General features: G+C 72.3%; 56 protein-coding genes (2 of these 56 cut by a window edge). 23 read left to right on the top strand and 33 right to left on the bottom strand.

What is annotated here, in order from left to right:
- A protein-coding gene (locus tag PH189_RS11795) for a nuclear transport factor 2 family protein (RefSeq protein WP_274188975.1) crosses the window boundary here: on the bottom strand, positions 1-53 show its 5' portion. It extends 310 nt beyond the left edge of the window; 53 of the gene's 363 nt are visible here — the first part of the coding sequence; its start codon is at positions 51-53; its stop codon lies beyond the left edge, outside the window.
- A gap of 70 nt (positions 54-123) precedes the next feature.
- Here PH189_RS11795 and PH189_RS11800 point away from each other — a divergent pair, with 70 nt between their 5' ends.
- Together PH189_RS11800 and PH189_RS11805 are read left to right on the top strand one after the other, a co-directional pair.
- Positions 124-993 (top strand): LysR family transcriptional regulator, encoded by an 870-nt coding sequence (locus PH189_RS11800; RefSeq protein ID WP_274188976.1) that lies wholly within the window; start codon positions 124-126, stop codon positions 991-993.
- A gap of 17 nt (positions 994-1,010) precedes the next feature.
- Entirely contained in the window at positions 1,011-1,772 is a 762-nt protein-coding gene (locus PH189_RS11805) for an EI24 domain-containing protein (protein ID WP_274188977.1), read from the top strand.
- Here the strand turns inward: PH189_RS11805 and PH189_RS11810 are convergent.
- The 7 genes from PH189_RS11810 to PH189_RS11840 all read right to left on the bottom strand — a co-directional run bounded on the left by PH189_RS11810 (position 1,750) and on the right by PH189_RS11840 (position 11,761).
- Positions 1,750-2,964, bottom strand: coding sequence for a DUF2399 domain-containing protein (locus PH189_RS11810; RefSeq protein ID WP_274188978.1), 1,215 nt, complete (start codon positions 2,962-2,964; stop codon positions 1,750-1,752). The two genes, PH189_RS11805 and PH189_RS11810, sit on opposite strands and share 23 nt — an antisense overlap.
- Before the next feature lie 92 nt (positions 2,965-3,056).
- Positions 3,057-3,533 (bottom strand): SRPBCC family protein, encoded by a 477-nt coding sequence (locus PH189_RS11815; protein WP_274188979.1) that lies wholly within the window; start codon positions 3,531-3,533, stop codon positions 3,057-3,059.
- Entirely contained in the window at positions 3,514-3,918 is a 405-nt protein-coding gene (locus tag PH189_RS11820; protein ID WP_274188980.1) for an ArsR/SmtB family transcription factor, read from the bottom strand. Before PH189_RS11820 ends, PH189_RS11815 begins: the two co-directional genes overlap by 20 nt.
- 79 nt (positions 3,919-3,997) lie before the next feature.
- Positions 3,998-5,158 carry a TIGR02678 family protein gene (locus PH189_RS11825; RefSeq protein ID WP_274188981.1) on the bottom strand — a complete coding sequence of 387 codons (1,161 nt, stop codon included), beginning with the start codon at positions 5,156-5,158 and terminating at the stop codon, positions 3,998-4,000.
- A gap of 85 nt (positions 5,159-5,243) precedes the next feature.
- Positions 5,244-6,707: a TIGR02677 family protein gene (locus PH189_RS11830; RefSeq protein ID WP_274188982.1), complete on the bottom strand. Its 1,464-nt coding sequence runs from the start codon at positions 6,705-6,707 to the stop codon at positions 5,244-5,246.
- A complete protein-coding gene (locus PH189_RS11835) occupies positions 6,704-10,840 on the bottom strand; it encodes a TIGR02680 family protein (protein ID WP_274188983.1) in 4,137 nt (1,378 codons plus the stop codon). Before PH189_RS11835 ends, PH189_RS11830 begins: the two co-directional genes overlap by 4 nt.
- Positions 10,841-10,864: 24 nt before the next feature.
- Entirely contained in the window at positions 10,865-11,761 is an 897-nt protein-coding gene (locus tag PH189_RS11840) for a phosphotransferase family protein (RefSeq protein WP_274188984.1), read from the bottom strand.
- A gap of 107 nt (positions 11,762-11,868) precedes the next feature.
- Here PH189_RS11840 and PH189_RS11845 point away from each other — a divergent pair, with 107 nt between their 5' ends.
- Positions 11,869-12,600 (top strand): YaaA family protein, encoded by a 732-nt coding sequence (locus PH189_RS11845; protein WP_274188985.1) that lies wholly within the window; start codon positions 11,869-11,871, stop codon positions 12,598-12,600.
- Positions 12,601-12,639: 39 nt separating this feature from the next.
- On the opposite strand, the gene PH189_RS11850 is transcribed toward PH189_RS11845, so the two are convergent.
- The 3 genes from PH189_RS11850 to PH189_RS11860 form a co-directional block, all read right to left on the bottom strand.
- The gene (locus tag PH189_RS11850; RefSeq protein ID WP_274188986.1) at positions 12,640-13,452 is read right to left on the bottom strand and encodes a serine hydrolase domain-containing protein; all 813 of its coding nucleotides are present in this window, start codon (positions 13,450-13,452) and stop codon (positions 12,640-12,642) included.
- 10 nt (positions 13,453-13,462) lie between these two features.
- Positions 13,463-14,326, bottom strand: coding sequence for a serine hydrolase (locus PH189_RS11855; RefSeq protein WP_274188987.1), 864 nt, complete (start codon positions 14,324-14,326; stop codon positions 13,463-13,465).
- A gap of 125 nt (positions 14,327-14,451) precedes the next feature.
- Positions 14,452-15,318, bottom strand: coding sequence for a mechanosensitive ion channel family protein (locus PH189_RS11860; RefSeq protein ID WP_274188988.1), 867 nt, complete (start codon positions 15,316-15,318; stop codon positions 14,452-14,454).
- Between the two features lie 220 nt (positions 15,319-15,538).
- On the opposite strand from PH189_RS11860, the gene PH189_RS11865 reads away from it, so the two are divergent.
- The 3 genes from PH189_RS11865 to PH189_RS11875 all read left to right on the top strand — a co-directional run bounded on the left by PH189_RS11865 (position 15,539) and on the right by PH189_RS11875 (position 18,191).
- Positions 15,539-16,894 carry a sodium:proton exchanger gene (locus tag PH189_RS11865; RefSeq protein ID WP_274188989.1) on the top strand — a complete coding sequence of 452 codons (1,356 nt, stop codon included), beginning with the start codon at positions 15,539-15,541 and terminating at the stop codon, positions 16,892-16,894.
- Between the two features lie 8 nt (positions 16,895-16,902).
- On the top strand, positions 16,903-17,874 hold the full coding sequence (locus PH189_RS11870) for a hypothetical protein (RefSeq protein WP_274188990.1): 972 nt from the start codon (positions 16,903-16,905) through the stop codon (positions 17,872-17,874).
- A 107-nt stretch (positions 17,875-17,981) separates the two neighbouring features.
- Positions 17,982-18,191 carry a hypothetical protein gene (locus tag PH189_RS11875; RefSeq protein ID WP_274188991.1) on the top strand — a complete coding sequence of 70 codons (210 nt, stop codon included), beginning with the start codon at positions 17,982-17,984 and terminating at the stop codon, positions 18,189-18,191.
- Between the two features lie 196 nt (positions 18,192-18,387).
- Here PH189_RS11875 and PH189_RS11880 read toward each other — a convergent pair whose 3' ends face one another.
- The 4 genes from PH189_RS11880 to PH189_RS11895 all read right to left on the bottom strand — a co-directional run bounded on the left by PH189_RS11880 (position 18,388) and on the right by PH189_RS11895 (position 22,770).
- The gene (locus tag PH189_RS11880) at positions 18,388-19,620 is read right to left on the bottom strand and encodes an ABC transporter ATP-binding protein (RefSeq protein ID WP_274188992.1); all 1,233 of its coding nucleotides are present in this window, start codon (positions 19,618-19,620) and stop codon (positions 18,388-18,390) included.
- Positions 19,621-19,622: 2 nt separating this feature from the next.
- Positions 19,623-20,456, bottom strand: coding sequence for a carbohydrate ABC transporter permease (locus PH189_RS11885; RefSeq protein ID WP_274188993.1), 834 nt, complete (start codon positions 20,454-20,456; stop codon positions 19,623-19,625).
- A 3-nt stretch (positions 20,457-20,459) separates the two neighbouring features.
- Entirely contained in the window at positions 20,460-21,410 is a 951-nt protein-coding gene (locus PH189_RS11890) for a carbohydrate ABC transporter permease (RefSeq protein ID WP_337994149.1), read from the bottom strand.
- A gap of 88 nt (positions 21,411-21,498) precedes the next feature.
- Positions 21,499-22,770, bottom strand: a complete 1,272-nt coding sequence (locus tag PH189_RS11895; RefSeq protein WP_274188994.1) for an extracellular solute-binding protein — start codon at positions 22,768-22,770, stop codon at positions 21,499-21,501.
- 225 nt (positions 22,771-22,995) lie between these two features.
- On the opposite strand from PH189_RS11895, the gene PH189_RS11900 reads away from it, so the two are divergent.
- Both PH189_RS11900 and PH189_RS11905 read left to right on the top strand, forming a co-directional pair.
- Positions 22,996-24,033 carry a LacI family DNA-binding transcriptional regulator gene (locus tag PH189_RS11900; RefSeq protein ID WP_274188995.1) on the top strand — a complete coding sequence of 346 codons (1,038 nt, stop codon included), beginning with the start codon at positions 22,996-22,998 and terminating at the stop codon, positions 24,031-24,033.
- A complete protein-coding gene (locus PH189_RS11905; protein WP_274188996.1) occupies positions 24,030-25,319 on the top strand; it encodes a DUF4032 domain-containing protein in 1,290 nt (429 codons plus the stop codon). The genes PH189_RS11900 and PH189_RS11905 overlap by 4 nt, the downstream gene beginning before the upstream one ends.
- 10 nt (positions 25,320-25,329) lie before the next feature.
- Here the strand turns inward: PH189_RS11905 and PH189_RS11910 are convergent, their stop codons facing one another.
- The 3 genes from PH189_RS11910 to PH189_RS11920 all read right to left on the bottom strand — a co-directional run bounded on the left by PH189_RS11910 (position 25,330) and on the right by PH189_RS11920 (position 28,644).
- On the bottom strand, positions 25,330-26,973 hold the full coding sequence (locus PH189_RS11910) for a glycoside hydrolase family 13 protein (protein ID WP_274188997.1): 1,644 nt from the start codon (positions 26,971-26,973) through the stop codon (positions 25,330-25,332).
- 62 nt (positions 26,974-27,035) lie between these two features.
- The gene (locus PH189_RS11915; RefSeq protein ID WP_274188998.1) at positions 27,036-27,512 is read right to left on the bottom strand and encodes a hypothetical protein; all 477 of its coding nucleotides are present in this window, start codon (positions 27,510-27,512) and stop codon (positions 27,036-27,038) included.
- Between the two features lie 97 nt (positions 27,513-27,609).
- A complete protein-coding gene (locus PH189_RS11920) occupies positions 27,610-28,644 on the bottom strand; it encodes an alpha/beta fold hydrolase (protein WP_274188999.1) in 1,035 nt (344 codons plus the stop codon).
- Positions 28,645-28,773: 129 nt separating this feature from the next.
- On the opposite strand from PH189_RS11920, the gene PH189_RS11925 reads away from it, so the two are divergent.
- Positions 28,774-29,157 (top strand): HNH endonuclease, encoded by a 384-nt coding sequence (locus PH189_RS11925; protein WP_274189000.1) that lies wholly within the window; start codon positions 28,774-28,776, stop codon positions 29,155-29,157.
- Here the strand turns inward: PH189_RS11925 and PH189_RS11930 are convergent.
- The 5 genes from PH189_RS11930 to PH189_RS11950 all read right to left on the bottom strand — a co-directional run bounded on the left by PH189_RS11930 (position 29,154) and on the right by PH189_RS11950 (position 33,498).
- On the bottom strand, positions 29,154-29,789 hold the full coding sequence (locus tag PH189_RS11930) for a TenA family protein (protein WP_274189001.1): 636 nt from the start codon (positions 29,787-29,789) through the stop codon (positions 29,154-29,156). The two genes, PH189_RS11925 and PH189_RS11930, sit on opposite strands and share 4 nt — an antisense overlap.
- Positions 29,790-29,964: 175 nt before the next feature.
- Positions 29,965-30,795, bottom strand: a complete 831-nt coding sequence (locus PH189_RS11935) for an aldo/keto reductase (protein ID WP_274189002.1) — start codon at positions 30,793-30,795, stop codon at positions 29,965-29,967.
- Positions 30,796-30,881: 86 nt separating this feature from the next.
- Positions 30,882-32,438 carry an asparagine synthase (glutamine-hydrolyzing) gene (gene asnB, locus PH189_RS11940; protein WP_274189003.1) on the bottom strand — a complete coding sequence of 519 codons (1,557 nt, stop codon included), beginning with the start codon at positions 32,436-32,438 and terminating at the stop codon, positions 30,882-30,884.
- 107 nt (positions 32,439-32,545) lie between these two features.
- Positions 32,546-33,163, bottom strand: coding sequence for an NUDIX hydrolase (locus PH189_RS11945; RefSeq protein ID WP_274189004.1), 618 nt, complete (start codon positions 33,161-33,163; stop codon positions 32,546-32,548).
- On the bottom strand, positions 33,160-33,498 hold the full coding sequence (locus PH189_RS11950; RefSeq protein WP_274189005.1) for a DUF3024 domain-containing protein: 339 nt from the start codon (positions 33,496-33,498) through the stop codon (positions 33,160-33,162). The genes PH189_RS11945 and PH189_RS11950 overlap by 4 nt, the downstream gene beginning before the upstream one ends.
- Before the next feature lie 161 nt (positions 33,499-33,659).
- On the opposite strand from PH189_RS11950, the gene PH189_RS11955 reads away from it, so the two are divergent.
- The 3 genes from PH189_RS11955 to PH189_RS11965 all read left to right on the top strand — a co-directional run bounded on the left by PH189_RS11955 (position 33,660) and on the right by PH189_RS11965 (position 35,799).
- Positions 33,660-34,160 (top strand): hypothetical protein, encoded by a 501-nt coding sequence (locus PH189_RS11955; RefSeq protein ID WP_274189006.1) that lies wholly within the window; start codon positions 33,660-33,662, stop codon positions 34,158-34,160.
- Positions 34,161-34,356: 196 nt separating this feature from the next.
- Positions 34,357-34,935 carry a peroxidase-related enzyme gene (locus tag PH189_RS11960; RefSeq protein ID WP_274189007.1) on the top strand — a complete coding sequence of 193 codons (579 nt, stop codon included), beginning with the start codon at positions 34,357-34,359 and terminating at the stop codon, positions 34,933-34,935.
- Positions 34,936-34,944: 9 nt separating this feature from the next.
- Positions 34,945-35,799, top strand: a complete 855-nt coding sequence (locus tag PH189_RS11965; protein WP_274189008.1) for an NAD(P)-dependent oxidoreductase — start codon at positions 34,945-34,947, stop codon at positions 35,797-35,799.
- Positions 35,800-35,854: 55 nt separating this feature from the next.
- Here the strand turns inward: PH189_RS11965 and PH189_RS11970 are convergent, their stop codons facing one another.
- From PH189_RS11970 to PH189_RS11990, 5 genes are all read right to left on the bottom strand, one after another.
- Complete coding sequence (locus PH189_RS11970; RefSeq protein ID WP_274189009.1) at positions 35,855-37,045, bottom strand: glycoside hydrolase family 6 protein; 1,191 nt, start codon at positions 37,043-37,045, stop codon at positions 35,855-35,857.
- A 222-nt stretch (positions 37,046-37,267) separates the two neighbouring features.
- Entirely contained in the window at positions 37,268-39,226 is a 1,959-nt protein-coding gene (glxA, locus tag PH189_RS11975) for a radical copper oxidase GlxA (protein ID WP_274189010.1), read from the bottom strand.
- Positions 39,223-42,075, bottom strand: coding sequence for a glycosyltransferase family 2 protein (locus tag PH189_RS11980; RefSeq protein ID WP_274189011.1), 2,853 nt, complete (start codon positions 42,073-42,075; stop codon positions 39,223-39,225). Before PH189_RS11980 ends, glxA begins: the two co-directional genes overlap by 4 nt.
- A gap of 329 nt (positions 42,076-42,404) precedes the next feature.
- Entirely contained in the window at positions 42,405-42,944 is a 540-nt protein-coding gene (locus tag PH189_RS11985) for a metallophosphoesterase family protein (protein WP_274189050.1), read from the bottom strand.
- Between the two features lie 11 nt (positions 42,945-42,955).
- Positions 42,956-43,354 (bottom strand): SRPBCC family protein, encoded by a 399-nt coding sequence (locus tag PH189_RS11990; RefSeq protein WP_274189012.1) that lies wholly within the window; start codon positions 43,352-43,354, stop codon positions 42,956-42,958.
- A 107-nt stretch (positions 43,355-43,461) separates the two neighbouring features.
- On the opposite strand from PH189_RS11990, the gene PH189_RS11995 reads away from it, so the two are divergent.
- The gene (locus PH189_RS11995; RefSeq protein WP_274189013.1) at positions 43,462-44,865 is read left to right on the top strand and encodes a cytochrome P450; all 1,404 of its coding nucleotides are present in this window, start codon (positions 43,462-43,464) and stop codon (positions 44,863-44,865) included.
- A gap of 9 nt (positions 44,866-44,874) precedes the next feature.
- Here PH189_RS11995 and PH189_RS12000 read toward each other — a convergent pair whose 3' ends face one another.
- Positions 44,875-46,071 (bottom strand): acyl-CoA dehydrogenase family protein, encoded by a 1,197-nt coding sequence (locus PH189_RS12000; RefSeq protein ID WP_274189014.1) that lies wholly within the window; start codon positions 46,069-46,071, stop codon positions 44,875-44,877.
- A gap of 97 nt (positions 46,072-46,168) precedes the next feature.
- On the opposite strand from PH189_RS12000, the gene PH189_RS12005 reads away from it, so the two are divergent.
- From PH189_RS12005 to PH189_RS12015, 3 genes are all read left to right on the top strand, one after another.
- Positions 46,169-46,597 carry a limonene-1,2-epoxide hydrolase family protein gene (locus PH189_RS12005; protein ID WP_274189015.1) on the top strand — a complete coding sequence of 143 codons (429 nt, stop codon included), beginning with the start codon at positions 46,169-46,171 and terminating at the stop codon, positions 46,595-46,597.
- A gap of 143 nt (positions 46,598-46,740) precedes the next feature.
- Positions 46,741-46,920: a YegP family protein gene (locus PH189_RS12010; protein ID WP_274189016.1), complete on the top strand. Its 180-nt coding sequence runs from the start codon at positions 46,741-46,743 to the stop codon at positions 46,918-46,920.
- A 274-nt stretch (positions 46,921-47,194) separates the two neighbouring features.
- Positions 47,195-47,449: a hypothetical protein gene (locus PH189_RS12015; RefSeq protein WP_274189017.1), complete on the top strand. Its 255-nt coding sequence runs from the start codon at positions 47,195-47,197 to the stop codon at positions 47,447-47,449.
- Positions 47,450-47,489: 40 nt separating this feature from the next.
- Here the strand turns inward: PH189_RS12015 and PH189_RS12020 are convergent, their stop codons facing one another.
- Positions 47,490-47,612 carry a hypothetical protein gene (locus PH189_RS12020; protein WP_274189018.1) on the bottom strand — a complete coding sequence of 41 codons (123 nt, stop codon included), beginning with the start codon at positions 47,610-47,612 and terminating at the stop codon, positions 47,490-47,492.
- A 121-nt stretch (positions 47,613-47,733) separates the two neighbouring features.
- On the opposite strand from PH189_RS12020, the gene PH189_RS12025 reads away from it, so the two are divergent.
- Genes PH189_RS12025 through PH189_RS12035 form a run of 4 tightly spaced genes read left to right on the top strand, consistent with a single transcriptional unit; the run spans position 47,734 to position 50,870 of the window.
- Positions 47,734-48,930 (top strand): hypothetical protein, encoded by a 1,197-nt coding sequence (locus tag PH189_RS12025; RefSeq protein WP_274189019.1) that lies wholly within the window; start codon positions 47,734-47,736, stop codon positions 48,928-48,930.
- A 43-nt stretch (positions 48,931-48,973) separates the two neighbouring features.
- On the top strand, positions 48,974-50,026 hold the full coding sequence (locus tag PH189_RS12030; protein ID WP_274189020.1) for a DNA cytosine methyltransferase: 1,053 nt from the start codon (positions 48,974-48,976) through the stop codon (positions 50,024-50,026).
- Positions 50,023-50,469 carry a very short patch repair endonuclease gene (locus tag PH189_RS30470; protein ID WP_378015013.1) on the top strand — a complete coding sequence of 149 codons (447 nt, stop codon included), beginning with the start codon at positions 50,023-50,025 and terminating at the stop codon, positions 50,467-50,469. Before PH189_RS12030 ends, PH189_RS30470 begins: the two co-directional genes overlap by 4 nt.
- A 35-nt stretch (positions 50,470-50,504) precedes the next feature.
- A complete protein-coding gene (locus tag PH189_RS12035; protein WP_274189021.1) occupies positions 50,505-50,870 on the top strand; it encodes a hypothetical protein in 366 nt (121 codons plus the stop codon).
- On the opposite strand, the gene PH189_RS12040 is transcribed toward PH189_RS12035, so the two are convergent.
- Positions 50,867-51,460 carry a hypothetical protein gene (locus PH189_RS12040; protein ID WP_274189022.1) on the bottom strand — a complete coding sequence of 198 codons (594 nt, stop codon included), beginning with the start codon at positions 51,458-51,460 and terminating at the stop codon, positions 50,867-50,869. The genes PH189_RS12035 and PH189_RS12040 overlap by 4 nt on opposite strands.
- A 250-nt stretch (positions 51,461-51,710) precedes the next feature.
- Between PH189_RS12040 and PH189_RS12045 the strand changes: the two genes are divergently transcribed.
- Both PH189_RS12045 and PH189_RS12050 read left to right on the top strand, forming a co-directional pair.
- On the top strand, positions 51,711-51,863 hold the full coding sequence (locus tag PH189_RS12045; RefSeq protein ID WP_274189023.1) for a hypothetical protein: 153 nt from the start codon (positions 51,711-51,713) through the stop codon (positions 51,861-51,863).
- A gap of 292 nt (positions 51,864-52,155) precedes the next feature.
- Positions 52,156-52,902 (top strand): hypothetical protein, encoded by a 747-nt coding sequence (locus tag PH189_RS12050; protein ID WP_274189024.1) that lies wholly within the window; start codon positions 52,156-52,158, stop codon positions 52,900-52,902.
- 176 nt (positions 52,903-53,078) lie between these two features.
- Here PH189_RS12050 and PH189_RS30310 read toward each other — a convergent pair whose 3' ends face one another.
- Positions 53,079-53,690 carry a pentapeptide repeat-containing protein gene (locus PH189_RS30310; RefSeq protein ID WP_337994151.1) on the bottom strand — a complete coding sequence of 204 codons (612 nt, stop codon included), beginning with the start codon at positions 53,688-53,690 and terminating at the stop codon, positions 53,079-53,081.
- Positions 53,691-55,314: 1,624 nt separating this feature from the next.
- Between PH189_RS30310 and PH189_RS12065 the strand changes: the two genes are divergently transcribed.
- Positions 55,315-55,551: a hypothetical protein gene (locus tag PH189_RS12065; RefSeq protein ID WP_274189025.1), complete on the top strand. Its 237-nt coding sequence runs from the start codon at positions 55,315-55,317 to the stop codon at positions 55,549-55,551.
- A gap of 14 nt (positions 55,552-55,565) precedes the next feature.
- On the opposite strand, the gene PH189_RS12070 is transcribed toward PH189_RS12065, so the two are convergent.
- Positions 55,566-56,539, bottom strand: partial view of a hypothetical protein gene (locus PH189_RS12070; RefSeq protein ID WP_274189026.1) — the 3' portion only. It continues 61 nt past the right edge of the window; the window shows 974 of its 1,035 coding nt (coding positions 62-1,035); its start codon lies off the right edge, out of view; the stop codon is at positions 55,566-55,568.

A 56,539-nucleotide genomic window follows, 5' to 3' on the forward strand; every position in this document is an offset into this window, starting at 1 on the left:
TCGAAGTAGGCGGTCATGGTGTCGGCGGGGGTGCGGTGCGTCGTCGTGGTCATGCACCCAGCCTCGGTCCGGAGGGCCCAGAAGTCGAAGAGCTGTCGGCGCTCGCTGCTACAACTGATGCTTATGGAACTGCATCAGCTGCGCTACCTCGTCGCCGTCGCCGAGGAGGGCGGGTTCACGCGGGCCGCGGCGCGCGAGCACGTCGCCCAGCCGGGGATCAGCGCCCAGATCGCGCGCCTCGAGCGCGAGCTGGGCCATGTGCTGTTCGACCGCTCGGCACGCGGCGTCCGTCCCACCCCGGGCGGGGAGGCCGTGCTGCCGCACGCACGCGCCGCGCTGGCGGCGGTCGCCGCCGTGCGCGACACCGCCGACGAGCTCGCGGGCCTCGTCCGCGGCCGCGTGTCGGTGGGCATGGTGCGGGGCGGCGGGGTGGTCGACCTGCCCGGCCTGCTCGGCGACTTCCACCGGACCCACCCGGGCGTGGAGATCCGGCTGGTCGAGGCGGCCACCGACGCGCTGCTCGACGGGCTGCGCCGCCACGACCTCGACCTCGCGTGGGTCGGGCGCCACGGCGACCCGCCCGCGGACCTCGACGTCGACGTCGTGCTCGACGTCCCGCTCGTCGCCGTGCTGCCGCCGGGGAACCCGCTCGGCGACCCCGTGACGGTGGCCGAGCTTGCCGAGCACCCGGTGATCGCCCTGCCACCCGGGGCGGGCGTGCGCGCGGCGCTCGACCGCGCCGGGGAGGACGCCGGGGTCGTGCTGACACCGGCGCTGGAGGCGGGGTCGCCACCGGTGCTCCTCGACCTCGCGGTGCAGGGCCTCGGGGTCGCGATCGTCCCCGAGCCCGCCGTCGCCGGGCGGGACGACGTGCGGGTGGCACGTCTGGTGCCCGAGGTCCGGTCGCGGATCGACCTCGCCCGGCGCCGGGACGCGCCGCTGAGCCCGGCGGCCCGCGCCCTGCTCGCCCGGGCTCGGGAGTGGATCGCGTAGCCGACAGAATCGGACGGGTGGACCTGCTGCTCGGGGTACGCCTGTTCGTCCGGGGCGCGGCGACGGTGTTCCGGTCGCCGCGGCTGCTGGCGCTGGGCGCGGTGCCGGCGCTGATCGTGTCGGTGCTCTACGTCGGCGCGCTGATCGCCCTGGTCACGTGGCTCCCGGACCTGGCGGCCGGGGCGACGCCGTTCGCCGACAGGTGGTCCGAAACGACCCGGACGGCAGCGCGCCTCGCGGCCGGCGTCGCGATCGTGGCCGCAGCCGGGGCGACCGCCGTCGTCACCTTCGTGGCGGTGACCCTGGCGGTCGGCGGGCCCTTCTACGAGAAGCTCTCCGAGACCGTCGACGAGGAGCTGGGCGCGGTGCCCGTGCCGCCGGGGTCGTGGGCCGGCGCCGTCCTGCGCGGGGTGCGGGACGGGCTGCTGCTCATCGGGCTCTCGCTGATCGCGGCGGTGCCGCTGTTCCTCGTCGGCCTGATCCCGGTGGTCGGGCCGGTGCTCGCCCCGGTAGGGGCCGCGCTCGTCGGCGGGCGCCTGCTGATGATCGAGCTGACCGCGCCGGCGCTGCAGCGTCGCGGGCTGGACTTCGGGGGCCGCCGGCGGCTCCTGCGGTCCCGCCGGCTCCTGACCTGGGGCGTCGGGATCCCGACGTACCTGCTCGCCGCGATCCCGCTCGTCGCGATCCTCGCCATCCCGGCCGGCGCGGCCGCGGCGACCCTGCTCGCGCGGGAGCTGCGGGGCGAGCCGTCGGCCGTCACGACTCCGCGTGCGCCCTGAGCACCTCGTCCATCACCCGCTCCTCCTCGACGGCCCGACCGTGCCGGCGCATCTCGTCCCGCAACGCCGGGTCCCACGGCGTCGGCGACACGGTGTCCGGGTCCACCCTCGGGAGCTCGACGCCCTCCGCCTGCGCCACCGCCGCGCGATAGTCGGCTGCATCCATGCACCACGGCGTGACGCTCCGGGCGTGCAGGCGCGCGGCGATGCGCAGGCCCGCCGCGTCGAAGTCCCCGTGGTGCCGGACGTGCGCGCCGGCGTCGGTCAGGGCCTGGAGCAGCATCGTCACCCCCCGTGTCGGCTCGCCGTTCGTGCAGACGACGGCCGCCGGCAGACGTTGCTGAGCGGCGGCCTCCAGGAGGCGCGGGTTCTCCACCGACAGGACGACGGTGCCGGAGGGGACGACGACGTCGAGCTCGCGAATGGTCAACGTGGTCAGCGGCGCAGGGGCCCCTGCCGCGGTCATTCCGCGCACGGCGGCGGCCACCCCGTCGCCGCACAGGGGGAGCGCCCAGGTGAGCACGGGCGCCGACACGACGTCGCCGGGTAGGCCCGCGGCGTCCCACATATTGGGGTCGTCGCGGGTGGGGTCGCCGCCGGCACGGTGGGCCAGCGCCGCGCGCACCCACGCGCGGGCGCGCGCTCCGCGGTCGAGGCCGTGGGCGCCTCCCGGCACCGTCCGCGCCGCGATCTCCCCGCGACTCCGGCGGCCGTCCGCGCGGTCCGCCTCATCCAGTACTCGGGCGACGACCTCGACCGCCTCGCGGGCCTGCTGGGCGTCGGGGAGCAGGCGGCGCATCGAGGTCGCCCAGGTCGCGGTCCAGGGCTCCTCCCCGAGCCGGTCCCGCGCGAGCTCGTCCAGCACCGCATCGCGTTCGGCGCGCCGCGAGCGCCCCGCGTCCCGAGCCTCCTTGCGTCCGCTCGGCGTGTGGCCGGCGGCCGCGAGCACGCTCGGGAGATCGGTGCCGAGATGCCGGAGTCGGTCCTCCAGCTCGGCGAGGTCGAGCTCCCGGAGGACGACCTGCCGACGGCGTCCGAGGGCGCTGAGGAGCTCGCGGTGGACGGTGCGGTCGAGATGGTCGGGCAGGCGCACCCGGCGTCGGTCGTCGAGCCCGTTCCGGTCGAGGGCGCGGGCGACATGCCGCCACAACGGGTCGAACGCGGGCTCGAGCAGCACGGCCGGGACGCTCACGGATGCAGTCCAGCACGAGCCCCCGACATGCGAGCTGAGGGCATTCCTGACGTTGAACGTCAGCATGGCCCCATGCTGAGACACCCCGTGCCTCAGGCGTAGTCGTCCCAGTTCGGCATCGGGGCACCGTGCAGGCTCGCCTCGAGGCGGTCGAGGTACCAGCGCCAGCCGCTCTCGACGTCCGCGCGCTCCAGTCCGTCGGCGAAGCGCTGGGCGAAGAGGAGCACCGCGCCGTCGCCGTGGGGCTCGATGGTGAGGTCGAGGTGCCAGGACCGTTCCTCGCTCTCGGGGAACTCGACGGCGAGGTGGCGCGGCGGGTCGCAGGCGAGGATCCGCACGTCGGCGGGCTCGGCGACCTCGCCGCCCGCGTCCGCCTCGCCCGTCATCGTGAACGCCACGGTGCCGCCGACGCGGGGCTCGCCGGTCCAGGTGCCGATCCAGCGGCCCAGGCGCTCGGAGTCGGTGATCGCGGCCCAGACGTCGTCGACGGGGTCGGGGTACTCGCGGCGCCAGACCAGCGTGGTCGTGCCGTCGGGGTCGGTGCGGGTCTCAGCCGGCGGTGCGGTCATGACGGTCTCCTTCGTCGTCGGTGGCGGCGGCGGCCCGGCGGGCACGCCGGCCGCGGTGCATCTCGGTGTCGAGGGCGTCGAGACGGCTCGCGGGGCCGGCGCTCTCGAGCGGTCGGAATCGCTGCAACCAGGCGTCGAGCTCGGCGAGGGGCCGCCGGTCGAGTCGGTAGATGCGGTGCTGACCCGCGACCCGCGACGTCACCAGGCCCGCCTCGCGCAGGACGCGGAGGTGGCGGCTGATCGCGGGGCGGCTGATGGGGAAGGCGTCCGCGATCTCGCCCGCCCCGACCTCCTCGTCGGCCAGCCGCTCAAGGATCGCCCGGCGCACCGGGTCCGCGAGCGCATCGGCGGGGAACACACTGGAATATGTAACCAGATACTTCATTAACCGTCCAGCTACATGTCGCGATGATCGAAGTACCGATACGGACGTTGAGTGTCTGCGACGGCACTTCGCTGACACCTCAGAGCAGCGTCGGCTGCTCGTCCTCGTCTTCACCGTCGATCACGGTGACCGCGGGGGCGTAGCGGGCCGCGGCGGGCAGGACGCGCAGGGAGCCCTCGGGCCCGCGGGAGACCAGCCGCATCGCCTCGAGCAGCCCGACGACGTCGACGGCGAAGCGGTCGCCGTCCGCGATCGCCGCCTTCGACCAGTAGCGCCCGTACTCGCCGACCAGCTCCGTGAGCACCTCGCGCACCGACGGCCACGGGATCGGCTCGGGGTCCTCGGCCGGTCGGAACTGGTAGATCAGCTCGCTCACCAGCAACAACGCCGCGTGCGCGACGGTGCCCGAGCCCGGGAACGCGAGGTCGGAGCAGCCACCGTCGACGTCGAGCGCGGCGAAACCCTCGGCGCGGGCCTCGACGACGAGCCCGGTGCGGGCCTCGATCCGGCGGGCCTCGTCGCCGGCGTGGCGCCGGAGCTCGGCGAACCGTGCCGGGTCGAGGTCGTCGGCGTGGACCACGGGGTCCTCCACGAGCCGCCGGCGCGCCGCCGTCGACGCCGACCCGCGCGCGCGGGCCCGGGCGAGGAGGTCGGCGGGCGTCTCGGCCCCCGCCACGGCGCCGACCGGCAGGAGCGCCATCCGGTCCTGGCGGACCTCGAGCAGCGCGTCGGCGTCGGCGTCGTGCTCGTAGAGGCCCACGCCGCGGTCGAGCTCGCGCACCATCCCGTGCGCGATCAGCCAGCGCAGCGCCGTCACCAGCGCCCGGCGCGACGCGGTGTCGGTGTCCATCACGATGCCGGCCTCGGCGGCGGCGGAGTGCACGCCGTTGACGAGGTCCCGCAGGCTCGTGCGGTCGGGACCGGAGGTCGTCGCCGCGAGCACCAGGACGAGCGCGGTGTACTCGGACGGCGTGAACGCGCGCGGCGTCGTCGAGATCGTGCGCAGCGGCCGGTCGGCGGGCACGTGCCCGACCTTGACCAGCCGCGCGGTGTCCGCGGTGACGACGAGGCGGTAGTTCAGCTCCTGGGTGAACCACGCATCCAGCGCGTCGGCGTGGCGGCGGACCAGCGCGACGATCTCGGGGTCCGCCTCCGCCGTGCGCCACGGCCGCGTCAGCAGCGCCCGCGTCGCCGCGACGAGCTCGCCGTCGCGCTGGGGGTCGGAGCGCGCGGCGGTCATGACCCGGTCCCGCTGGACGAACGAACGGCGCTGTCGCTGCTACTGATGAAACGGAAGCGCCGTTCGTTCGTCGTCGACAGCACGCTCACGCCGGCTCCACGGTCAGGGTGAGGTCGCGGACGCGCAGGGCGCCGGCGTGGGTGGGCACGCTGGTCGAGGTCCCGGGGGCGCGGGCGACGGTGCAGCGGACGCCGTCGAGGGTGACGGTGCCCGAGGCGCCCGGAGACAAGGCCGGGCCGAGGTCGGCGACGGCGCGGGTGAGCACGCGCTGCAGCTCGCGCAGGGCCGGCTCGGACAGGCGCGCGGTGAACCCCTCGGCGCCGGCCTCGACCAGCTCGGCGCGGGCGGCGGCCGCACGCTTCTCCGCCTCCGCACGACGGGCGAGCAGGTGGCGACGCTCCTGGCTGCGGTCCTGGACGCGGCTGGTGCGCCCGCGGCTGGTGGTGTCGCCGCGCTCGCGCAGGCTGACCGGGACCTGCGCGGTCGGCGCGTCCCACCACGACACCGCGGCGTCCACGGGGTCGGTGTCGTCGCCGCCCGCGCCCCCGAGGTGCCGGGCGCCGGCGAGCCCGAACGCCGCGGCCGCGATCTCGTGGACCGAGGCGGGGTCGCTGCGGTCGAAGAACAGCGCGAGCCGCAGGTAGTCGGCGCGCCGTGACGCCCCGGCCGTGCCGCTGCGCGAGAGCCGGGTGAGGTTCTGGGTCAGGGTGCGGACGGCGTCGACGGCGTCGCGCTCGAGGACCTGGATGCGGCTCGGACGTCCCGGCGCGCCGAGGAACCACGACGCGAGGTTCTCCCAGTCGGCCTCCACCGCACCCGGCTCGCGGCGCACGCGCACGCTCGACAGGCCGGCCGCCGCGACCCGGGCCGCGAGCCCGTCCGCCGCCCGGTCGACGATCACCGGGACGCGCGGCAGCACCGTCTCCAGCAGCGCGCCGACCGGGCGGGCCCGGCGGCGCAGCGCCTCGAGCCGCTCGCCGACGTAGCCGACGAGCACCTCGGAGAAGAACGCGAACTCGTCCTCGTCGAGGTCGAACCGCGACTGCCACTGGTTGATCGCCGCGAAGAACTGGGTGATCTCCGCGGAGAACGCCACGTGCGGGTCGAACACCGCGCGCACGGCCTCGGCGAGCCGACCGGGCGGTGCGCTCGCCGCGTCGAGGGCGGCCAGTGCCGACAACCCCGCCCGCACCTGGTCGAGGCGCCCGAGCGACACGTCGCGCACGTCGTCGACCTGCGAGAGCACGCCCTCGACGACGTCGTGCACCTCCTGCCCGACGCGGGTGATCAGGTAGCGGTTGCGGCGCCGGTAGTAGTCCTCGACGGTACCGACCTGGCCCACCGACGCCGACACCTCGAGGTTGCCCCAGCCCCGCAGCGCCTCCAGGCGCGCGGTCACGGTCGACTCGTCGAGATCGGAGTCCAGACGCGCCGTCACCTCGGCCGGGGTCAGCTCGGCGAAGAACGTGCCGGCGAAGACGGTGAGGATGGCCCGGTACTCGGGCGACTCGGTGACGTAGGCGAAGACGGACGTCCGAACACCGGTCACGCCTTCACCTCCAACGCCGACCCGTCCCACCGGTAGTGCACGAGCGCGATGGCCCGCAGCTCCGGGTCGCGCAGCACCTCGGTGATCGCCAGCGCCGGGACGTTCGGGTGCGTGCCCCACAGCCGCTCGGAGGTGACGACGAAGTCGACGTCGAGGTCGACGAGCAGGCCGAAGAGCTTGGCGTGGTTGTCCTCGGACACCTTCGCGAACGCGTCGTCGAGCAGCACCAGCCGCGGCGCGCCCACGCCGTGCGGGTCGTGCGCGGCGGCGCTGGCCGCGGCCGCGGCGGCCATCGGCAGCACGGTGACCAGCTTCTTCTCGCCCTCGGAGAGCGTCGTCCGGCGCGTCAGCAGCTCGTCGCTGCGCCCGGGCCGACGCAGGTAGAGCCGCATCTCGTGCCAGGTGCGGTAGTCGAGGACCTCGCCGATGACGCTGCGGTACGACGCCTCGGGATCGTGGGTGCGCGCCTGCTCGACGAGGGTCTTCACGGCCTCGCGCACCTGGTCGTCCTCGTCGGGGCTGCGCAGGTCGGGGTGCTTGCCCAGGAGCTCCAGCGCCGTCGCGGTCTCCGGGTCGAGGTCGCCGCGCGGGCGCCAGTCGAGCCGCACGCCGATGCCCTGGCTGGACGTGACGCCCGTGAGGATGCGGTTCATCCGGTCGACCAGCTCGCGCGCGGAGAACAGCGCGTCGGCGACCTCGCGGGCGATCCGGCCGTGCAGCAGGTTGCGCAGGGCCTGGTCCTGCTGCGCCGACAGCAGGCTCACGGCCCGTCGGCGCTGCACCGCGACCCGGTGGACCATCTGCGCGAGCACCGCCCGCGACGGCCCGCTGACGTGCACCGCGAGCGGCATGCCGTCCGCGGACCGGGTGCTCTCGATGTCCCAGCCGCTGGCCAGCTCGTCGCGGGCCGTGCGCAGCGCCTTCTCCAGCGCGTCCTCGCTGACGGCCCGGCGCGGCGCGGGCAACCGCGATCGCAGGGCCGCGACGAGCTCCTCGGCGCCCTCGACGGTGTCGGCGACGGACGGAAGGGGTTCCGGGGCAGCGTCCTCGTCGGCGTCCTCGACCGGCTCGGACGACCGCTCCGCCGCCGCCAGCAGGCCCGGCACCGCGGCCGCGTCGACCAGGCGCCCCCGCGCCCCACGGGCCGCGCCCTGGCGCTCGTCGAGGGCGCGGCGCGACTCCTCGAGCGTCATCTCGGCCTTCGACACGGCCACCGCCGCCGCTGTCTGCTGCTCGCGGGCGCCCTCGAGCTGCCCGGCGACCTCGCGCAGGCGGTCGTCGAGCTCGCCGACGCGCGCGGCGACCTTGGCCGGCTCCTCGCCGAGGGACTCCTCGATCGTCGACAGCTCGGTGCGCACGGAGGCCGCGTGGCTGGCGGCGGCGCGGTGCTCGCCGACGGCGGTGGCGTGGTCGGCCGCGTCCCGCTCCCAGGCGCTGATGGCCTCGCGCCACGAGCGCGCGGTCCGGGTGACGCGGTCGCGGGCGGAGTCCACGCCGGCGAGCGCGCGCTCGGCGTCGACGATCGCCTCGAGCAGGCCGTCGAGCCGCTCGGGGTCGGTGGGCACGCCCGCCTCGGCGGCCGCCCGGGACAGCGCCGCCCAGGCGTCGTCGGCGCGGCGGCGGGCGTCGGTCGCCGAGGCCGTCAGCTCGCGGTGGCGGGCTTCGGCACCCTCGGCGTAGCGGACGGCGCCGGTCGCGGCGGCCACGGCGTCGTCCACCCCGCGCGTGCCGGGCAGCTCCGCGACGAGGCGGCGCAGCGTCCCGGCGTGGGCGTCGAGGGCGTCGGAGGTCGCGCGAGCGGCGTCGCGACGGGCCTCGGCGTCGGTGACGAGGGCCGCGAGCTCGGCGAGACGCCGCGCGCGGGCCTGCGCGCGGGCACCCGCCCCGACGTGCTCGGCGGCGGGCTTCGCGTGCCGTCCGCGCAGGGGGCCCAGGCCGAAGGTGCCGTCGGTCGCGACGTGGACCGGGCCGGCACCGACACCCACGCCCGCCAGCACCCCCGCGACCGCCTCGACCGGCACCTCGCCCGTGTCGACCGGCGCCAGCAGCGTGTCGAGCGCCGTGCCGCCGGCGGGGGCCGACGCGCGCACCACGAGGTCGCCGACGCGCAGCGTCCCCGTGCCCTCGGAGCCGTCGACGGCCGCAGCGAGCAGCCCGGACGCCTCCAGCGCCGCCTCGAGGCCGGCGCGCTCGGCGTCGTCGAGGTGGTCGCGGAAGTCGACCAGCGAGGCCAGACGCGTCCCGTCGGCGACGTCGTCGTCGGTGCGCCAGGACGCCCGCGGCAGCGCCAGCTCGCCGGCGCCCTCGACCCGCGCGTGCTCGGCGCGCCACTGCGCGAGCTCGGCCTCGACGTCGGTGACACGGGTGGTGGCGACGGTCCGCGCCTGCGTGAGCGTCGCCGTGAGGTCGTCGGCGGCGTGCCGCGCCCGGGCCCGCCGGGCCTCGGCGGCGCGGCGCAGGTCGGTGTCTCCGGAGTCCTCGGCCTCGTCGTCCCCCACCGCGGGCGCGGCGAGCCAGCCCGCGGCGCCGTCCGGCTCGGCCGGAGGCACGGCGGCGACGTGCTCGTCGAGGCGCCGGGTCCAGCCGGCGACGGCGTCCGCGTGCTCGTCGGCGGCGGCCCGCGCGGCCCGACGGGCGGCCGCGGCCTGCTCCGCGGCGGCCTCGTGCGCGGCGAGCGCGTCCGCGGCGGCGACGTCCGCGGCGTCGGCCGTCTCCGTGGCGCGCCGGGCGCCGCTCGCGCGCTCGGCGACGTGTCGCACCGTCGTGCGGTGGCTGCGTAGGGCGTCGCCGACAGCGGTCAGGGGGCCCGCGAGGTCGGCGGTGAGGTCGTCCTCGGGGTCCTGCGGCACGTCGACGGTGGTCTCGCCCGCCTCGTCGGGCCGCGGCTCGGTGGCCGGCGTCGGCGGGTCCGGGAGCGTCGCGGCGATCGACGGGGCGGACGCGGCACGCGCCGCGGCGGCGACCGCGCGCAGCCCGTCGGCCACCCCGGCCAGGTCGGAGTCGAGCTGCCCGCGGGCGGCGGCCACGGCCGAGGCGGCGGCGGTGACACGGTCGCGGGCGCGGGTGCGGTGGCCGTCGAGGGTCGCGGTGTGGGCGTCGGCGCGGGCGACCTCGTCGCGGCGGCGCACGAGGTCGGCATGCGCGGTGTACTCGGGCAGCGCCGCCAGGCCGGCGCGCTCGGCGGTGGCCGTGGCGTGGTCGTCGGTGAGGTCGGCCACCACCGTCGCGGCGCTCGCCTGTGCGGCCGTCGCCTTCTCGACGCCGCCCCGGTCGCGCTCGAGGCGGCGGGCGGCGGTGCGGGCGGCGTCGACGGTGCCCGCGGTGTCGTCGACCACGGCCGCGAGGACGCGCCGGGCGTAGTCGGTGTAGGTCTCGACGGCGCCGTCGAGCGCCTCGGCGGTGCGCGCGAGGTCGGTGACGTTGCGGCGGTGGTCCTCGAGGTCCTCGAGCGGTTGCGCAGCGTCGTGCACCGCGTCCTCGGGGACGGGCGGCAGCGCCTCGCGCAGCGTGCGCGGCAGGTCGGTGTCGATCCGGTCGCCGACGCGCGGGTTGCGCACCTGGTGCAGCAGGCGGAAGTACGAGCCCGGGTCGACGCCGCCGAAGAACCGGCGCGCGATCTCGGCGCGGTACTCGGCGGTGGACGTGAACACCTGCCCGCGCGTGCCCAGCTCGGAGCGCAGCACGTCGATGGAGAACGGGATGTCGGCCTCGGTGAGCCGGAGGTCGATCCGGACCCTGCGGTCGGTGGAGAACCACCAGGTGGCGACCCGGTCGGTGCTCCGGTTGGCCCGGATGCCGCAACCGACCGTCCGGTACTCGGTGTCCCCTCCCTCTCTGGCGCATCTCTCGAACTCGATCCAGAGGTAGCCGGTGCGCTGCGTGTCGTCGTGGTCGGACAGCATCCAGCTGCGCAGCACGCCGCGCTGCTCGCCCGCCGCGTCGATCTTGCGGACGTCGGCCTCGAGCAGGAACGGCAGCAGCATGTTCATCGCCGTCGACTTGCCCGACCCGTTGACGCCGCGCAGCAGCAGGCGTCCGCCGGCGAACTCCAGCACCTCGTCCTGGTACTGGTAGACGTTCAGGATGCCGGCGCGGGAGGGCCTCCAGCGCTGCTCGGGATCGTCAGCGGGCACCCGGACGAGGGTACGGAGCGGGTCCTACGTGCCCGCGAGCCAGTCGGGGTCGCCGACGAGGGCGAGCACCTCGCGGGGGGTGTCGACGAACCGCGGATCGCCCGCCGCGCCGCGCCGCCAGGTCAGGGCGCGGGCGACCACGGCGGCCTGGCAGGCGGTCTCGGCGAGCCTCCGGAGCTCCTCGTGGGGCGCGAGGTCGGCGAAGATCTCGAGGTAGGCGTCACGGGGCCGGGTGATCGCGGGGTCGTCCGCGCCGACCCGCAGCGTCCGCCGCAGCGAGCCCAGCGCGACGAGCAGGCTGGCGAACGGGTGGGCGAGCACGGCGTCGCCCCAGTCGGCGAAGCGCCCGTCGACCAGCACGTTGCCGACGTGCAGATCCTGGTGGTCGACGGTCGGGGCGACCGTCCCGTCGAGGTCGTGCGCCCATCCGTTGACGAGCGCGCGGCGGTCGTCGCCGGAGCCGCCGATGGTCGCGACCGCCTCGTCGAACCGTTCGACCAGCGCGTGCGGGGTGGCGTCGGGGACGGCCGTGGCCCGGAGGTCGCCGAGGTGTGCGGCCAGGGCGCGCTGCAGGCGGGCGTAGCGCGGGAGGGCCGCCGTCATCGCGACGGAGGGGTCCGCGCCGGTGTCGCGGACGCTGGGGCCGTGGTCGGGCAGGAGGAGCCGACGGTCGTCGACCGCGAGCGGGGTCGCGACGGCGTCCGGCGCGAGGCGGGCGAGCAGGGCGTGCAGCGGGACCTCGTGCGCCATGCCGGGCGCGGGCTCCTTGAGCCAGAGCGGGCCCTCGGCGGTCGGGATGCGCAGCACCGTCGACCAGGCGCGGTGGCGCTGCTCGACCTCGCCGGTCGGGCGCAGGCCGGTGGTCTCCGCGACCCACGCGAGCACCTCGTCGCGCCAGGCGTCGGTCCCGCGATCGGTCATCCCCGTCAGTGTCGTGGGTCGGCGGCCATGCCGTCGCGCCTGACGTCCTGAGAGGCGGCCGGGACGGGGGCGACGTCCGCGGCGACCGGGAGTGGGATCCTGGGCCCGTGCTCGTCGTCCTGCCGCCGTCGGAGACCAAGGCGCCCGGTGGGCGCGGGCGCCCGCTCGACCTCGACGCGCTCTCGTTCCCCTCGCTGAACCCGACGCGGAAGGTGCTGGTCGACGAGGTGGTCGCCCTGGCCTCCGACCTCCCGGCCTCGCGGGCGGCGCTGGACATCTCCGAGCGCCAGGACGACGAGATCGTCCGCAACGCCGCCCTGTGGACCGCGCCGACGGCGCCGGCGCTGCGCCGCTACACCGGAGTGCTCTACGACGCGCTGGACCCGGCGTCGCTGACCCCGGCCGCCCGGCGTCGACTGCTCGTCTGCTCGGCGCTGTTCGGGCTGGTGGGGGGCACCGATCCGATCCCCGCCTACCGGCTCTCGGGCGGGAGCGCGCTGCCGGGTCGTGACGGGTTGCGGACGCTGTGGCGCCCGGAGCTCATGCCCCTGCTCGCCGACGCCGGCGACCTGGTCGTCGACCTGCGCTCAGGTCCCTACGCCGCGCTCGGCCCGGCCCGCGGCGCGGTGACCCTCGACGTGCACAGCGAGGCGGCGGACGGCTCGCGCACGGTGGTCAGCCACGCGAACAAGTCGCACAAGGGCCGCGCGGCCCGGGTCCTCGCCTCGTCCCGGCGCCGCCCGAAGGACGCCGGCGGGGTCCTGGCGCTGCTGCGCGACGCCGGCCTGCGCGTCGAACAGGCCGGCGACCACGCCCTGGTGCTCGTCGTCCCTCGCTGATGTCAGCCTGGGGGCGCTGGCATCCCCACCTCTCGCAACTCAGCGCAGGTCGGCCAGCACCGCGTCCGAGAACGGCGGCCAGGCGGACTTGGCCCAGTCGCCGAAGTCGCGGTCGGTCAGGGCCACGGTGCCGGCGCCCGCGTCCGGGTCCACCCACAGGAACGTGCCGGACTGGCCGAAGTGGCCGAAGGTGCGCGGGGAGTTCGACGTCCCCGTCCAGTGCGGGGACTTGCCGTCGCGCAGCTCGAACCCCAGGCCCCAGTCGTTGGGTTTCTGATGCCCGAAGCCCGGGATCGTGCCGTTGAGTCCCGGGAACTGGACCGACGTCGCCTCCGCCAGCGTCGACGGGTGGAGCAGGGTCGGCGCCTGGAGCTCGGCGGCGAGGCGGAGCATGTCGTCGAGCGTCGAGGTCGCGCCGTGGCCGGGCGAGCCGTCGAGGGTCGTCGACGACATCCCGAGCGGCTCGAGCACCGCCTCGCGCAGGTAGTCGGCGAAGCCGATGCCCGTCGCCTCCTCGATCGTCGAGGCGAGGACCTCGAAGCCCGCCGAGGAGTACAGCCGCCGCGCGCCGACCTCGGCGACCGATCGGTGCTCGCCGAACGCCAACCCCGAGGTGTGGGCGAGCAGGTGGCGCACCGTGGAGCCCTCGGGCCCGGCGGGCTCGTCGAGGGCGATCGCCTCCTCCTCGACCGCCACCAGCGCCCCGTAGGCCACCAGCGGCTTGGTCACGGACGCGAGCGGGAAGCGCCGGGCGCCGTCACCGCGGGTGCCGCGCACCGTGCCGTCGGCGGTGACCACCCCGGCGGCGGCGTGCTCGACGGGCCAGTCGTCGATCAGGGCGAGGCTCTGCACCCGCGCGAGCCTAGGGTCCGCCGGCGAGCGCGTCCCGGACCGCGGCCGCGGCGTCGTCGAGCAGCGACTTGCCGGCGTCGTAGCCGCGCGGCTGGTTGGACATCAGCACGACGACGTAGCGCCCGCCGACGTCGGGCAGACCCGTCGAGTGCAGGTCGATGCTCGACTGCAGGCAGCACAGCCAGCCCTGCTTGGCCGCCGCGGCGCCGCGGCGATCCGGGTCCAGCAGGCCGAACGCCTGGTCGAACCCGTCTGCGGCGGTGTCCTGCGCCCCCTCCAGGCCCGAGAGCACGAGGTCGCGGTCGGCGGGGCTCAGGCGCGTGAGGAGGAAGCCGTACACCGTGGCGACGTCGCGCGCCGACGTCTCCACCTCGCCCCACTGCCCCACGCGCTCGGGCGGCCGGGTCTGCGTGAGGCCCAGCTGCGCGGCGAGCCGCGTGACGCCCTCCTCGCCCCCGAAGCGCGACCACAGGCCGTTCATCGCCTCGTCGTCGCTGAGGCTCAGGGCGCGCCGGATGCGCTCGTCGTCGGCGCCGGTGGTCGTCACCTGGCCCGCCTCACGCCGCGACAGGATGTCCGCGATCGTGAACAGCTTGGCCACCGACGCCGCGCGCAGCTGGGTGTCGCCCTGCTCGTTCGTGGCCGTCTGGCCCGTGCTGCGGTCGAGCACGGCCACGCCGAGCGTGACGTCGTCGCGTTCCTGCCCGGCGGACGCGGTGGCCTCAACGGCCTCCTGGGCTCGCGACGGCGTGGGGGGCGGGGTCGTGGTGGGCGCCACGGTGGGCGGAGGCGTCGTCACCACCGGGGCGGGCTCCGGGGCCGCCGCGGGCCGCGGTCCGGCGAACGAGCAGCCGGCCACGAGGGCCGTCGCCACGAGCACAGACGAGGCGAGACGACGTCTGCGGCGTGATCGGCCGTCGGGCACACGATGATCCTCCGCCCGATCGGGTGAGATCCGCACGTCGACACACGGGCGGAGCCACCGACGTCACATGACCGTCACGCCGCCAGGACCACGTCGTCGGCACGCAGGGCGGCGACGACGTGCTCGGTCATGGACCGCTGGACCGCCCACTGGCGTCCGGGCCTGGTCATCGCGGTGAGCCGCAGCGTCATGCCCGACGACGACAGCGACTCCACCCCGAGCACCTGCGGCCTCTGGAGCACGTCCGGGCCGTGGCCGTGCTCGTCGATCCCGGCGGCGGCCGCCTCCTCGGCGGTCGCCGCGGCGCGGGTGATGTCGGTGTCGAGGGCGAGCGGCACGTCGACGACGGCGACCGCGTGGTCCTGGGAGCCGTTGCCGACGCGCTCGATCGTGCCGTTGCGCACGTACCAGACCATGCCGGTGACGTCGCGCACCGTCGTCGTGCGCAGGCCGACACGCTCGATGGTGCCGATCGCGTCGCCGAGGTCGACGTGGTCGCCGACGCCGTACTGGTCCTCGAGCAGCATGAAGATCCCGGACAGGAAGTCCTTGACCAGGTTCTGGGCACCGAAACCGATGGCCAGCCCGAGCACGCCCGCCGAGGCCAGCACCGGCGCGAGGTTCACGCCGAACTGGCCCAGCACCATCATGAACGCGGTACCGAAGATCAGGATCGTCGCGGCGTTCCGGATCACGGATCCGACGGTGCGGGCGCGCTGGGCACGGCGGGCGGACCCGAAGGCCTCGATGCGGTCGGCGTCGCTGACGCCGCGACGCCGGCGCACCAGGCTGAGCATCCCGGGTACGCCGGCACCGGCGGCCACGTGCCCGATGACGCGGTTGACCACGAAGCGCAGGACCACGGCGACGAGCACGATGATCGCGACGGTGACGCCGACCTGGACGAGACCGTCGACGGTGAGGGCAGGGGCGAACGGCACGGCGACCACCTCGGGGAGCGGGGAGCTGAGCAGCGGGGAACGCTGGTCTGGAGATGCCGGCACCGCACCGTGCCGGACGATCCGGCACGTCGCAAACCACCTGGGCACACGCGCGTGTCGGCCCGATCGGGGCGTGCGGCACCCTTCGTCACGCGTGGGCCCGCACGAAACGGGCGCCTCCAACGGGTGTCGGAGTCGGGAGCGGGGTAGAGAACCGGACATGGCGACCAGCAGCGCGGGCACGGCCCGCCGCGGAGACCGATCACCCCTCCTGGTCGCCGCGGCCGTGGCGGCCGCCGTCCCCGGACTGGTCCTGCACGTCGCGGGCCTCTCGCTGTCCCCGCCGGTCGACGCCCTGCTCTACGGCCTGGCGATCATCGGCGCGGCCTTCCTGCTGTCCTGGGCCGCGGAGGCCGCGCAGGTCGACATCTCCGCGGGCCTCGCGATCGCGCTGCTCGCGCTCGTCGCGGTGCTGCCCGAGTACGCCGTCGACTTCGTCTTCACCATCCAGGGCGGCGAGGCCTACGCCCAGTACGGGCCGACGTGTCTGCCGCCGGGCTCGACGGAACAGTCGCCCTGTGGCCTGGCGCTGGCCAACATGACCGGCGCCAACCGGATCCTCGTCGGCGTCGGGTGGGCGCTCGTCGTGCTGCTCGCCGCGTTCCGGCTGCGCCGCGGCGGCGCCGACGCAGGACAGGGCGGCGGCGCCGGGACGTCGCACGAGCCGGGCCACTCGACGAAGGTGACGCTGGAGCGCACCGACTCCGTGCCGCTGGTGTTCCTGCTCCTCGCGACGCTCTACTCGCTGACCCTGCCGCTGCGCGAGAGCATCACGCTCGTCGACACCGTCGTCCTCGTCGGCATCTTCGTCCTCTACAGCATCCGGGTCTCGAAGGCGCCGGCCGAGGACCCCGACCTCATCGGCCCGTCGGCCTGGGTCGGGCGGATGGACGCCCCGAAGCGGCGGACCGGCTACATCGGGCTCTTCGTCGTCGCCGCCGTGATCATCCTGCTGTGCGCCGAGCCCTTCGCCGAGTCGCTCGTCGAAACCGGCACCGAGCTCGGCATCAGCCAGTTCTTCCTCGTGCAGTGGCTCGCTCCGCTGGCCTCCGAGGCGCCCGAGCTGCTCGTCGCGGGCCTGTACGCCTGGCGCCTCAAGACCACCGACGCGCTGGCCACACTGGTGTCGTCGAAGGTCAACCAGTGGTCGCTGCTCGTCGGCACGCTGCCGGTGGTGTTCGCCCTGTCGGCCGGCTCGTTCAACGGCCTTCCCATCGACGCCATGCAGCGCGAGGAGCTGTTGATCACGGCGGCGCAGTCGCTCTTCGCCGTGGCGCTGCTGGTGACGCTGTCGATCACCGTGGTCGGCGCGCTGAGCCTGCTCGGGCTCTTCGCCGCCCAGTTCGTCCTCGCCGCGACCCTGCCCCCGCCGCTGCAGGAGCTCGAGCTGCTGGTGCTCTCCGCGGTCTACGTGATCGCCGCGCTGGTGCTCTTCTACCGGCACCGTCAGGCCCTCGTGCAGCTGGTCCGCGACGGCCTGCGCACCCCGTACGCCGAGCTGACCGAGGCTCGGTGACAGGCAGGGTGAGCGACCGCAAGCTGGCCGTGATGCTCGTGCACGGCGTCGAGAGCGCGGGCGAGCAGTACGCCGCACGGGCGACCGAGCTCCTGCGCTCCGAGTTCACCCGCATCGCGGGCGTGTCCGCCGACGAGGCGCTCGTCATCGAGCCCGCGTTCTGGGCGCCGGTGTTCGAATCGGGGCAGGAGCAGCTCAGCCACCGCCTCAGCGGTCCCGGGGCGAGGTGGCTGGTGGACGTTCTCGACGCCCTGGCGGCGCGGGCCAGCCAGGGCTCGACCCCCGCGCTGCTGGCGGCGGCGTCCACGGCGGGCCTGCGCTGGCTGCCCGGGCTCGAGGACGCGCACTTCCCCACCCTGCGCTGGTTGATCGTGCACTACCTGGGCGACGCCGTGGCCTACCGTTCGGGCACCGACGGCACGGGGCACTACGAGCAGGTCCAGGCCGTCCTGGCCCGGAGCCTGCACGAGCTCGCCCTCAAGGCCGGCGACGACGCCCCGCTGGCGGTGCTCGGGCACAGCCTCGGCACCGTCGTCTCCAGCGACTTCCTCTACGACCTCCAGGGCGTGGCGCACGGGACCCCGCTCTACCCCGGTGCCCGGGCGGCCCTCGACGACACCCCGATCGAGCGGGGCGAGACGTTCGGCTGGTTCTACACGCTCGGCAGCCCGCTGGCCCTGTGGGCGCAGCGCCACCCGGACTTCGGCGTCCCGCTGACGGTGCCGCACCCGGAGTTCGTCGAGCACCACCCGGACCAGCGCGGCGAGTGGGTCAACGTCTACGACCCCGACGACGTCATCGCCTCACCGCTACGCCCCTTGAGCGACGCCTGGGCCGGTGCGGTCCGCGAGGACCGCCGGGTCGGCGTCGGCCCCTGGTGGCTCGGCTGGACGCCCCTGGCCCACCCGTACTACTGGAACGACCGGCGCGTCGTCACGCCGATCGCCTCCCAGCTCGCGCAGGCCTGGCACCGCCTGTGAGCTTCGCTCTCGTGGCCCCGACGCAGCCTCGGTAGGCCCGGGCGGCGGACTGCCCGAAGATCGCGGGTCCCTCGTCGTCCACGGTCGTCCGGGGAGTCCGCACGGGCGTGCGCGACGTCCGGGTGCTGCGCGTCGTCGTCGGACGGGACGTCGACGGCCGTGAGGACCTCGCCGCGGTCGTCGTCACCGGCGGCGAGGTCACCGCCGGCGGTCCCGCCGCGGTCGATGACGGCGGGACGGCGACCACGGGGCTGGGTGCGGCCGGTTCCACGGCCACCACCGGCGCCACCGGCGCATCGCTCGTCCGCACGATCTGAGCCCCGGCACCGAGGCCGACGGCCGATGTCACGAGGGCGAGCGCACCCGCGGCCCACGAACGGATCTCCGACACGGTGACCCGCGGCCCACGAACGGATCTCCGACACGGTGACCCTCGCGCCGCACCTCCCGTCGGTGACGGGTGTGCGTGGTCGTCCGTGTCCTGGCACGGACGACCACTCACGAGAGCGAAGCTCAAACCTTCGCCCGCTCCACCTGCTCGATCCGGTCCTCGGCGGCCTCCTCGGTCAGCCTCCGGCCGGCCTCGGCGTCGCGGGTGAGGTTCTCGCCCGTCTTGGGGTCGAAGACGTGCACCTTGCGGGTGTCGAGCCAGAACTCCGCCTCGCGGCCCTCGCGGATGCGGCTGGTGGAGTCGATCGACACGACGGCCTGGGTGCGCAGCTGGTCGGAGTCGAGCTCGCGGGAGAGCTCCTTGAGCTGCTCGGTGACGTCCGCGGGCGCCTCGTACGGGATGTAGGCGTACTGCGCGTCGCCGAGCCACTCGGTGACGTCGACCCGGGCGGTGAACGTCGTCCCGCGTGGCTTCTTGGCCTCGTCGACGAGGCTGGCGTCCTCGAAGTACTCGGGGCGGATGCCGACGAGCAGCAGGTCGTGGCCGCTGACCTTCTTCGCCCGCTCCTCGTCCAGCTCGATCGCGCCGAACGGGGTCTGCAGCGCGTTCCCCGACACCGACGCGGGCAGGAAGTTCATGGGCGGCGAGCCGATGAACCCGGCGACGAAGAGGTTGACGGGCTGTTCGTAGAGCTCGCGCGGCGACGCCACCTGCTGGATGACGCCCTTGCGCAGCACGCAGACGCGGTCGCCGAGGGTCATGGCCTCGGTCTGGTCGTGGGTGACGTAGACCGTCGTGATGCCGAGCCGGCGCTGCAGGCGCGCGATCTCGGTGCGCATCTGCCCGCGGAGCTTCGCGTCGAGGTTCGACAGCGGCTCGTCGAACAGGAACGCGTCGGCGGCGCGAACGATCGCGCGCCCCATGGCCACGCGCTGGCGCTGACCACCCGAGAGGTTCGCCGGCTTGCGCTCGAGGTGCTCGCGCAGCTCGAGGACGTCGGCGGCCTCGTCGACCCGCCGGCGGACCTCGTCGTCCGGCACCTTCGCCAGGCGCAGCGGGAACGCGATGTTCTCGTAGACGGTGAGGTGCGGGTAGAGCGCGTAGTTCTGGAACACCATCGACAGGTTGCGGTCGCGCGGGGCCTTGTCGTTGACGCGGTTCCCGGCGATGACCATGTCGCCCGAGGTGATGTCCTCGAGCCCGACGATCATCCGCAGCAGCGTCGACTTCCCGCAGCCCGACGGCCCGACCAGGATCATGAACTCGCCGTCGGCGATGTCGAGGCTCACGTCGTTCACGGCGGGGAAGCCGTCGCCGTACTTCTTGACGATGTGGCTCATCTCGATCGAGGCCATGGTTATCCCTTCACGGCGCCGTTGGTCAGACCGGCGACGATACGTCGCTGGAAGAGGAGGACGAGGACGATCACCGGGATCGTCACGATGAGCGCCGCGGCGGCGATGGGTCCGTTCGGCGACTCGAACTGCGACGCACCGGAGAACAGACCGAGGGCCGCGGGCACCGGTCTCGCCGCTTCGGTGGAGGTCAGCGAGATGCCGTAGACGAAGTCGTTCCAGGCCAGGAAGAACGCGATGATCGCCGTGGTGAACACGCCGGGCGCGGCGAGCGGGACGATCACCTTGCGGAAGGCCTGCCACGGGGTCGCCCCGTCGACCTGGGCCGCCTGCTCCATCTCCCACGGGATCTCGCGGAAGAAGGCCGACAGGGTCCAGATCGAGATCGGCAGCGTCAGCGACAGGTACGGGATGATGAGGCCCGGCCAGGTGTTGTAGAGCCCGATCTGACGCCACAGGTTGAACAGCGGCGTGACGATCGAGATCACCGGGAAGATGGCGACGGCCAGCGCCGTCGACAGGATGATCTTCTTGCCCGGGAAGTCGAGGCGCGCGATCGCGTAGGCCGCGAACATCGACAGCAGGCACGAGATGAACGTGGCGATCAGGCAGATGCCGAACGAGTTCACCAGCGCCGGCAGGAAGAGCCCGGCCGCGTCGCCGACGAGGATCTGCTCGTAGTTCGCGCCGGAGAACGCGGTGGGCAGGAACTGTCCGTTGGCGATGTCGTCGGAGGACTTGAACGACAGCGACACGATCCACGCCACCGGGAAGAGGCAGTAGATGATGATGATCAGGCCGCCGATTCCCCAGCCGACCTTCTCGCGGGTGGACACCGTCTACTCCCCTCGCGCCTGGGACAGGTCGACCTTGAAGCCCTTGATGAACAGCGCGCTGATCAGCACCACCGACAGGAACAACAGCACCGAGACCGCGGACCCCAGCCCGATCTCGACGCGCTCGATCGTCTGGCGGTAGGCCAGGAACGAGACGGTCTCGGTGCTGTTGGCACCCGCCGTCATCACGAACACCGAGTCGAAGACGCGGAACGCGTCCAGGGTGCGGAACAGGACGGCGACCATGATCGCCGCCTTCATGTTCGGCAGGGTGACCCGCCGCAACCGCTGCCACGCCGTCGCGCCGTCGACCTTGGCCGCCTCCTGGAGCACCTCGGGCACCTGCGCCAGGCCCGCGAGGAGCAGCAGCGAGATGAACGGCGTGGTCTTCCAGATCTCGGCCAGGCAGATCACGAACAGCGAGAGGCCCTGCGTACCGAACCAGTCGGTGGTCGCCGAGACGCCCGGGACCCACGAGAACCAGGAGTTCACGAACCCGGAGTCGACGCTGAACGCGAACTGCCAGGCGAAGGCGGAGACCACGGTGATCACCGCGTAGGGGATGAGGATGACCGTGCGCAGGACCGGCCGCAGCCCCCGCAGCGCGTTGAGCATCACCAGCGCGAGCCCGAAGCCGAGGACCAGCTCGACCGCCACCGTGACGACGGTGATGAAGACGGTGACGCCGAACGAGGTCCACCAGACCGAGTCGGTGAGGATGACGACGTAGTTGCCCAGGCCGACGAAGGACGAGTTCTCCGGGTCGGTGAGGCGGTAGTCGAACAGCGAGTCGAAGACCGCCTGGACGATCGGGTACGCCGTGACCAGCAGCATCACCACGAAGGCGGGGCCGGCGAGCCACCACCCGAGCCGGCGTTCGGCCCGGGACTTGTCGTTCCGGTTGCCGGCGGTGGGATCGACGGCGCTGGTGGGCCGGTCCATCGTCGTACTCACAGGCCACCCCCGTCCGAGGGCAGCACGGTCGCGACGCAGGGGCGACCGGACGGCAAGGGAGCACGTCGATAGGGGTCGTTGCGGGGGATCACAGCAGAGCCTCCTTCCTCAGCACCGCGGTGATGAGTGCGGTCGCCGCCTCGTTGGTCGCGCCGGGCGTCACCGCGCCCGGCGGGTGGAAGGTCCGCTGGATGCCGCCGGAGACCTCGGCGTAGTACGGGGTCTGGGGCCGGGGCTTGGCCAGGGCGAGGGAGTCACGGATGACCGGGGCCATCGGGAACTCGGCCACGACCTCCGGGTCGTCGAAGACCGAGGGCCGCGAGGACGGGTTGCCGTTCGAGACGAAGTAGTACGACGAGTTCGCCGGGCTGGAGATGCACGTCGTCGCCTCGTAGGCGAGGTCCGGGTGCTCGCTGAACGCGCCCACCCCGAGGTTGATGCCGCCGAGCGGCGGCGCGCTGGGCCGGTCGGGCGTGACCTGCGGGTAGATCGTCCACCCGTAGTCGTCCGGCACCGACTGGGGCAGCGTGCCCTCCTCGACGGCGGACGTCGCCTTCCCCCAGATGAAGGGGTAGTTGACCATGAACGCGGCCGAGCCCGACTGGAAGGACTCCGCGTTGGTGTCCTCGTCGGCCGTGGGGAACCCGGGCGGCGCGACACCCGCGTCGCCGAACGTACGGAGGATCCGCGCGGCCTCGATGCCGGGCGGGGCGTTGAGGCCGAGCTGGACCAGCGCGGGGTCCTCCTCGCCGACGTTCGTGATGATCGAGCCGCCACCGGACTCGACGAGGGCGTTGACCCACACCGTCAGCGACTCGCCCCGGACGCCCTGCGCGGCGATCTGCGTCCGGGCCCGCGCAGCGGCCTGGATGATCTGGTCCCAGGTCACCGGCCGGCTCATGTCCAGCCCCATCCCCGCGACCGCGGACTTGCGGTACCAGAGCAGCTGGGTGTTGGCCCAGAACGGCACGGCGACGAGACGGCCCTGCCACGTCGAGGCCTCGATCGAGCTCGGGAACCGGTCCTCGCGGGCGGCCGCCTCGACGGCCGGCGGCATCGGCGCGAGGAAGCCGGCCTGCGCGAACTCGGGCACGTAGGGCGGGTCGATGCTCATGATGTCGATCGACGAGTCGTTGGCCGCCAGGCGGCGCACGAGCTGCTGGCGCTGCTCGGACGCCTGCCGGGGCAGGGTCGACGTCGCGATCGTGTAGCGCCCGTTGGAGGCCGCGGTGCAGCGCGCGGCGATCTCGGTCTGGCCCCCGTCGTCGGGGTTGATGTACCAGGTGAGCACCGGCGGCCCGGACGGGCCGGAGCTGCACGCCGACACCAGTGCGGCCATGACCGCGACCACGACGGTCATGGACCACCGCAGCCGTCGTCGTGGGTGGCCCATTCGGTCATCCCCTTCCCAGCACGGGAGATGGAAGCGCTTCCGGGGGAGAGTGGTGACCCGGGTCTCACAAGTCAAGCGCTCAGAGCGACCGGCTGATGACGCTGTGACGTTTGGGGCAACATGCCCGCACGCCGGCTCCAGCGCGCCCGTCGACGTCTGGAACCGCTTCCAGTCGCGTGCCATGCTCCGCCCGTGACCGGGGACACGGGTGGTGCGCAGGCTCCGCTGCGCTCTGCCTCGCGCGTGACCCTCGACGACGTGGCCCGCCACGCGGGCGTCTCGGCGGCGACGGCGTCGCGTGCCCTCGGCGGCGGACCCCACGTCGCGGCGGCCACCCGGGAGCGCGTCCGTGCCGCCGCCGAGGAGCTGGACTACGTCGCCTCCCCCGAGGCCGCGCGGCTCGCGGGCGGGCCGACGGGCCGGGTCGCCGTCCTCGTCCCGCATCCGTCGCGATGGTTCTTCGGCGAGCTGCTCGAGGGCCTCGAGGGCGAGCTGCGGGCCGCCGACCTCGACCTCGTCCTCTTCCGCGTCGGCGGGCCCGAGGAGCGCGCGGCGTTCTTCGCCCGCCTGCCGGCGCGGCGCAAGGTGGACGCCGTCGTGGTGCTCACGCCGGTGGACGAGACCGAGCACGCCCGTCTCGCGTCCCTCGACGTGGCCGTGGTCGCCGCGGGCGGCCGGGTCGCGCCGTACCCGTCGATCGCCGTCGACGAGCACGCGGCCGGGCGCCAGGCGATGGACCACCTCCTGCACCTCGGGCACCGGAGGATCGGGATGATCGACGTGGAGGACGCCGGGCGTCCCGACGGCCGGCGCGCGGCGTGGGAGGCCGCGCTGCGCGATGCGGGCGTCGGGCCGGACGGGGACCTCGTCGTCACCGTGTCCGCGGACGGGGAGGGCGGCGCCGACGGGATGGCCCGCCTGCTGGGCCTGCGCTCGCCGCCGACCGCGGTGTTCGCCCACAACGACGAGATCGCCCTCGGCGCGGTGCGCACGCTGCGCCGCGCGGGCCTGCGCGTCCCCGAGGACCTGTCGGTGATCGGGATCGACGACCACCCGCTGGCCGCGCTCACCGACCTCACGACCGTCGCCCAACCGGTCCGCGAGCAGGGCCGGCGGGCCGGCGAGCTCGTGCGGGCCGCTCTGCGCGGGGAGCTCGACCAGCAGGCCGCGACGTTGCCGACCCGCCTGGTGCTGCGTGGCACCACGTCACCTCCGGCGGCCCCGCGGTGACCGCGCCGGAGCTGCGTCTGCGGGCGCCGAGCCCGGGGCTGCTCGCCCTGCCGTGGGAGCGCCCCCTCGGCGAGTGGGACGCGGCCACGGTGCCGCTGCGCGAGCTCCCGGTGGGGCCGAGCCGCCACCTCGTGCGGTTCGTCGAGGTCGACGGAACGCTCTGGGCGCTCAAGGAGCTACCGCCGCGCATCGCGCGCCGGGAGTTCGACGTGCTGCGCCACCTCGAGGACGAGTCCCTCCCGGCGGTGCGCCCGGCCGGGCTCGTGACCCAGCCCGACCACGACGCCGCGATCCTGCTGACCCGCTACCTCGTGGGGTCGTGGCAGTACCGGCGTCTCATCGCGCGGCTGCCCCCGAACCGGCCCGCGCACCGCGAGCGCCTCTTCGACGCCATGGTCGGCCTGCTCGTCGAGCTGCACCGCCACGGCGTCTACTGGGGCGACTGCTCGCTGTCCAACACGCTGTTCACCCGCGACGGGCAGCTCTACGCCGCCCGGCTCGTCGACGCCGAGACCAGCGAGGTGCATCCGTCGCTGTCCGACGGGCAGCGCGCCCAGGACCTGGAGATCCTCGTCGAGAACGTGGCGTCGGGGATGGTCGACCTCGCGGCGAGCCTCGGTCGCCCGCCCGAGATCGAGGACGAGCTCATCGCCGAGGCGATGGCGCTCCCGGAGCGCTACGACGCGCTCTGGAATGCGCTGCACGCGATGCCGCAGTTCGCCTTCGGCGACCGCTACCGCGTCGAGGGGACGGTGCGCGAGCTCAACGACCTCGGCTACATCGTCGACGAGGTGAACCTGGCCCCGGCCGAGGATGCCGACGGCGGCCTCGTGCGCCTGCGGATGGCCGTCGGCGATCGCACCCACCACGCCCGCTACCTCAAGGAGCTGACCGGGCTCGAGGTCGGCGAGGGCCAGGCCCGCATCCTGCTGGGCGACCTGCGCGCCCACCAGCGGGAGATCAGCCGTGACCAGTCCCGGCGCGTCACCGAGGGGGAGGCGATCGCGAGCTGGCTGCACGACGTCCTCACCCCCGGCATGCGGCGCGCGCACGCCGCGGTACGCCACGTCGGCACCGCGGTGCAGGCCTACTGCGACCTGCTCGAGGTCCGCTGGCTGCTCTCCGAGCAGGCCGGCGCGGACGTCGGGACCGAGCGGGCGCTCGAGGCGCTGGCCGAGCGGGCACCCACGGACTCCGCCGCCCGCGCGCTCGTCGCCGACACCGCGTCCGACATCCCGATCGTCGCCCCCGACCCGGCCGTCCCTCCGGTGCCCCCGGACTGGTGAGCGCTGGTGCTCAGGACACGGCGAGCCACACCGCGGCGTCGCTACCGAGCCGCCCGTCCTCGAGGGGCACGCTCGTCAGCAGCACCTCGTCGTGGGCGGGCAGGTCGATCGGCGCGTCGGACAGGTTGACCACGCAGGCGAAGCCCGGCTCGCGGCGCAGGTGCAGCACCGCGTCGCCGGGCGCCGAGACCCAGGTCAGGTCGCCGTCGCCCAATGCCGGGTGGGCGCGCCGACGGGCGAGGACGGTGCGGTAGAGCTCGAGCACCGAATCGGGGTCGCCCTGCTGGCGCGACGCGGCGTAGCGCGCCCACCCGTCGGGCTGCGGGAGCCACGGCTCGGCCGCCCCGTCCGGGCTGAAGCCCGCCGACGCACCCTCCTGGTCCGACCACGGGAGCGGCACCCGGGCGCCGTCGCGGCCGCGGACCGTGTGCCCGGAGCGCTCCCAGGTCGGATCCTGACGTTTGTCGTCAGGAATGTCCTCGACCTCGGGCAGGCCGAGCTCCTCGCCCTGGTAGACGTACATCCCGCCCGGAAGCACGGCCTCGAGCAGCAGGGCCGCGCGGGCGCGCCGGGTGCCCAGGGCGAGGTCGGGGGCGTCGTCGGAGACCGGCGGCACCGCGGACGTCGGGACGCTCTCCGGCTCGCGGGCGGGCCGTCCGTAGCGGCTCGGGTGGCGGACGACGTCGTGGTTCGACAGCACCCAGGTCGCGGAGGCGCCGACCTCGCGCAGGTGGCCGGTCGTGATGTCGACGGCCTCGCGCAGCGCCGTCGGGTCCCAGGGCGCGACGAGGTAGTCGAAGTTGAACGCGGTGTGCAGCCGGCCCGGCGCCACGTACCGGGCGAGCCGCTCCGGCGCCGGAGTCCAGGCCTCGGCGACGAACATGCGGTCACCGGGGTAGGCGTCGGCCACCCGCCGCCACGACTCGTAGATCTCCAGCACGTCGTCGCGGTCGACGAACGGGTGTCCGCCCGGCGCGTAGCTGCGCCCGAGCAGGTCGTCGGCGTCGCCGAGGTCGGGCAGCGTCGCGTCCTTGACCAGCCCGTGCGCGACGTCGATGCGGAACCCGTCGACGCCGCGGTCGAACCAGAACCGCAGGACCGCCTCGAACTCGGCGGCGACGTCCGGGTGCGACCAGTCCAGGTCGGGCTGGCCGGGGTCGAACAGGTGGAGGTACCAGGAACCGTCGGCCACCTGCGTCCACGCCGGCCCACCGAAGTGCGAGCGCCAGTTGTTGGGCGGCTCGGCGCCGTCGGGGCCCGACCCCGGCCGGAAGACGTAGCGGTCGCGCGCGCCGGGCTCGTCGGCGAGCGCGGCCCGGAACCACACGTGCTGGTCGGACGTGTGGTTCGGGACGATGTCGGGGACCAGCCGCAGCCCGTGCTCGTGGGCGTCGACGATCAGCTTCTCGGCGTCCGCCACGCTCCCGTAGGCCGGGTCGATCGCCCGGTAGTCGGCGACGTCGTAGCCCGCGTCGGCCTGCGGCGAGGCGTACCAGGGGTTGATCCACAGCGCGTCGACGCCGAGGTCGGCGAGATACGGCAGCCTCTCGCGGATGCCCGCGATGTCACCGATCCCGTCGCCGTCCGCGTCGGCGAAGCTGCGGATGTAGACCTGGTAGATGACGGCGTCGCGCCACCAGGGCGTGTCGGGCACGGACGGCTCCTGGTTCGGTCGTGGGGTGACGGCCCCTCCCACGATGCCCGATGAGCCGGGGCTCAGGCGCGGACCGTGGCGCGCTCCTCGATCTCGTCGTCCTCGTACTCGTCCTCGAACTCGTCGTCGTACTCGTCCTCGAGGTCCTCCGGCGCGGTGATCTCCTCCGGCGCCGGGGCCTCGTCGATGCCCTCGGGGGCGCGGCGGGCGCGCAGCGTCTCGGTGGCCCGGCGCAGCATCTCCAGCGCCTGCGCGGCGAGGCGGACGACGAACGCGAGGAACAGGCGCGCCTGCTCCATGACGAACGCGACCGCCGCGCCCGCGCTGCTCTGGCCCTCGGGAGCCGCGTCCTTCTCCGTCGTGCCGCCCGCGCTGCTCTCGCCGAGACGGTCGGCGAGGCCGTCGACCTTCTCGACGGCGCGGTCGACCACGGCGGCCAGCACGCGGCCGGCGAGGACGGGGAGCATGCGCTTGGCGGCCTCGCCCAGGACCTGGTTGCTCATCTGACGGGGACCGGGGGTGGTGCCGTTGGTGGTCATCACACCCGACGCTAGACGTGCACAACCGGATCGACACTCCCCCGACGGCACCCACCCCGGTGGCACCTGCCCGGTCCCGCTCGCATCCGGACCAGGGCTACACCGGACGCTCGAGCATCTCCCGGATCGCGGCGTCGACGAACGCGGTGTCGTCGGGGTTCTGCCCGCCGCCCGCGAAGTGGCCCCACACCCCGGGGATGACGCGGACGTCGCCGTGGGGGATGTGCTGCGAGGCCCAGACCTCGTCCTCGGGCGGGAAGTAGAGGTCCTTCTCCGCCGGCATCGCGAGGAGGGGGCAGCGGATGGAGTTCAGTGCCGCCACCGTGTCGCCGTCGAAGCCGGGTGTCTGCCCCACGTCGCCGTGCTCCCACGTCCACAGCATCGTGAGCAGGTTGTTCGGGTCGCGTCCGTCGAGCCAGAAGCCCTCCCAGAAGCCGACGAGGAAGTCCTCGAGCGACACGAAGCCGAGCCGGCGCCACTCCTCCTGCCAGTAGAACGCCTGCGAGAAGCCCCAGCCGGCGTAGATGCGGGCGAACGCGCGCAGCCCGCGCAGCGGCAGCGCGTCCGGCGCGTACCACCCGTCGGCGAAGGCGGCGTCCGCGCGCATCGCCTCGCCGAGGGAGTACAGGAAGACCTTGTTGTGGTCCGCGGTGACGCTCGACCCGCAGAACGGGACGGCCCGCTGGACCATCTCGGGGTGGCTGACCGCCCACTGGTAGGTCTGGCCGGCGCCCATCGACCAGCCGGTGACCAGCGCGAGGGTCTCGATCCCGAAGTGCTCGGTGACGAGACGGTGCTGCGCCTCGACCTGGTCGTGGAACGTCACGAACGGGAAGCGCGCGCGGTCGTGGGGCATCGGCTGGTTGCTCGGTGAGCTCGACAGCCCGTTGCCCAGCATGTTCGGGACGATGATGAACCACTCGGCGGGATCGAGCGCCATGCCCGGGCCGATCAACCACTCGTTGTCGGTGTGCCACCCGGAGAACCAGGTCGGGTAGACGATCGCGTTCGACCGGTCCGCGTTGAGCGTCCCGTACGTCCGGTAGGCCAGCCGGGCGTCCGGGAGCGTGATGCCGTGCTGGAGGACGACGTCGCCGAGCGGGAAGAGCTCGGCGTCGGTGGGTGGCGGCATGCGTGGGCCCTCTCGGTCGGCGGTGACCCCCGCCGCGCATCCGAGCACGCCGGACGGGCACACCGTGGGCGCGGGGCGTGATCGTCACGAGACCGCAATGTCCGCCGCCCGGTGGCAGCATGGAGGGCGATGCGGCAGCCGGGGCGACGGGAGCGTCTGCTCGCCGCGCGCGAGCGCGACGGCGACACCTGCCTCTGGTGTGCGCGCCGCCTGACCGGCACCGTCGCGGCCACCACCGACCATGTCGTGCCCAAGGTCAAGGGCGGGCCGTCGTGGCTGGAGAACGAGGTCGCCGCCTGCCGCCGCTGCAACGGCGAGCGCGGGCACCGCGGGGCGGTGGAGTGGCTCGAGGAGTGCGAGCGACGCGGCTGGTCGCCCGATCCCGCCCGCCTGGAGCGGGTGCTCGTGTCGCTGGCCGACGCCATCGCCGAGCGGGGCGGTCAGCGCCGTGCCCGGCCGCACCTCGACGCGCAGCTGCGCCGGCTCCGCAAGCGCTGGCCCTCGGCGGCCTAGCGGTCCCCGTAGGCGGCGTCGAAGAACGCGAGCTCCAGGTCGACGGCGCGCCGGAAGACCTCGCCCATGCGTTCGCGGGCGAGGTCGTCGACGCCGGCCGCGACGCGGTCGGTCTCGGCGCGCAGGAGGTCGACCCACGCCGTGAAACCGGGCCCGCGGTGCAGGTCGATCCACTCGCGGTGCAGCCAGTCGGGCGGCGCGGTGTCCGGACGGGTGGCCCAGTCGAGGTAGAGCCACTCGGCGACGAGCAGGACGGTCAGCGCGACGCCGTAGGCACCCGACCGGCGGGCGTCGTCCATGAGGTCGAGGAAACCCTGCGTGGGCGGGAGCGGCTCGACCGGCGGCGTGACCCCGAGGCGCGCGAGGGCGCGCGCGAAGTAGTCGTCCTCGTCCGACGCGACGAGCCCGAGCTGGCGGGCGATCGCCAGGCGCGCCTGCGTGTCGTCCGCGGTGGCCACGGCGGCGCCGAGCAGGGCGACGAACCGATCGAGGAACAGGGCGTCCTGGGCGAGGTAGCGCGCGAGGACGGCGTCCTCGACGGTGCCCGTCCAGAGCTCGGCGACGAACCGGTGGCCGGTCGCGGCGTCCCAGGTGGTCGACGTCGCGGCGCGCAGATCCCTGGAGAAGCTCATGATCACCTCGCGCGACGTGGGGCTTTCCTGACGTTGAAGGTCGCGTGGCCCCCAGGCTGGCACCCGGCCCCCACGCGTGGCGCGGCCCGGGCACCGGCGAGCGGGGCATTCGCCGGTGACCGGGCCGCGGGGCGTCCGGGCGCGCGCGGGAGGCCGCGCGCAGCCCGGATGGTGCTCAGCGGGCGAACTCGTCGGGGTCGGGACCCAGGCGCTCCGCCTTCTCCATGTTGTTGATCGTGTTCATCTCGTCGTCGGAGAGCTCGAAATCGAAGATCGCGAAGTTCTCGCGGATGCGCTCCGGGGTCACCGACTTCGGGAAGATGATGTTGCCGAGCTGGATGTGCCAGCGGAGCACCACCTGCGCGGTGGACTTGCCGTGTGCCTGCGCGATGTCGGCGAACTCGGGCGCGTCGAGCAGGCCCTTGCCCTGGCCGATCGGGCTCCATGCCTCGGTGCGGATGCCGTGGCGCTCGTGGTACGAGCGCAGGCCCGCCTGCTGCATGTGCGGGTGCAGCTCGATCTGGTTGATCGCGGGCACCGTCTCGGTCTCCTCGAGGAGCCGGTCGAGGTGGTGCGGCTGGAAGTTCGAGACGCCGATCGTGCGCGTCTTCCCGTCGGCCTTCGCCTGCTCCAGGCCCTTCCACGTGTCGACGTAGAGGTCCTTGCCCGGCAGCGGCCAGTGGATGAGGTAGAGGTCGACGTAGTCGAGCCCCATCGCGCGCAGGCTCTCGTCGAGCGCGGTCTGCGAGTCCTCGTAGCCGTGGTTCGAGTTGTTGCACTTCGTCGTGATCCACAGCTGGTCGCGGGGGATGTCCGACTTGGCGACGGCCTCGCCGACCTCGGCCTCGTTGCCGTACATCTGCGCGGTGTCGATGTGGCGGTAGCCGGTGTCCAGCGCCTCCCGCACCGTCTCCGCGGTGTCCGACGGGTCGATCTGGAACACGCCGAAGCCCAGCTGCGGGATGGTCGTGCCGTTGTTCAGTTCGATACCGGGGACGTCACTCATGCCGCTCGATTACCCGGGACCGTCCGATCCTCAACCAGCGGGTGTGAGCGGTTGTCGGTGTCCGGACACCGACAACCGCTCACCGGCTACGCCGTGGCGAAGGCGCCCAGGGTCGCGTTCGGGCGGACGCCGGAGAACGACCGGTGCCAGGTCCGGTAGTACGCGATCTCCTCGTCGCTGCGCAGCTCCCAGCCGTGCTCGACCGTCGGGGTCTCCGCGTCCTGCGCGTCCTCCTTGGCCTTCTCCTTCTCGACGAGCTTGGCGAGCACGTCGCCGGCGCCGGAGCCGTCGCCGAACTGCTCCTTGCCGCGCCAGATGATGTCGTACGGCACCATCCCGTCGAAGGCCTCGCGCAGCAGGTGCTTCTCGGTGCGGTCGTGGATCTTGAGCTTCCACTCCGCCGGCAGGGCGAGCATCTCGCGCATGACCGTGGCGTCGAGGAACGGCACGCGCGCCTCGAGGCCGTAGTTCATCGTGGCGCGGTCGCAGCGCTGCAGGTTGAGCTCGTGGAGGCTCTCGATGGAGCGCACCAGCTCGGCCTGCAGCGTGTCCGGCGTCGAGAACTCGTCGCTGTGCACGTACTCGTAGCCGGCGAAGAGCTCGTCGGCGCCCTCCCCGGTGAGCACCACCTTGACGTGCTTCACGGCCTCGCGGGCCAGGAGCAGGTTGGGCACCGCGGAGCGCACGAGCGCCGGGTCGAAGTGCTCGATGACCGTCACGGCCTCGTCGAGCGCCTCCTCGAGGTCGTCCGCGGTGGGGACGATCTCGTGGTGGTCGGTGCCCAGGTACTCGGCGACCGCGCGGGCGGCCAGCAGGTCGGCCGAGCCCTCGGTGCCGACGGCGAAGGTCGGCAGGCGCTCGCCCTTCTCCTCCGCGACCTTCGCGGCGATGGCCGCGACGATGGCGGAGTCGAGCCCGCCGGAGAGGAACACGCCCACCGGGACGTCGCTCATCATGTGGCGGCGGATCGAGTCGGAGAGCACGTCGCGGATGTGGCCGAGGTCCTCCTCGGTCCACTGCTTGTCCGGGGCGAGGCGGGCCGGACGGACCTCGACCGGCACCGCGTCGGCGAACCGGACCATCGCGCCCTCGGCGATGTCGTGGCCGGCGATGCCCGGGGTCCAGACGTGTCCGGGCGGGAAGGCCTCGACGTAGGGCTGGTCCTCGGGGTCGAAGGCGCGCAGCTCGCTGGCGAAGATCGTCGTCTCGCCGAGGCGGGCCCAGTAGAGGGGCTTGATGCCGATGGGGTCGCGCGCCACGGCGCCGCGCCCGTCGGTGTGGGCCATGGCCAGCGCGAACATGCCGCGCACCTCGTACAGCGCGGCGGAGCCGTCGCGGAGCACCAGGCGGAACGCCGACTCCGTGTCGGAGTCCGTCGCGAAGCGGACCTCCGAGAGCACGTCTCGGATGTCCTCGTGGTTGTAGATCTCGCCGTTGCCGACCACGTAGGCCGAGTCCGTGTCGTCGGCGATCGGCTGCTTGCCGCCCGTCACATCCATGATCGAGAGACGCTGGTGGCCGAGCCACGCGTTCTCGAGGTGGACCCGGCCGGTGTCGTCAGGTCCTCGGTGGTGGATTCGAGCGAGCATCCGCTCGCATTTCTCGGCATCGATCGAACCGTAGGCAGCGACGATTCCGCACACGTGTGCTCACGCATCCTCGTATCGGGGTCGTTGTCCAGACAACCACGATCCACGCCGCCGTGCGCCGTATCGGGGCACGCGTCACGTGGCCTTAACGGTCAAGCCCGTCAGCGCCAGGCGAACACCGGCTGCTCGAGCCCGTCGACCCGCGTGGTGCGCCCGTGCAGCGCGACCTCGCGGAACTGCAGCAGCACGGCGCCGGTGGGGGCGTGGATGTAGTGGCCGACGAGCGGCATCTGCACCACGGGCCGCGGGGACTCCTCGATCGTCAGGTAGCGCGGCTCGACGTCGAGCTCGTCGAAGGTGATGTGGAAGAGCTCGGAGACCTCGTCGGGCGACGGCACGAGGTCGCCGACCGCGCCGGGCGCGGCCATCACCACCGGGGTGATCACGAAGCCGGAGCGGGTCGGGTAGTCGTCGAGCAGCCCGAGGACGGCGTCGGGACCGAGGGCGAGCCCGAGCTCCTCGTCCAGCTCGCGCCGGGCCGCGGTGACGGTGTCCTCCCCGGGGTCGACCGAGCCGCCGGGCAGCGCGAACTGGCCGGGGTGGTCGCGCAGCTTCGAGGTGCGCCGGGTGAGCAGCACCCCCGGCCCGCGCTCCGGATCGTCGAGGACGACGACGGCGACGGCCGCCCGGCGCAGGTCCGGGCGCTCGGCGACGCGGCGGTCGTCGCGGTCGTGGCCACGGACCCGTGCGGCCACCTCGTCCGCCCAGCGATGCGTCATCCCCAGAAGATGCCGGTCGGATCGGCGTCGATGATGTCGAGGAGCGGCGCGGGCGAGCCGGCCTTCGTCTCGTCCGGGTAGCGGTGCCAGCGGCCGCTGGAGTCCGGCCAGAGCAGGATCCAGCGGTCCTCGTCGGGCACCAGGCGCAGCTGGGCGAGGGGCTCGGTGGTCCAGTTGGTGCCCAGCTCGGGGAACACCGGCGCCCGCCGGACCGAGATCGTGATCCGGCCGGCGCGCTCGGTGTACGAGATGCGCAGCGAGTCGCGCTGCGCCTCGGGGACGCGACGGGCGCACCACTGCCGCACGAGAGCGCGGTGTTCGTCGGGGACCTCCACGGGCGTCACTGTGACACGCCCGCCCCGACGCCCGGGAGTGCCCCGCACCACTGATCGTCCGGAGCCCGACGACCACCCGGTCCGCGCCGGACGGGCACGGCCTGCCAGCATGCGCCGTCGAGCAGGACGGACGAGCCGGGCCGGGACGAGAGGGGCGAGGCGTGAGCGCTGGGACACGCCGCGGGAGGGCTGCGCGGGCCGGTGCCGGCGCGGTGCTCGGGCTCGGGCTCGTGCTGGGTGCCGCCGCGTGCGGTGGCGCCGCCCCGCAGCCCGGCGCGGTCCCGCCGGCCGCCGCGACCTCCGCGGCCCCCGCGACGCCGGACCCCGCCGTGCGCCCCTACTGCGACACCGTCACGCGGGTGCAGGGCGAGCAGGCCGCACCCGGCGCGGGCCAGGGCGGGGTGCCGACGTCCTCGGCCGCCGCTCGCCAGCAGGTCGCCGACCTCGTCGCCGTCGCCCCGCCCGAGATCGCCGGCGAGTGGCGCACGGTCCAGTCGCTCACCGACCAGGCGCTGGCGTCCCTCGCCGACACCGGCGGCGACCCGTCCCGCATCGACCGCGCGACCCTCGAGCGCCTCCAGCGCGAGGCCCAGCCCGCGGTGACCCGCATCCAGGAGGTCACCCAGCAGCGCTGCGGCATCACCTTCCGCCCGCCGGGCTGAGGCAGCGTGGCCGCAGCGAGGGTCACCCTCGCTGCGTCCGACGCAGTCGAGGGGTCCCTCGCTCCACATCGGGCGAGATAGGTGGATCGAACGAGGGTCACCGTCCCTGCGTCCCACGCAGCTGAGGCGTCCCTCGCTCCACACCCGAGCCGCGCCGACACTGGCCGACGAGGCGGCGGAGACCTACGGTCCGGCGGTGACCGAGTCCATCAGCCGCTTTCCCGTCGTCGAGCTCGACGAGCTCCCCGACGACCTCCGCGAGCGCGTCGGCGCCATCGCCGAGCGCTCGGGGTTCGTCCCCAACATCTTCCGCGCCCTCGGCCACCGGCCGGCGGAGCTGCGGGCCTTCCTCGACTACCACGACGCGCTCATGGAGCGGGAGTCCCCGCTGTCGAAGGCCGAGCGCGAGCTGGTGATCGTCGCGACGTCCGGCGCCAACCACTGCACCTACTGCGTGGTCGTCCACGGCGCGATCCTGCGCATCCGCAGCAAGGAGCCCGAGATCGCCGACCACGTCGGGATCAACCCCTACGGCGCGGAGCTCGACCCTCGCCGCCGCGCGATCGTCGACCTGGCGCTGTCGCTCGCCCTCGAATCGGCCTCGCTCAGCGAGGACGACCTCGACGACGCCCGCGACGCCGGCCTGTCCGACGAGGAGATCTGGGACATCGGGGCGATCACCGCCCTGTTCGCGATGTCCAACCGTCTCGCGCACCTCACCGCGTTGCGACCCAACGCCGAGTTCTTCGGCATGGGCCGCGAGCCGCGGGGGTAGGCGGCCTCCATGAGCACCACGGTCGCAGTACTCGGCACCGGGATCATGGGCGCGGGGATGACCCGCAGCCTGCTCCGCGAGGGCCTCGAGGTCACGGTCTGGAACCGCAGCAGCGACAAGGCGAAGCCCCTCGCCGACGACGGTGCGCGGGTGGCGGAGACGGCGGCCGACGCGGTCGCCGGCGCCGACGTCGTCATCACGATGCTCTTCGACACCGACGCCGTGGCGCAGACGATCGAGCCGATCCTCCCGCGGTTCCGCGACGGCGCGGTGTGGGTCCAGGCCAGCACGGTGGGCATCGAGGGCACCGACCGGCTCGCCGCCCTCGCGCGCGATGCCGGCGTCGACTACCTCGACACCCCGATGCTCGGCACCAGGGCGCCCGCCGAGAACGGTCAGCTGGTGGTGCTGGCCTCGGGTCCGGCGTCGCTGCGGGACACCGTGGCGCCCGTCTTCGACGCGATCGGCTCACGCACCCAGTGGGTGAGCGAGACGATCGGCGACGCCAGCAGGCTCAAGCTCGCCATCAACGCCTGGATCGGCGTGATGATCAACGGCATCGCGCAGTCGATCGCCCTCGCCCGCGGGCTCGGGATCGACCCGCAGCAGTTCCTCGACGCCGTCGACGGAGGCGCGGTGAACGCGCCGTACGTGCAGCTCAAGGGCAAGGCCATGATCAACGGCGAGTACACGCCGTCGTTCGAGCTCGACGGCGTCATCAAGGACACCGACCTGATCACCGCGGCGCTCCGCGAGGCCGGCGTGGACACCACGCTGGCCACCGCCGTGCGCGACCGTCTCGCCGCCGCCTCGGCCGACGGCCACGGCGAGCAGGACATGGCGGCCGTCGTCCACGCCTACTGACGTCCTCCGTGCGTGGTCTTCTCGGCCGTAGCAGGGAAGATCACGCACGAAGGGGTCAGGCGCCGGGGGTGTTGCGGGCGAGGTCGAGGGCGTACTGCGGCCAGAAGTCGCCGGCCGCCGGGGCGCCGCGGCAGTCGCCGTCGGAGTCGCCCGGCTCCTTGACCCACAGGAACGCCGCCACCTGAGGGTTGCCGGTGTCGCGGGTGGGCGGGGAGCCGAGCGCGCGGCCCGGCGGGTTGCACCAGCTCGGCTGCTCGGGCCCGTTGTAGGTGCCGTTGCCGTTGCGGCTGGTGTCGATGACGAAGCGTGTGCCGCCGAGCTCGTCCGAGACGCGCTTGCCGTACGCCTCGACCTGGTCGGTCTCCATGAAGTTCGCGACGTTCAGGGCGAAGCCGGCGGCGTCGTTGACCCCCGACTTGCGCAGCCCGTCGGCGAGCTTGCCGATGTCGGTGACGAAGCCCGGGTTGCCGGCGTCGATGTAGACCTCGCCGCCTGCGCTCGTGAGCTTCCGGACGGCCTCGGCCAGCAGCTCCTCGCGGCCCTGCTGCTCCCCCTGGCCCTCGCAGTTCGTGAGGGTCTGGGGGAGGGCGTCGGGCTCGAGGACGACGACGGACCGGGTACCGCCCAAACCGCGGGCGAAGGCGTCCAGCCACTCGCGGTACGCGCCCTCGTCCTCGGCGCCGCCGCTGGAGTACTGGCCGCAGTCGCGGTTGGGGATGTTGTAGGCCGTGAGGACCGGGGTGCGGCCGGCCGCGCGGGCCTGCGACACCACACCGGCCACCTCGCCCTCGACGCCGCCGGTCTCGCCGGTGGGCCAGATCGCGACGGGCTGGCGGGCGATCTTCTCCAGCGCCGCCGCCTCGTCGGTGCGCCCCTCGGAGCGCCACTGCTCGATCTGGCGGGCCGCGGCGGACCCCGGGTCCACCCAGAACTCGGACGCGGCCGGGGCCACCGGCGAGCCGCCCTCGGACCCTCCCTCACCGGACTCGCCGCTGCAGGCGGCGACGCCGAGGGCCGTGGCGACGACGGTCACGACGGCCACCCCTGCCACGAGCCATCCGCGACGCGGCCGGCGGGAGCCACCGCGGCGCTCGGCAGCGCGGGTCTCGGCACCGCGGGTCTCGACACCGCGCGTCTCGACACTGCGCGGCTCGGCACCGCGCGGCTCGGCACCGGGCGGCTCGATCCGGATGGGCTGGGTGTCGGCTTCCGGCATCCCCGGCATCTCCTCCGGCACCTTCGACACCTCCGCTCCACCGCGTCGTCCGTGCGTCTCACGTGCCACCGTCGTGCCACCCCCGGGCGTGTCGTCCATTCGGACCCAGGCTCCCAGGCCACCTCGTGGCGTCGGTGTGGGGGGAGGCGCCGCCCGCCGCGGCCGGGCGGCCGCTCACCCGGCTGTCACCCGAGCAGGGGCCCGGATCATGGCCGTCGAGGTCGCCGGGCCCCCAGGAGCGGGCGACGGAGGTCACGATGCGGCCGCCGGACCGGCCTCCGGTACCTCGATCCAGCGCGCCTGTGACGGCACGCCGCGGTCGTCCACGAGGAAGAGCATGTAGCGGCCCGCAGGCGCGATCGTGCGGTCCTCCGGCATGGTCACCGAGACGCCGGTGTCCGTCTTCGTCATGTCCAGCGCGATGGAGCGCTGCCCGACGTCGGTGACGTGCGTCGACGCCATGGGTGCCATGAGACGGGCGCTGGTGATGCGCGCGGCGTCGGGCGTCGGGACCTCGGCGGTGCGCCCGAGCGCGAGCGTCGTGGGGGCCTCGCCGACCGTCGGTTGCGGGCCGCGGAAGAGGTACGGCGGCGTGTAGATCTCGATGCGCTGCTCGAACGTGCCCGGGATGGTGCCCGCGGCGTCGTCGAACAGCGGGTCCGAGCCGACGACCATGACGCGGCCGTCGGGCAGCAGCATCGACGCCGAGTGGTAGTTCCTGCCCACCTGGGGGTCCGCGGCGTAGTCGAGGGTGTTGGTCTGCGGCCGGTAGAGGCGCGCGTTGTGGTTGTTCGAGTCGCCCTTGCCGCGGTAGTCGCGCGACCCGTTGCTGATCAGCAGCGAGTCGTCCGGCAGCGTCGTCAGGTTCGGGTAGCGCGTGCCTTCGGGCAGCATCGGCCCCGGCGTCCACGTCGGGTTCGGGCTCTTGAGGTCGATCGTGTCGATCCGGGCGCTCGACCGCGGGCTCTCGCCGACGCCGCCACCACCGACCACGGCGATCCGCTGGTCCTGCACGGGACCGACCCAGGCCGAGCCCGCGGTCTCCAGCAGGTCGGGGTCACGCATGCCGGGGATCGGCGAGAAGATGTTGTTCTTGAGGTTCCACATGCCCGGGACGCGGCCGAGCTCCGACGAGCCGTACCCGGCGTTCGCGCCGGAGTAGAACAGCTGGTCCTCGCGCGCGGTCTGGAACAGCGCCGGGTAGGTCGGGAAGTACTGGGTGAGGTCCTTGCGCTCGGTCCAGCGCCGGGTGGCGGGGTCGTAGATCTCGTTCTGCCCGTTGAGGATCTCGCCGGTGCCGTCGAGGCCCGAGACCGCGATGACGCTGCCGTCCGCGAGCGGCGTGAGCGTCGGGTACCAGCGCTTGAAGAACATGTCCCCGACGCGCTCGTAGGACTCCGTGAACGGGTTGAACTCGTAGGTCTCCTCGATGCCCTGGTAGTCCTGCTTCTCCATGGTCATCGCCTGGCCGAGGGCGTAGATGTTCTGCCCCTCGGCGGGGGTGAGGCCGTTGACCGAGTACTGCTTGGGACCGACGGCGACGTACTGCGGGCCGGGCGCCACGGCCTCGGCGAAGACGATGGTCTCGCTGGCAGTGACCGTCGCGCCGCGTCGCGTCGCGACCTTGTTCGCCGGCTGCACCGTGAACGAGTGGCCGGCGCGGTAGACGAGCCCCTCGGGCGACCGGAACTCCGTGCCGGCGGGGAACGTGCGCGGCGCCGCGTCCGGGTCCTCGTTCTTGACCGTCACGCCGCCCGCGGCGTTGACCACCGCGCCGTCGAGGCGCTCGTAGCGCTGGGTGCCGCCCGCGATGAGCAGGTTGCCGTTGCCCAGGAACGTGTGGCCGGCGCAGAACATGTCGTCGGGCGTGGGGACGACGCGGCTCCGTCCGGTGGCGGGGTCGTAGACGAGGCTCTTGAACGTTCCCGCGTTGAACATGTCCTCCTTGTTGCCGGAACCGGCGATGAGGAGGATGCGCCCCGTCGGGAGCACCGCCGCGTGGATCGCGTTGACCTTCTGGTCGTCGGGGAGGTCGACGACGTCCCACTTGCCGAACTGCTCCTTGTACTCCTGGCTGTTGATCAGCTGCTGGTGACGGAGCTCGGAGATCCACGCCCAGGCCGGCGGGACGTTCACGCCGAGCATGACCGCGGGGACGACGACGAGGAGCAGGAAACGCTTGACCCGCCTGGTCAGCCCCTGCTCGATCAACTCGCCTCCGTCCGTCGCCCTTCGATGTCCGGCGGCACCCCTGCGGGGTCCTGCCGGGCGGGACCGGCCACCGCGGCCAGTGCCACCACGCGCACGGCGACCGTCGGCGCATTGACCGAGCCGGTGTCGGGCGCGCGGCTCCCACCGTCTCGTCCGTCGTGTCGCTTTGCTGTTTCGTTACCGATGCTAGACCCCACCGAGACCGGCATCACGGCCTCGGTCCCCTCGGCCTCGAGCTCCGCCGGGGTGGAGAACAGCATCGGCGGGCGCTCGCGACGCGGGCCGGGGCGCGGGGTCCGCTCGGGACCACGGCCCGGGGCCGCGTCCGGACGGGGTGCCGGCGACGGCGGGGTCGGACGGCCGACCGGGGTCTCGCTCGGGCGCGGCGCGGGGGGCTGGACCGCACCCTGGTGCTCGGCGGCGGGGGCGACGTAGCGCCCGCCGTGCTCGGCGGCGGGACGCTCGCCCGGACGGGCCGGCGGCGCCGGGAACGGGCTGGGCGCCGGACGGGGCGTGGGCCGGGGACGCGGTCCCGGGGCGCCACCGGGGGGACGTGCTCCCGGCGGGACGGCGGACGGCCCCGGCGGCGGGCCGGCGGGACGCGGGGGACCCTGGGGGGCCTTCGGACCCGGGTGGGGTCCGGGCCGCGGCGGCTGGCCGGGCTGGCCCTGGGGTCCGGGCTGGCCCTGCGGGCCGGGCTGGGGAGCCGGGCCCGGCGTGGGCCGCGACCGCGGCACCGGAGACGGCGTCGGGTCCACGACCGGGGTGTCGTCGCGGGCGTGGCGACGGCCCGGGGTGGGCCGGCTCTCCGGGGTGGGGCGCTCCGGGCGTCCGTCGCGCGGGGCCGGCTTCGGGGCGCTGTCGGCCCCGGCCCGGCGATCGCGACCCGCGAGCGAGGCGGTGCGGACCCAGCCGGCGGGCAGGTCGCCCTCGGGGACGGCCCCGGTGCGGTCCGCCTCGCGCGCCCCGACGCCCGCGGGCACGGCCTCCGGACGGGGCGAGCGGCGGGTGGCGCTGCCGGCCGCGAGCAGGGCGTCGAGCGCGGCGCGCTCGAGGGACTCGGTCGTGATGCCCGAGCGGCCGTCGGGCAGCACGGCGGGCGGTGCGGCGTCGATGGCCGGCTGGCGCCCGACGATGCGCTCGACCAGGCAGAGCACGGGCGGCGCGAGGCAGGCGGCCAGCGCCACGGCGGGCCACAGCAGCACGGCGGGCGCGGCGTAGCCCTGCAGGATCGCGAGCACGATCGCGCCGATGAGCAGCGCCGCCCACTGCAGGTGCCGGCGGAAGGTCAGGATGTGGTCGGCGCTCGACGACAGACCCTTCGGCGTGACGACGAACTTGGCCGGCAGCCGCAGGACCGTGGCGATCAGGGACGCCGCGAAGATCGGCGCCGCGAAGATCGACATGAGCATGCCCTTGATGCCCGAGGAGCCCTCGGGCTCGTAGGGGCTGACGTTGTAGCGGCGGTTGCGCAGGTAGACCCAGAGCTGGAACGCCGTCGCGTCGATGTAGAGCGCCAGCCACAGCTGCACCGGCACGACCACGCCCTGGACGCCCAGGGCCAGGAAGAGGCAGGCGTTGACCGCGCCGAGCACCCAGCCGATGGCCATCGACGGGTAGAACGTCGTGATCAGGATGTAGTGCAGCGCCCGGCCCGGCGAGAGTCGGGGCAGCCGGAAGATCATCTCCTTGAGTAGCACCTCGAAGGTGCCGCGCGACCAGCGCATCTGCTGGGAGAAGAAGTCGCCCCAGGACGACGGTCCCTCGCCGACCGCCAGCACGTCGGGGGTGTAGACCGACTTCCACCGCCGCCCCGACGCCGCGTTGCGCCGGGTGTGGAACTTCAGGCCGGTGGCCATGTCCTCGGTGATCGAGTCCGAGAGGCCGCCCACGGCCCGCAGGGCGCTGATCCGGATGGCGTTGTTCGTGCCGACCAGCATCGCGGCGTTGTAGCGGTTGGCCGCGCGCTGGATCAGCGAGTGGAACGGGAACTGCTGCGACTCCGCCGCACGCGTCACGAACGTCTCGTCGTTGGCGTAGCACTGCGGGCCCACGACGTAGGCGACGTCCGGGTCGCGGAAGTAGCCGAGGATCCGCTCGGCGTAGTTGGGCAGCGGCACGTGGTCCGGGTCGACCGAGAGGAAGACCTCGTACGAGTCGCCGTGCTCGGACACCCAGGCGTTGTAGTTGCCGTGCTTGGTCTTCGCCTTGAACGCGCCCTTGCGCTGGTTGTACTTCTCGATCCCCTTGCGGGTGAAGTGGTTGACGCCCAGCTCGCGGCACATCGCCTTGACGTCCGGGTCGTCGCCCTCGTCCAGGATCCAGACGTCGAGGATCCCGTCGTACTGGATGCGCAGCGCCGCCTGGAGCGTGCCGCGCACGACGTCGATGGGTTCCTTGCTCGGCACGATCGTCGTGAGGAAGGCGATGCGCTGGTCCGGGCGCGGGGGGACGGGCACCGGGTCGCGGGAGATCACCGACGCGAGCGACAGCGAGAAGACGTTGATCAGCCGCAGGAGCTCCATGAGGCCGATCGAGCCGATGACGACCCAGTTCGCGTAGATCGCGAAGGTCGAGCCGAAGACCGGGGGCCGGTGCGAGGGGTGCAGCAGCCAGAGGAAGAAGAGGGCCTCGAAGGCGAAGTTCAGACCGGCGACGAGCAGGGACCGGGCGACACGACCGCGACCGTGCACGGCGTCGACCCCGCGGTAGGCCACCCGGTAGGCGCCCTCGGCGGGGTCGGGCTCGCGGATCGGCCCGGCGAGCTGGGAGAACTCCTGGATGCGACGGCCGACGACGAGTTCGGACTCGTCGACCTCATCCGGGGGTCGCTCGGCAAGAAGGGTCATCGGCCGTTTCGTCTCGATTCTCGCGACACCGAGTGGTCGGTCGTCACGAGCCTCCCGTCGTCGTCACGGCCCCTCACGGGCCCGCGAGGGGCGGTCGCCGCCGACGCGCGATCCTCCCGTCGGTCGTCTCCTCGCCGGAACCGTTGTGGTCAACGGTCCCGGAAAACGGTAAGGCCATCACCCACCGTGCTCACCCAGGGGGACGTTCTTCGGCCGTCCCGGGCCCCGACATCCCGCAACATCGCACAACGTTGGCCCGATCGAGGGAGACCGCACCGTCGTCACTCGCAACGACACCCATCCGTGACTGATGACGCACGGTAGTGCTCTCACGACCGACCGGCGCCCCCGGGTGGGAGGTCGTGACGCTGCACGGCGGCCAGCGCGCCGTCCCGGATCTCCGCCGTCATGTAGGTGCAGGCGGGCTCACGCCGGCGCTCGGTGGGCGAGCCGGGGTTGAGCAGCCGGACCCCGCCGGGGGTCGTGGAGTCCCACGGGATGTGGCTGTGCCCGAACACGAGGACGTCGACGGGGGTGTCGCCGTCCGGCCCGAACCGGGCGTCGCAGCGGCGCTCGCGACCCGTGGCGGCGCCGGCCTCGTGGGTGACCGCCAGGCGCACCCCGCCGATCTCCGCGATCGCGGTCTCCGGGAGCCGGGCGCGGAGCGCCTCGCCGTCGTTGTTGCCCCAGCAGGCGACCAGGCGCGCCGACCGCTCCTCGAACGCGTCGAGCAGCTCGGGGTCCATCCAGTCGCCCGCGTGCACCACCACGTCGGCGGCGTCGAGGGCCTCCCAGACGGGGTCGGGCAGCACCCGTCGGGTCGGTCGGCGCACGGGCAGGTGGGTGTCGCTGGTGATCAGCAGGCGCACGGTCACCGCGGTCACCGCTCCAGCAGCAGCGCGTGCAGCGCGACGAAGGCCACCGGGGAGTACGGCAGGACGACGAGGGCGGGGCCCGTGGTGCGCAGCCAGGTGCGGGTGCCGCCGGCGCCGAGGTCCTCGATCCCGTGGTCGAGGGTGAGCGTGACCGGTCCGACGCGGACCCGCCACGACCAGGTACGGGCCTGCTCGTCCACGGCGAGGACCTCGAAGGGGACACCCACGAGCCCGGCCGCGCGCACCGTGCCCTCGAGCCCGGGACGCAGCCGGCGCGGTCCCGGCCCGGAGACGGCCACCCCGGAGATCTGGGGCGCCCAGTGCGGCCAGCGGTCGAGGTCGGCGTAGCGCTCCCACGCCTGGTCGGCGGGGAGCGGTCCCGTGGCGCGGAGGGTCGTCTGCACGGTCGTGGACGTACCCGCGACGGGTCTGGACGACGAACACATACTCCGAGTATGGTTTCGACGCACCCTGGTACGTCCATGTACCGATCCGACACCGGGAGGCCCCCGTGGCCCTGTCGTCGCTGCCCTCGTCCGTCGCCGCGTCGGTCGGCCGGTCCGTCGCCTCGTCCGTCGCGTCCTCCTCGTTCGGGACGACGCTGCGGTGGGGCGCCACCCACGGGCTCATGCGCGCGGCGATCCGCCGCCAGGTGCGCGCCGGCAACCCGGACGCCCGCCTGCTGCTCGACCCGGTGATGCAGGCCGACCCGTTCCCGCACTACGAGGCTCTGCGCTCGTCGTACCCCTTCGCGCCCGGCGCGTTCGCCCGGCTCACCGTCCACCACGACGCCTCGACGGCGGTGCTGCGCAGCGACGACTTCGGCGTCACCCACCCCACCCAGGTCGTTCCCGCGCCGGCGCGGGCGGCGCTCGCCCTGGCCGGCCCGCCGCGGAACCCGGGCCCGATCGAGCCGCCCTCGATGCTCGCGGTCGATGCGCCGGACCACCCGCGTTACCGCAAGCTCGTCAACCGGGCCTTCACCGCGCGCCGCGTGGCGGCGCTGCGCGAGCGCACCACCGAGGTCGCCCAGGAGCTCCTCGACGACATGGACCGGGCCGCCCGGGACGGCGACGGCCACACCGTGGACCTCGTCGCGCACTACGCGAGCCTGCTGCCGGTCACCGTGATCAGCGAGATGCTCGGGGTGCCCCTCGCGATGCGCGAGCAGTTCCTGAGCTGGGGCGACGGCGCGGCCACCTCGCTCGACATGGGCCTGACCCGGCGGGCGCACGCGAGCATGGAGGCCAACCTCGCCGCGCTGAACGACTGGATGCGCGAGCACCTGCGCCGGCTACGGCGCGAGCCCGGGGACGACCTGCTCTCGAGCCTCGTCGGCGAGGTCGACGACGACGGCGCGGGCCTGTCGGAACAGGAGCTGGTGTCCACCGCGCTGCTCGTGCTCGCCGCCGGGTTCGAGACGACGGTGAACCTCATCGGCAACGGCACCGCGCAGCTCTTCGCCCACCCCGAGCAGCGCGAACGGCTCGTCGCGGAGCCCGACCTGTGGCCGAACGCCGTCGACGAGATCCTGCGCTTCGACCCGCCCGTCGAGCGCACGGCCCGCCGGGCGAAGCGCGACACCGAGGTCGCCGGCACGGCCGTGGCCGAGGGCGACCTGGTGGTGACGGTGCTCGCGGGCGCCAACCGCGACCCGCACGTCTTCGCCGACCCGGCCACGTTCGACGTCGCGCGGCCGAACGCGAAGGAGCACCTCGCGTTCTCCAGCGGGCCGCACTTCTGCCTCGGTGCGCAGCTCGCGCGCATGGAGGGCGAGGTCGCGCTGCGCGCCCTCTTCGAACGCCACCCCCACCTCACGCCGGCCGGTCCCGCGCGTCGCCGTCCGACGCGCATCCTGCGCGGCTACGCGGAGCTGCCCGTGCGCCTCGAGCCTGCGGTCACCCGGGTCGGGTGACGGCCCCGATCACGTGAAGGCGCTGTGGCCCGTGATCTCGCGCCCGACGATGAGGGTCTGGATGGTCTCGGTGCCCTCGAAGGTGTGGATCGACTCGATGTCGGCCATGTGCCGCACGACGTGGTTGTCGAGCAGGATCCCGTTGCCGCCGAGCATGTCGCGCGCCTCGGCGAGGATCCACCGGGCCTTGCGGGTGTTGTTCATCTTGGCGAGCCCGGCGATGGTGGGCGCGAGGTCGTCGTCCTCGGCGAGCTGCGCGATCTGCATGCAGTAGAGCTGCATCCCGGTCAGCTCCGCGAGCATCTTCACGAGCTTGTCCTGGATGATCTGGTTCGCGGCGAGCGGGCGCCCGAACTGCTTGCGCTCCAGGACGTAGCGCAGCGCGGCGTCGTAGCCGGCGGTCGCGTGTCCGAGCGCCATCCACGCGCACGTGCCGCGGGTGGTGGCCAGGACGCGCCCCGTGTCCTTGAAGCTCTCCGCCCCCGGCAGCCGGTCGCGCTCGGGCACCCGCACCCCGTCGAGGCTGACGTCGGCCTGCCACACCGAGCGCATCGAGCCCTTGCGCGGGATCACGGTGCCCTCGTAGCCGGGCGTCGTGGTGTCGACGAGGAAGCCGAGGACGGTGTTGGTCTCGGTGTCCCGGGCCCAGACGACCGTGCGCCCGGCGATGCTGCCGTTGCCGATCCAGCGCTTGCGCCCGTCGAGGATCCAGTCGTCGCCGTCCCGGCGCGCCGTGGTCTCCAGCGACACCGAGTCGGACCCGTGCTCGGGCTCGGTGAGGCCGAAGGCGCCGACGAGGTCGAGGCGGGCCATCGCGGGCAGGAACTCCTGCTTCTGCTCCTCGGAGCCCAGCATCGCGATCGACTTCATGGCGAGCCCGGACTGCACGGCGTGGAACGTCGCGAGGCTGCCGTCGCCGCGAGCGAGCTCCATGGCCACCAGGCCGCAGGTCAGCGGGTCGTGCCCCGGGCACCCGTAGCCCTCGATGTCGTCGCCGACGATCTGCAGCTCGGGCATCCTGCGGATGACTTCCCACGGCATCTCCGCGGCGTCCCACGCCGCGGGCGCGGCCGGGGACACCACGCGGTCGACGTAGCGGCGGACCGCCATGAACGTCTCCCACTGCGCGTCGTCGAAGCGCCGGCGCACGGAGAAGAAGTCCGTGCCGAGGGCCTCGGTGAGCGGCGCGTCGCTGTCGACCGGCATCGCGGATCATCCCCTCGTCGGGGCGGTCGGCCCGCCCGCTCCTGTCCGCGGTTCCCCGTGGGCGGGCTCACCACGCCCCGGAGCGCAGGATGACGCCATGACCGCACCCGCCGAGACCGATCCGGCGCGGGTCGTCCGCGCCTTCCTCGCCGACCTCGAGCGCCTCGACGTCGACGCCGCCTGCGCCCGCCTGCACCCCGACGTCGTCTACGAGAACGTCTCGCTGCCCCCGGCACGCGGGCGCGACGCCACCCGCCGCGTGCTCGGCCTGCTCACGAGCCGCGCCACCGGCTTCCGCGCGGAGAACCACCGCGTGGTCGCGGACGGGCCGGTCGTGCTCACCGAGCGGACCGACACCATCGAGATCGGCCGGCTGCGCACCTCGTTCTGGGTGTGCGGCACGTTCGAGGTGCACGACGGCGTGATCACGCTCTGGCCTGACTACTTCGACTGGGCCGCGGTCACCGGAGCGCTGCTCGCCGGGACGGGCCGGGCGCTGGTGTCGCTGGTGTCGGGTCGGCGCTGACCCCCGTCGGCGTGCGCGCGGTCGCCGCTGGCGCTGTCCCGAATGGCGGAGACGGCTCGCCCGGACGGGTGCGCCCGCACCCGGTCCGTTCGCGCTAACGTCCGCCGCCGACCAGCACGTTCAGCACCGAGCGGAGGACCGTCATGGCGGGCAAGTTCGAGGTGTACGAGGACAAGGCCGGCAAGTTCCGGTTCCGTCTCAAGGCCAGCAACGGCCAGATCGTCGCCTCCGGCGAGGCCTACGAGACCAAGGCCGCGGCCAAGAAGGGCTGCGAGTCGGTCCAGAAGGCCGCCACCGGCGCGCCCATCGAGGAGAGCGTCTGAGCCGTCGACCCTGAGCCGTCGACCTGGGCCGGACCACCTGTCCGGGTGGTCCGGCCGCGTCACGCTCCCCGGTCGTCCGATAGCCTGGCCACGCAGCGAGACGGATGACAGCCCGGCGCAGCCGGAGGAGCGACACGTTCCTCCGACCTTGCCCCGTCGACTCCCTGTCCTCCGTCATCCGCACGGACCGCACGACCGGCGGCCGTGCGGTCCACGGCCGGGCCACGCTGGACGTTCGTCCACCCCGACCGTGGTCGTGCTCCGGGGGGAGTGGATGGACGGACAGGCACACCGCACCGACGGTGAGCGACGCGACACGAGCGAGTACCTCGTGGTGGTGGTCGACCGCACCGGCCGGTTCCGCGATGCGTACGGGCCCTACGGGCTGTCGGCGGCCCACCACGAGGCCGAGCGGCGGCGCCACGCCCTGATCGGCGCCGGCGAGTACGCCGCGGACGTGCGGATCGCGCGCCACCACTCGGTCGCGATCCCGCGACCGCGAGGCCACTGGCGCCTCGGCGAGCCCTGAGCGCCCCGGCGCCGACACGGGCGCCGGGGCGCGACGGTGCTCAGGCGATGTGCCGGCCGCTGATGGCGCGGGCGATGACGAGCTGCTGGATCTGCTCGGTGCCCTCGAAGATGTCGTAGATCTGTCGGGTCCCGAGCCCGACGTGCGCCAACGGCAGGCACACCCACGCTGACCTCGGCCGGGCTGCTCAACGCTTCTCACGGTTCCCTGCCCCTACCCGACGTCGGACGGCCTGGAGACGGCCTGGCGCTGGCGAGCCGTAGGCGGGCCTCTACTGTTCGCGGGTGCTCGCAGGTCGGTCCTACGTCGAGCAGGTCTACCCCGTCCAGCGTCGCAACCACGTCTACGACCTGGTGCTCGACGCTGTCGAACGCTCCGGGGGACGGCTCCTCTACCACAGTCGGCGCGACCGGGCTCCGCTGTATGTTGGAGTGGAAGCCTCCTCCAACGAGCGCCTTGGCTTCCTGGTCTACCCGTTCACCATGACCGACACCTTGGTGAATAAGCGGCCCACCAACGAAGTACGCGGGCAGATTAGGCTTGGCAGCGAGAAGAACTTCCATCCGGACACAAATCATCCGGTCGCATTCGATGTGGCCAGCGTCGACGTGACAGTCGTTCTTGGCGTCTACGTCGAGGGTGAGATATTCCTAGGCTTGGACCCCAAGCTCTACGACCCACTGCCGATGGGCATCTCGTTCTACGCCAAGAACTACGAACTAGCTGTAGCTGCCGAGCACAGTTGGCACGTCTGGGAGCGGAAGAATAGTCCCGGGCAGGTGCGGACCGCACCACGGTCCGATACGCAGCTCGAGACGCTTATCGCTTTCGATCCATCGCGCCTCCTCGACTACGTGAAGCTCGAGCGGTATGCCACTGATCTTGGCCTTGATCAGTCGCTACGCCACGCCGCAGCACGAGCCGCCGGCGAGCCTGTCGGAAGCGGTCTCAAGGAACCAGAGCTTCACATGCTCGAGAAGAAGTTCGATCTGGACTATCGCGAAATTCTAGAGATCATCAGCCGGCGCAACCGCCTTGAGGTAGCGGTCAAGGGAGGTGTCGCTGAGTCCCACTTAGAGAAGCAGCTGGCAGCATACCTAGGAATCGAGCGCATAGAAAGTCTTGACGAGGACGGCCAACCCGATCTTCGGGTTACGCTACCTGGAGGACGAACTATTCTCGTCGAATGCAAGAACGCCAGCCCCAACCCGTACGCGAACGGCGACTTCGCAGTTGAAGTGCAGAAGACTCGAGCCTCAAAGGGCGACCCGTCGAGCCGGCTGTACTCGCCGGATCAGTTCGACGTTGTTGCCGCCTGCCTCTTCTCAGCGACCGACTCGTGGTCGTTCCGGTTCCACCGGACCAGCGATCTCCCTCGAAGCGACCAACATCCACACAAGCTGCGGTCGATGCAGCGCGTTGACGCCAGCTGGTCGACGAATCTCATCGACGCTTTGGGGCCGCTCGGCGTGTCGAGTTGACAGGACCACCGGGACAGGGCACGTGTGTGCGATACTGACCTGCATGGGGAGTCGAGGAATCGCGATCTCGTTGTTCTCGGGTGCGGGCGGTCTCGACCTCGGCGCTGAGAAAGCTGGCTACTCCGTGCGAGCGTCAGTCGAGATCGATCGAGACGCTGCGGCGACGCTTGAGAAGAACTTCTCGACTCTCGCGTCCCCCGTGATTCAAGAAGACATCTTGCAGGTCAGCTCGGAGCAGATTCTAGCTGCGTCGGGTCTCGCCTCGCACGAGCGACCCGAACTCCTTATCGGTGGACCTCCTTGCACGCCCTTCTCAAAGTCAGGGTTCTGGCTCGATTGGAAGCGCGCCGGGAAGGACCCGAACGCAAGCCTTCTTCAGGAATACACGCGAGTCCTTCGAGACCTCCAGCCTGACATGTTTGTTCTGGAGAATGTCTACGCGCTGACCTATAACAACAAGGCAAGTAAGCCTCACTACGACCGGCTGATGCAGGAGATCGGCGAGGCCGGCTATGTGCCAGTGTCCAAGGTGCTGAACGCAGCCGATTACGGCGTTCCACAAGCACGGCCCAGGCTGTTCGTCATCGGACGACACAAGGACAAGCCTCTACCTGTTCACCCGGCGCCGACGCACGGTGGCGCATGGGAGCGCAGGAGAAGCGGACTCGAAGGAAGTCCTTACCGCACCGCCGGTGAGGCCCTCTCTTCTGTTGTGTCCGAGCCGGAGCCCGGAGAGACAGTCGCAGGTCGCTACGGGCACCTCCTCCCCGACATTCCAGAGGGCGACAATTACCTGTTCTACACAGCCAAGCGAAACCACCCCTCGCCAGAGTTCGAGTGGCGGAAGAAGTACTGGTCGTTCCTGCTTAAGCTTGACCGAGGGAAGCCGTCACCAACAATCCAGGCTCAACCAGGGCCCTACGTCGGCCCATTTCACTGGAAGAACCGTCGGCTCCGCGTGCCGGAACTCAAGGCGCTGTTCACGTTCCCTCAAGAGTTCGAGCTGGTCGGGAGTCGCAACTCCGCCCAGGCACAGATGGGGAACTCTGTGCCGCCGGACCTTGCTCAGCAAGTGATCGAGGCGATGCACCGCTGACCGAGCGGAAGCCGAGCGGCTGGGTCACGACGACCGCGGGACGACATCTTGCCGGCCGGCGGAAGACAAACACGGAGCCCGAGCTAGAGCTCCGCCGCGCGCTCCATCGGAAAGGAGCGCGATTCCGCCTGCACCGCCGCATCGCCGTGGGCTGCACGCCCGATCTGGTGCTTCCCAAATATGGTCTTGCGGTCTTCGTTGATGGCGACTACTGGCATTCCTGCCCGGTGCACACGAGCAAACGCACCTTCAACGGGCCGAACTCGAGAGCCTGGGCCGAGAAGTTCCAACGCAACACAGAAAGAGACCGGCGGTCCACTGCCATAGCGGAGGATCACGGTTGGACAGTTGTCAGAGTCTGGGAGTGCGCCATACGCGCCGACGTTGCCTCGTGCGCCGATCAGGTCCTCGCGGGAATCAGCCCTTCGCCTGTCCCGGACTAGTGGCTCTGTCAGCCGCCTTCGGATATAATAGGTACGTGTTCTCCCGCGCGGATTACGAAGCAGAAATGGCTCGAGGAGCAGAGTCGTACCGTGACGTACTCAGCGCGCTCGAGAAAGCTGGGCATCGTGCGGCATTCACTCAGACCGGGGGGATGTGCGCCGCCATCGAGGTTCGGCTGGAACGTGGGCACCTGCTCGCGACCGATGCGGGGGAAGAGCTCCCCTGGACCAGGTCGGCACAGGTCGGCTGGGGTGTCGGATACTACCGCGACGACGATGTCTCGGATGGCCCGATCGAGTATGTCGAGAACGAAGAGGACTGCACTCCCGAGGCATTGGTGGTGCTCGTTCAAGCGTGCCTCACCGAGGTTGCAGCTCGTCGGAACGCAAGTCTGAACTAGGGAAGAAGTGAGCCGACGGTCTGCACGATGACACCTAGGCCGGTGGCCGATAAGCCAGCCAGAAGGACCCGTACGCCTCCTGCTGCCGCCTCCGTGGTTTTCATCTCCTGAGCAGAAAGGCTCGATGCGACGTCCCCCCGGAGACTCTGGATTTCGTCGGCAAGGCGCCTGGTCTCGTCGGAGTGCTTCTCGTCGCAGTCCTGAACTCTCTTCAAGAGTTCATGCGTCCTCTGGTCCAGCTCTGCCAGCGCGTCGGACGACTCGAGATCAGTCGGAAGGTCTCTGTAGCCCTTGCGTGCGCGAGCCGTGCCGACGACTGAGAGCGAGTCGGTCACACCCACACCGTGCACATGCTGCGTCTTCGGCTTCCGAACCAACGCCCGGAACCAGGCGGCCGCTCGCTTGCGCGCACGAACGAGACGCTCCACCACAGGGCCGAGGATCGCCTCACCCGGTCGGAAGCGGTTCCAGGTCTCGAGCGCTCCAGCTACCGTGACGATCACGCCGAGGAGCTGGCCCGCGCCGCCAGCAAGAACAAGCCAACCGGCGGCGTCCACCAGGTCCCCCTCCACGTACCGCTTACCGATCATCGTAAGGCCGTCGCCCCACAAGCCCCCGCCGGCCTGGCCCCGGCCCGCCGGAACGGAGTGGGAGGCCAGGGCCGAGGGCCCTGGCCGGCGCGGCGCCGGAGGCGCCGCCTTGACTGATGAGAGGTCAATTCGGCAGCGCGGCGGGCCGTGACTGGGTTCGGGGGCCGTCGGAGATAGGGCCCGGGCGTGACACCGGCTTCGGTGGTGTGGCCGCCTGCTACACGGCGTCCGACAGCTGGCGTCGGCGCTGATGGGGGCGGCGGTAGCGATCCTTGAGTTCGGCGAGGCCGGCGTGGGCGACCGCTTCCAGCCCGCCGCACTCGACGCCTCGCTGGCCCCGCGGCCGATGGTGCCCAAGATCGTGCACCTGCGCCTCTCATGCCGTACCGACCAGCGTTCGTGAGGGCGTCGCGGTCGTGGCGGGCTCGCCGTCCTGCGGTATCGGTGTCGGTGGGGCCAGGCCGGCGACGACATCGTAGTCGGCCAGGACCCGGTGAACGACTGAACACCGAACCCGGGCCAGGCCTCGACCCGCACCGCCGGGCGCGGTCACCGATGTAACGGTGAGGTCGGTGGTGGTGGCGGAGAGTCCTGCCCTATCACCTCTCCTCGAGTCGCCTGGGGTGCGGGGTAGCGACCGTCCCGCTTCCAATCGGCAGTTGTTGAGGAGACGTCGCCTACGGCACGCTCAGCTCGTGGAAGAACGAGACGCCAACGGCACCACTTCAGAGCACGATGGAACACCCCGCACCGAAGTACGGGAACCAGTCCTCCACGTTGAGGGCCCGGACATGCGTCGGTTCCGTCTTTGTGCACTGACACGTGACTCGACCGTCCAGGAAGTCATCGAGGAGCTTCTACGAGAGCACTACGAGGGCGCATCTCACGGCCTCCCCCTAGTTACGATTGAAGAAGTTAACAGGGCTGGTGAGCGCAGAAGAATCCCGATAGACGGTGCCACTCCCACGACAACCCTTGCCGCTGAAGGGACCTTGTTGCGAGTTGGGTACACAGCTAGCGCGGGTGTCGCTGAGTGGCTCGACGTCGCTCAATTCTTAGCGACAGCGGTAGCGAGTGGGGTAGTCGGCAACGCGGCGTACGACTTAATCAAGAACTTGGCCGGCAGAGTCGCGAGAAGAGCTCAAGCATCAGAAGAGACTGGAGTGCAACTTCACAAACAGGAGGCGGAGACCATTGCCTCGTCTACCGCTGCTGTAATGTTCGGCTCCAACATCGACATTGTTAGCGCGGCAGTACACGAAGATGTTCACGGGCACGGCGACACCTGGTCGGTAGTTGTCAGGGTTGACCAAGCGTCGCCGAGCCAGCGGGAGGTCAACCTCGACGTGCGCGCTGAGCCAACAGCGAAATCCGGCGTAGACGTGCATGTGAGGCTTGCACGCGCGCAGCCAGTGGAGGCGCCCAGCCAAGAGGGCGCATAACTCGTAGATGCGCCCCTCCCTCTAAGCATCAGCGCGAATCTTGGGATCGCTCCTAGCTATCTGATTCCAACTTTTCCGGCTCTTCCGGAGATGGAGTGCGGCTGAGGGTGCGACCGGGCCGGAGGCTGGGGTCGTGTCGCTCCGGTAGGCGGTCCGGGCCGCCCTCGCTTGCAAATTCACGGGGGCGGCAGGTCCGCGCCCGTGAGGTCCGCGCCCGTGAGGTTCGCGCCCGTGAGGTTCGCGCCCGTGAGGTCCGCATCAGTGAGGTCCGCGTCCGTGAGGTTCGCGCCACTGAGGTCCGCGCCAATGAGGAGCGCAGCTTTGAGGTCCGCGCCTCTGAGGTCCGCGCCTCTGAGGACCGCGCCCCGGAGGACCGCGCGGGTGAGGTCGGCGCGGATGAGGTTGGCGTTGGTGAGGTTGGCGAAGTCGAACTCTCCTCTAGTGAGGTCAGTCCGGAGGAATTTTGCGCCAACAAGGTTGGCGCTGTTGAAGGAGAACCCGCGCAAGTCCGCACCCTCCCAAACTGGAGGGTGGCAGAGACCATCGAGGATTACCCTAGCCCCATCATCCGACCTTCTGTCGCGGCGACTCATCACGTACATAGCCGTCGTCAGGTCTTCCGGCATGAGGAAACTCGGCGGTGCTGCCGGGGCGCACTCGGGTGTTCCGACCGAAGGTAGGCGGTCGCGGATGTACGAGCCGAGGACCTCCACTATGGCCGCCTGATCGCGCGGGGAGTCCTGAGCAAGCCGCGCAAACCCGTATATGCCACCCAGTCGCACGTCCATAGCCTGGTCCCCGAGCTGGGCAACTGCCCGGGTGAATCGGTCGGTAGCCTGCCCCTGCTCGGCCACAGCGATCTGACGCTCTGTGGCCTGGAGCTGAGCAGCGGTGTACCGCAAGGCTGCGGTCGCGGCCAACGCACTTATGATTGCTGCAAACCCGGTTGCTAACGCAGCGGTGGCGGCGGGATTGGCCTTGATGCCTCGCCACCCATTCCTTACGGCGCTAATCAAACGGCGCCATCGAGACCTCGCAGGTTGACGCAACCCGCTCCGCGTTCGGCCCGCCACTCTGGGCGCAGACGTCCTCTTGGCCGACGACCGCGTTCGGCGTCGCACTCGTGCCATGTCTCCCCCACGCCGCTCTAGACACATCCCCGGCGGAACCGGTAGCGGACCCGCTGACGAAAGGCATTCTGTCGAGGCCATCGACCAGGACTGCCCGGCGGGGGCATCCACCGCGGGTGCTGATCACGGAGAGTGCTCCTGCTCGCTGGGGGTTGCCACGAGGCCCGGCGTGACCCACAGGCACTTCCTTGATACGGGGGTAGCGCTCACGGGCTGCTGACAGAATCAACGGTGGCGACGACGAGGGCGCGCGGGCACTTCGCCCTCTCCCCGGGGAACACCATGGCGGACGTCCGGCCGCCGCCTTCTCGGCGTCCGATACTACGGCCCGAGGGGTCGCTTGAGGTCACGGTGAAGATCTACGACGTGACCGTCCCTTTCGACCACGACACGCGCAGGACCGTGCGATTGATGCTCGGGGCCGGGTCCGACTCCCAGACTGAGCGAGGGTAGGTCCGAGACCGCTTGGGCCGTTCAGGACGTCGGCGGTGCAGAGCGGGTCGGTTGACGGGGCTCGCCACCTCGCGCATGTGGGGCACTCGATGGTGAGCACTCGTCACTCGGTCTGCGCCCCAACGTCCGAGGCGGCGAGGGGCCAGGACCCCCGGGATCACGGGTGGCCCCCTCCGGGCTGGTCTGCTTGGCGGCTGACAAGCCCGGAGGGTGGTCCCTCCCTGAGATGAGCGATCGGTCCGACGCGCCGGACCAACGACATGCCAGGTCGTACCTACAGCGACACGTGAGCCCGTCCCCGGACATCCGCTCGTGAACGGCCTTCCCTGCACGATCGGGCTCTGAGCTGAGAGCCCTGCGGGGCTGTCGGCCCCGGTGGGGTGGCGGGCGCTGCCCCCGCCACGCTTGGAGCGCGGGGACACGGGCGTGGAGGCTCGCGGTCAAGAGCGGACGGAGTCCGTCGCGTAGCGATGCGAAGCACTCTTGATCGGGAGGTAGCCCGTGTGACGCTCCGGGGCCGACAGATGCCCCGCCGGAGGCGGGTCCGTCCTATTCTCGGCCCCGCGGCCTTGAGCGGCTTCGCGACCCGTCGTCCTGAAAGGTCCAAACCTCGCGAGGTTGGGGACCTTGTTGTGGTTCGGTGTAGCTGTGTCCGCCGCCGACGACGCCGCCGAGCTCACTGTCACCCGCGGGGTGCTGCGTCGATGGGCCTTCGCCCTCGACCGCGATGCGGTAACGGGCGGTACCGTCGCCACGGAGGCGGTTACCCAGGCAATTCGGGCCGTTCTGAAGGAGAGCGAGCAGACGGTAGAGAGGCAGCGACGCTGCCATGCGCACGCTGGACCGCCGTTCGCGCCGGAGCTGGCGGAAGCCGCGCGCCACCCAGAGGAACCATCGTGACAACTCCCGATCCGAGCTTGTGGCAGCGCTCGATGAAGCCATGGAGCCCGCGTTACTGGACTGGTGGAGCGGCGCCCTCATCATCGAGCGCGCTCAGGAGCCTGAACCCCCGGAGATCATCCGTCGGATGCGGCTCAACGGACTGATCGATCCCCAGGACGAATGAGGCGGGATGACCCTCTACGCCGCGCCCGACCCGGCGGCGGTCTCGATCGTGGTCGCACTTAGCACCTGCTCGACGTAAGAGACAATCTCGTCCTTGAGGCTCGACTCCAACTCGTCGTCGTTCAAATGAGCGGCAAGCCGAAGACGGTCGAACCATAGACCGACGCTCGCACTCAGATACTCAAACTCCTGCTCGTCCATTTCACTCATCGCGTCCGGCACGAATGGGAAGGTGGCCACCGTGATTGGACGTACAGCGAAGTGTACGTAAGGCGCCCACTTCTCGAGAACTACACCTTTATCTCGCCACTCGTTGCCAATCGCACACTGCGCCAAGACGGTTAACTGTCCACGCCTCTTGTCCTTGAAGGTGCGCCAAGCGATGACATCGACTCCGTTGTCCTTAATGCGAGCTGGAATGCGTTCGGGAGCCAGGTTAAGCCGCTCCCCGATGATTCCGACTATACGTCGCAGGTTCTTCCCAAACGCCTTCTCCACCTTCTCAGGGTCGCGAGGCCACCCGATACGCTCGGCTTCTCCCGCGACGAACGAGGCCATCGCGGGTACGACCAGTCTCTCGAATGTGCGAGCAGCATTGTTGAACTCGACATCGAGACCGTATACAACGCGAGCGTTAAGTGCGAGCATGAAGCTGTAGGCTGGTGCGCCTTTCCAGTCATCAGGACGGCGCGTCAGACGGTCACTGGCGACAGTAAACGGGTACCCGGGACCAACGATCCGCGACCGTTCCTCCAACACTTCGAAGGCGTCACTCGATAGTTGGTCGGCCGGCGAGACCCCTTCCGCCGATCGAAGGCGGCCGACGGCTCCTAGAGCAAAGTCTGGATGAGACGCCTCACCGTCCTCGTCGTCATCGAAGTCGTCGACGTCGAACTCGACCATGTCGTCGGTCCCGGGGTCCTCCTCAATCTCGTCGCGAAGCGTGGCCCGAGTGAGGAACGGGTCGGTTCCGAAGAGTACTCGGCACT

This window comes from Actinomycetospora chibensis, assembly GCF_028737215.1.
Lineage (GTDB): Bacteria > Actinomycetota > Actinomycetes > Mycobacteriales > Pseudonocardiaceae > Actinomycetospora > Actinomycetospora chibensis.

Bases quoted from the DNA above. Each gene is read 5' to 3' on its own strand.
- PH189_RS11820 (WP_274188980.1), bottom strand. From the start codon at position 3,918: ATGAAGTATCTGGTTACATATTCCAGTGTGTTCCCCGCCGATGCGCTC.
- PH189_RS12005 (WP_274189015.1), top strand. From the start codon at position 46,169: ATGACCGCACCCGCCGAGACCGATCCGGCGCGGGTCGTCCGCGCCTTC.
- PH189_RS12065 (WP_274189025.1), top strand. From the start codon at position 55,315: ATGCGCACGCTGGACCGCCGTTCGCGCCGGAGCTGGCGGAAGCCGCGC.
- PH189_RS12030 (WP_274189020.1), top strand. From the start codon at position 48,974: ATGGGGAGTCGAGGAATCGCGATCTCGTTGTTCTCGGGTGCGGGCGGT.
- PH189_RS11800 (WP_274188976.1), top strand. From the start codon at position 124: ATGGAACTGCATCAGCTGCGCTACCTCGTCGCCGTCGCCGAGGAGGGC.
- PH189_RS11840 (WP_274188984.1), bottom strand. From the start codon at position 11,761: ATGACCGATCGCGGGACCGACGCCTGGCGCGACGAGGTGCTCGCGTGG.
- PH189_RS11980 (WP_274189011.1), bottom strand. From the start codon at position 42,075: ATGACCCTTCTTGCCGAGCGACCCCCGGATGAGGTCGACGAGTCCGAA.
- PH189_RS11880 (WP_274188992.1), bottom strand. From the start codon at position 19,620: ATGGCCTCGATCGAGATGAGCCACATCGTCAAGAAGTACGGCGACGGC.
- PH189_RS11965 (WP_274189008.1), top strand. From the start codon at position 34,945: ATGAGCACCACGGTCGCAGTACTCGGCACCGGGATCATGGGCGCGGGG.
- PH189_RS12045 (WP_274189023.1), top strand. From the start codon at position 51,711: ATGGGGGCGGCGGTAGCGATCCTTGAGTTCGGCGAGGCCGGCGTGGGC.
- PH189_RS11925 (WP_274189000.1), top strand. From the start codon at position 28,774: ATGCGGCAGCCGGGGCGACGGGAGCGTCTGCTCGCCGCGCGCGAGCGC.
- PH189_RS12000 (WP_274189014.1), bottom strand. From the start codon at position 46,071: ATGCCGGTCGACAGCGACGCGCCGCTCACCGAGGCCCTCGGCACGGAC.
- PH189_RS12015 (WP_274189017.1), top strand. From the start codon at position 47,195: ATGGACGGACAGGCACACCGCACCGACGGTGAGCGACGCGACACGAGC.
- PH189_RS11915 (WP_274188998.1), bottom strand. From the start codon at position 27,512: ATGACCACCAACGGCACCACCCCCGGTCCCCGTCAGATGAGCAACCAG.
- PH189_RS12010 (WP_274189016.1), top strand. From the start codon at position 46,741: ATGGCGGGCAAGTTCGAGGTGTACGAGGACAAGGCCGGCAAGTTCCGG.
- PH189_RS11930 (WP_274189001.1), bottom strand. From the start codon at position 29,789: ATGAGCTTCTCCAGGGATCTGCGCGCCGCGACGTCGACCACCTGGGAC.
- PH189_RS30310 (WP_337994151.1), bottom strand. From the start codon at position 53,690: ATGGACGTGCGACTGGGTGGCATATACGGGTTTGCGCGGCTTGCTCAG.
- PH189_RS11945 (WP_274189004.1), bottom strand. From the start codon at position 33,163: ATGACGCATCGCTGGGCGGACGAGGTGGCCGCACGGGTCCGTGGCCAC.
- PH189_RS12040 (WP_274189022.1), bottom strand. From the start codon at position 51,460: ATGATCGGTAAGCGGTACGTGGAGGGGGACCTGGTGGACGCCGCCGGT.
- PH189_RS11815 (WP_274188979.1), bottom strand. From the start codon at position 3,533: ATGACCGCACCGCCGGCTGAGACCCGCACCGACCCCGACGGCACGACC.
- PH189_RS11920 (WP_274188999.1), bottom strand. From the start codon at position 28,644: ATGCCGCCACCCACCGACGCCGAGCTCTTCCCGCTCGGCGACGTCGTC.
- PH189_RS11825 (WP_274188981.1), bottom strand. From the start codon at position 5,158: ATGACCGCCGCGCGCTCCGACCCCCAGCGCGACGGCGAGCTCGTCGCG.
- PH189_RS11895 (WP_274188994.1), bottom strand. From the start codon at position 22,770: ATGACCGTCGTGGTCGCGGTCATGGCCGCACTGGTGTCGGCGTGCAGC.
- PH189_RS11935 (WP_274189002.1), bottom strand. From the start codon at position 30,795: ATGAGTGACGTCCCCGGTATCGAACTGAACAACGGCACGACCATCCCG.
- PH189_RS11865 (WP_274188989.1), top strand. From the start codon at position 15,539: ATGGCGACCAGCAGCGCGGGCACGGCCCGCCGCGGAGACCGATCACCC.